This window comes from Rhodococcus sp. 27YEA6, assembly GCF_044908235.1.
Lineage (GTDB): Bacteria > Actinomycetota > Actinomycetes > Mycobacteriales > Mycobacteriaceae > Rhodococcus_F > Rhodococcus_F qingshengii.
This window is the reverse complement of record NZ_JBIYCY010000006.1, coordinates 55,429-112,607: the sequence shown is the minus strand read 5'-3', so window position 1 is coordinate 112,607 and position 57,179 is coordinate 55,429. Positions and strand designations below refer to the sequence as shown.

At 62.9% G+C, this 57,179-nt stretch carries 58 protein-coding genes and 4 tRNA genes (2 of these 62 only partly in view); 47 read left to right on the top strand and 15 right to left on the bottom strand.

Going from position 1 to position 57,179, the window contains the following annotated elements:
- The 5 genes in view from menE to ABH939_RS17785 are tightly spaced (at most 54 nt apart) and all read right to left on the bottom strand, a layout consistent with a single transcriptional unit that may run on beyond the window.
- Positions 1-881: the 5' portion of an o-succinylbenzoate--CoA ligase gene (gene menE / locus ABH939_RS17805; RefSeq protein ID WP_404649901.1), read on the bottom strand. Its footprint begins 259 nt before the window's first position; 881 of the gene's 1,140 nt are visible here — the first part of the coding sequence; the start codon lies at positions 879-881; its stop codon lies off the left edge, out of view.
- Positions 878-1,180, bottom strand: a complete 303-nt coding sequence (locus ABH939_RS17800) for a DUF3349 domain-containing protein (RefSeq protein WP_003941976.1) — start codon at positions 1,178-1,180, stop codon at positions 878-880. The genes menE and ABH939_RS17800 overlap by 4 nt, the downstream gene beginning before the upstream one ends.
- 4 nt (positions 1,181-1,184) lie before the next feature.
- Positions 1,185-1,520, bottom strand: coding sequence for a DUF3349 domain-containing protein (locus ABH939_RS17795; RefSeq protein WP_003941853.1), 336 nt, complete (start codon positions 1,518-1,520; stop codon positions 1,185-1,187).
- Between the two features lie 54 nt (positions 1,521-1,574).
- Positions 1,575-1,838 carry a hypothetical protein gene (locus ABH939_RS17790; protein WP_003942079.1) on the bottom strand — a complete coding sequence of 88 codons (264 nt, stop codon included), beginning with the start codon at positions 1,836-1,838 and terminating at the stop codon, positions 1,575-1,577.
- 15 nt (positions 1,839-1,853) lie between these two features.
- Positions 1,854-3,053, bottom strand: coding sequence for an inorganic phosphate transporter (locus ABH939_RS17785; RefSeq protein WP_007728486.1), 1,200 nt, complete (start codon positions 3,051-3,053; stop codon positions 1,854-1,856).
- A 284-nt stretch (positions 3,054-3,337) separates the two neighbouring features.
- On the opposite strand from ABH939_RS17785, the gene ABH939_RS17780 reads away from it, so the two are divergent.
- From ABH939_RS17780 to ABH939_RS17760, 5 genes are read left to right on the top strand one after another with little or no spacing between them, the layout of a single operon-like run.
- The gene (locus ABH939_RS17780; protein ID WP_003942040.1) at positions 3,338-4,762 is read left to right on the top strand and encodes an ABC transporter substrate-binding protein; all 1,425 of its coding nucleotides are present in this window, start codon (positions 3,338-3,340) and stop codon (positions 4,760-4,762) included.
- A 60-nt stretch (positions 4,763-4,822) separates the two neighbouring features.
- A complete protein-coding gene (locus ABH939_RS17775) occupies positions 4,823-7,081 on the top strand; it encodes an ABC transporter permease (protein WP_312637723.1) in 2,259 nt (752 codons plus the stop codon).
- Positions 7,074-7,817 carry an ABC transporter ATP-binding protein gene (locus ABH939_RS17770; protein ID WP_003942056.1) on the top strand — a complete coding sequence of 248 codons (744 nt, stop codon included), beginning with the start codon at positions 7,074-7,076 and terminating at the stop codon, positions 7,815-7,817. The genes ABH939_RS17775 and ABH939_RS17770 overlap by 8 nt, the downstream gene beginning before the upstream one ends.
- Positions 7,814-8,572 carry an ABC transporter ATP-binding protein gene (locus tag ABH939_RS17765; protein ID WP_003941866.1) on the top strand — a complete coding sequence of 253 codons (759 nt, stop codon included), beginning with the start codon at positions 7,814-7,816 and terminating at the stop codon, positions 8,570-8,572. Before ABH939_RS17770 ends, ABH939_RS17765 begins: the two co-directional genes overlap by 4 nt.
- Before the next feature lie 2 nt (positions 8,573-8,574).
- Positions 8,575-8,934, top strand: a complete 360-nt coding sequence (locus ABH939_RS17760; RefSeq protein WP_003942018.1) for a hypothetical protein — start codon at positions 8,575-8,577, stop codon at positions 8,932-8,934.
- A 97-nt stretch (positions 8,935-9,031) separates the two neighbouring features.
- Here the strand turns inward: ABH939_RS17760 and ABH939_RS17755 are convergent, their stop codons facing one another.
- Together ABH939_RS17755 and ABH939_RS17750 are read right to left on the bottom strand one after the other, a co-directional pair.
- Positions 9,032-9,421 carry a VOC family protein gene (locus tag ABH939_RS17755; protein ID WP_003941917.1) on the bottom strand — a complete coding sequence of 130 codons (390 nt, stop codon included), beginning with the start codon at positions 9,419-9,421 and terminating at the stop codon, positions 9,032-9,034.
- A 28-nt stretch (positions 9,422-9,449) separates the two neighbouring features.
- Positions 9,450-10,343, bottom strand: coding sequence for a 1,4-dihydroxy-2-naphthoyl-CoA synthase (locus tag ABH939_RS17750; protein ID WP_024487301.1), 894 nt, complete (start codon positions 10,341-10,343; stop codon positions 9,450-9,452).
- Positions 10,344-10,426: 83 nt separating this feature from the next.
- Here ABH939_RS17750 and ABH939_RS17745 point away from each other — a divergent pair, with 83 nt between their 5' ends.
- The 3 genes from ABH939_RS17745 to ABH939_RS17735 are packed head-to-tail and all read left to right on the top strand — an operon-like array spanning position 10,427 to position 12,563.
- Positions 10,427-11,071 carry a PaaI family thioesterase gene (locus ABH939_RS17745; RefSeq protein WP_037129937.1) on the top strand — a complete coding sequence of 215 codons (645 nt, stop codon included), beginning with the start codon at positions 10,427-10,429 and terminating at the stop codon, positions 11,069-11,071.
- A gap of 1 nt (position 11,072) precedes the next feature.
- A complete protein-coding gene (locus tag ABH939_RS17740) occupies positions 11,073-12,068 on the top strand; it encodes an o-succinylbenzoate synthase (protein WP_219468046.1) in 996 nt (331 codons plus the stop codon).
- A gap of 48 nt (positions 12,069-12,116) precedes the next feature.
- Positions 12,117-12,563, top strand: a complete 447-nt coding sequence (locus tag ABH939_RS17735; protein WP_003941973.1) for a DUF6918 family protein — start codon at positions 12,117-12,119, stop codon at positions 12,561-12,563.
- Between the two features lie 66 nt (positions 12,564-12,629).
- Here the strand turns inward: ABH939_RS17735 and ABH939_RS17730 are convergent, their stop codons facing one another.
- Both ABH939_RS17730 and ABH939_RS17725 read right to left on the bottom strand, forming a co-directional pair.
- On the bottom strand, positions 12,630-13,457 hold the full coding sequence (locus ABH939_RS17730) for a siderophore-interacting protein (protein WP_003941977.1): 828 nt from the start codon (positions 13,455-13,457) through the stop codon (positions 12,630-12,632).
- Positions 13,458-13,515: 58 nt separating this feature from the next.
- The gene (locus tag ABH939_RS17725; RefSeq protein ID WP_037129934.1) at positions 13,516-14,118 is read right to left on the bottom strand and encodes a flavin reductase family protein; all 603 of its coding nucleotides are present in this window, start codon (positions 14,116-14,118) and stop codon (positions 13,516-13,518) included.
- 68 nt (positions 14,119-14,186) lie between these two features.
- On the opposite strand from ABH939_RS17725, the gene menD reads away from it, so the two are divergent.
- The 4 genes from menD to ABH939_RS17705 all read left to right on the top strand — a co-directional run bounded on the left by menD (position 14,187) and on the right by ABH939_RS17705 (position 18,190).
- Positions 14,187-15,800: a 2-succinyl-5-enolpyruvyl-6-hydroxy-3-cyclohexene-1-carboxylic-acid synthase gene (menD, locus tag ABH939_RS17720; RefSeq protein WP_312637726.1), complete on the top strand. Its 1,614-nt coding sequence runs from the start codon at positions 14,187-14,189 to the stop codon at positions 15,798-15,800.
- Positions 15,797-16,240: a DUF3592 domain-containing protein gene (locus tag ABH939_RS17715; protein WP_042453078.1), complete on the top strand. Its 444-nt coding sequence runs from the start codon at positions 15,797-15,799 to the stop codon at positions 16,238-16,240. The genes menD and ABH939_RS17715 overlap by 4 nt, the downstream gene beginning before the upstream one ends.
- Positions 16,241-16,308: 68 nt before the next feature.
- Positions 16,309-17,454 (top strand): glycosyltransferase family 1 protein, encoded by a 1,146-nt coding sequence (locus tag ABH939_RS17710; RefSeq protein WP_197523597.1) that lies wholly within the window; start codon positions 16,309-16,311, stop codon positions 17,452-17,454.
- 37 nt (positions 17,455-17,491) lie between these two features.
- Entirely contained in the window at positions 17,492-18,190 is a 699-nt protein-coding gene (locus tag ABH939_RS17705) for a demethylmenaquinone methyltransferase (RefSeq protein WP_003941879.1), read from the top strand.
- A gap of 55 nt (positions 18,191-18,245) precedes the next feature.
- On the opposite strand, the gene ABH939_RS17700 is transcribed toward ABH939_RS17705, so the two are convergent.
- Complete coding sequence (locus ABH939_RS17700) at positions 18,246-19,508, bottom strand: geranylgeranyl reductase family protein (RefSeq protein WP_404649942.1); 1,263 nt, start codon at positions 19,506-19,508, stop codon at positions 18,246-18,248.
- A 104-nt stretch (positions 19,509-19,612) separates the two neighbouring features.
- Here ABH939_RS17700 and ABH939_RS17695 point away from each other — a divergent pair, with 104 nt between their 5' ends.
- Positions 19,613-20,662, top strand: coding sequence for a polyprenyl synthetase family protein (locus ABH939_RS17695; RefSeq protein WP_037129929.1), 1,050 nt, complete (start codon positions 19,613-19,615; stop codon positions 20,660-20,662).
- A 153-nt stretch (positions 20,663-20,815) separates the two neighbouring features.
- Positions 20,816-21,679: a zinc metalloprotease HtpX gene (gene htpX / locus ABH939_RS17690; RefSeq protein ID WP_007728460.1), complete on the top strand. Its 864-nt coding sequence runs from the start codon at positions 20,816-20,818 to the stop codon at positions 21,677-21,679.
- Between the two features lie 71 nt (positions 21,680-21,750).
- Here the strand turns inward: htpX and ABH939_RS17685 are convergent, their stop codons facing one another.
- Positions 21,751-22,242 (bottom strand): YajQ family cyclic di-GMP-binding protein, encoded by a 492-nt coding sequence (locus ABH939_RS17685; RefSeq protein WP_003941854.1) that lies wholly within the window; start codon positions 22,240-22,242, stop codon positions 21,751-21,753.
- 224 nt (positions 22,243-22,466) lie between these two features.
- Here ABH939_RS17685 and ABH939_RS17680 point away from each other — a divergent pair.
- The 27 genes from ABH939_RS17680 (at position 22,467) to ABH939_RS17550 (ending at position 49,715) form a co-directional block, all read left to right on the top strand.
- Positions 22,467-22,549 (top strand) — tRNA-Tyr (locus ABH939_RS17680).
- A 331-nt stretch (positions 22,550-22,880) separates the two neighbouring features.
- Positions 22,881-22,953 (top strand) — tRNA-Thr (locus tag ABH939_RS17675).
- 45 nt (positions 22,954-22,998) lie between these two features.
- A tRNA-Met gene (locus ABH939_RS17670) sits at positions 22,999-23,071 on the top strand.
- Between the two features lie 61 nt (positions 23,072-23,132).
- Entirely contained in the window at positions 23,133-23,300 is a 168-nt protein-coding gene (rpmG, locus tag ABH939_RS17665; protein ID WP_003941903.1) for a 50S ribosomal protein L33, read from the top strand.
- A gap of 86 nt (positions 23,301-23,386) precedes the next feature.
- Positions 23,387-23,941: a (3R)-hydroxyacyl-ACP dehydratase subunit HadA gene (gene hadA, locus ABH939_RS17660; protein WP_019744315.1), complete on the top strand. Its 555-nt coding sequence runs from the start codon at positions 23,387-23,389 to the stop codon at positions 23,939-23,941.
- Positions 23,928-24,353 (top strand): (3R)-hydroxyacyl-ACP dehydratase subunit HadB, encoded by a 426-nt coding sequence (gene hadB, locus ABH939_RS17655; RefSeq protein WP_003941909.1) that lies wholly within the window; start codon positions 23,928-23,930, stop codon positions 24,351-24,353. Before hadA ends, hadB begins: the two co-directional genes overlap by 14 nt.
- A gap of 173 nt (positions 24,354-24,526) precedes the next feature.
- Positions 24,527-24,599: transfer RNA gene (locus ABH939_RS17650), tRNA-Trp, on the top strand.
- A 31-nt stretch (positions 24,600-24,630) separates the two neighbouring features.
- Complete coding sequence (secE, locus tag ABH939_RS17645; RefSeq protein ID WP_404649898.1) at positions 24,631-25,134, top strand: preprotein translocase subunit SecE; 504 nt, start codon at positions 24,631-24,633, stop codon at positions 25,132-25,134.
- 84 nt (positions 25,135-25,218) lie between these two features.
- Positions 25,219-26,055, top strand: coding sequence for a transcription termination/antitermination protein NusG (gene nusG, locus ABH939_RS17640; protein ID WP_003942049.1), 837 nt, complete (start codon positions 25,219-25,221; stop codon positions 26,053-26,055).
- 66 nt (positions 26,056-26,121) lie between these two features.
- Positions 26,122-26,556, top strand: coding sequence for a 50S ribosomal protein L11 (gene rplK, locus ABH939_RS17635; RefSeq protein WP_003941896.1), 435 nt, complete (start codon positions 26,122-26,124; stop codon positions 26,554-26,556).
- 109 nt (positions 26,557-26,665) lie between these two features.
- Complete coding sequence (gene rplA / locus ABH939_RS17630; protein WP_003941982.1) at positions 26,666-27,385, top strand: 50S ribosomal protein L1; 720 nt, start codon at positions 26,666-26,668, stop codon at positions 27,383-27,385.
- 134 nt (positions 27,386-27,519) lie between these two features.
- Entirely contained in the window at positions 27,520-28,212 is a 693-nt protein-coding gene (locus ABH939_RS17625) for a hypothetical protein (protein WP_063314754.1), read from the top strand.
- A gap of 419 nt (positions 28,213-28,631) precedes the next feature.
- Positions 28,632-29,216, top strand: a complete 585-nt coding sequence (gene rplJ, locus ABH939_RS17620; protein ID WP_003942074.1) for a 50S ribosomal protein L10 — start codon at positions 28,632-28,634, stop codon at positions 29,214-29,216.
- Positions 29,217-29,294: 78 nt separating this feature from the next.
- Positions 29,295-29,681: a 50S ribosomal protein L7/L12 gene (rplL, locus tag ABH939_RS17615; protein ID WP_003941857.1), complete on the top strand. Its 387-nt coding sequence runs from the start codon at positions 29,295-29,297 to the stop codon at positions 29,679-29,681.
- A gap of 259 nt (positions 29,682-29,940) precedes the next feature.
- The gene (locus ABH939_RS17610) at positions 29,941-31,062 is read left to right on the top strand and encodes an ABC transporter ATP-binding protein (RefSeq protein ID WP_024487305.1); all 1,122 of its coding nucleotides are present in this window, start codon (positions 29,941-29,943) and stop codon (positions 31,060-31,062) included.
- A 9-nt stretch (positions 31,063-31,071) separates the two neighbouring features.
- The gene (locus ABH939_RS17605) at positions 31,072-31,866 is read left to right on the top strand and encodes an ABC transporter permease (protein ID WP_003942038.1); all 795 of its coding nucleotides are present in this window, start codon (positions 31,072-31,074) and stop codon (positions 31,864-31,866) included.
- A gap of 5 nt (positions 31,867-31,871) precedes the next feature.
- Positions 31,872-32,732, top strand: coding sequence for an ABC transporter permease (locus ABH939_RS17600; protein ID WP_003941894.1), 861 nt, complete (start codon positions 31,872-31,874; stop codon positions 32,730-32,732).
- Entirely contained in the window at positions 32,729-34,090 is a 1,362-nt protein-coding gene (locus ABH939_RS17595; protein WP_003942007.1) for an MCE family protein, read from the top strand. The genes ABH939_RS17600 and ABH939_RS17595 overlap by 4 nt, the downstream gene beginning before the upstream one ends.
- Positions 34,087-35,166: an MCE family protein gene (locus tag ABH939_RS17590; protein WP_003941932.1), complete on the top strand. Its 1,080-nt coding sequence runs from the start codon at positions 34,087-34,089 to the stop codon at positions 35,164-35,166. The genes ABH939_RS17595 and ABH939_RS17590 overlap by 4 nt, the downstream gene beginning before the upstream one ends.
- Positions 35,163-36,158, top strand: a complete 996-nt coding sequence (locus ABH939_RS17585; RefSeq protein WP_003942053.1) for an MCE family protein — start codon at positions 35,163-35,165, stop codon at positions 36,156-36,158. Before ABH939_RS17590 ends, ABH939_RS17585 begins: the two co-directional genes overlap by 4 nt.
- Positions 36,158-37,411: an MCE family protein gene (locus tag ABH939_RS17580; protein ID WP_003941941.1), complete on the top strand. Its 1,254-nt coding sequence runs from the start codon at positions 36,158-36,160 to the stop codon at positions 37,409-37,411. Before ABH939_RS17585 ends, ABH939_RS17580 begins: the two co-directional genes overlap by 1 nt.
- Positions 37,408-38,685, top strand: coding sequence for an MCE family protein (locus ABH939_RS17575; RefSeq protein ID WP_003941859.1), 1,278 nt, complete (start codon positions 37,408-37,410; stop codon positions 38,683-38,685). The genes ABH939_RS17580 and ABH939_RS17575 overlap by 4 nt, the downstream gene beginning before the upstream one ends.
- Entirely contained in the window at positions 38,682-39,929 is a 1,248-nt protein-coding gene (locus ABH939_RS17570; protein WP_003942085.1) for an MCE family protein, read from the top strand. Before ABH939_RS17575 ends, ABH939_RS17570 begins: the two co-directional genes overlap by 4 nt.
- 99 nt (positions 39,930-40,028) lie before the next feature.
- Positions 40,029-40,757, top strand: a complete 729-nt coding sequence (locus tag ABH939_RS17565; protein WP_404649895.1) for a hypothetical protein — start codon at positions 40,029-40,031, stop codon at positions 40,755-40,757.
- Between the two features lie 45 nt (positions 40,758-40,802).
- On the top strand, positions 40,803-41,651 hold the full coding sequence (locus ABH939_RS17560) for a hypothetical protein (RefSeq protein WP_162114648.1): 849 nt from the start codon (positions 40,803-40,805) through the stop codon (positions 41,649-41,651).
- Positions 41,652-42,134: 483 nt separating this feature from the next.
- On the top strand, positions 42,135-45,641 hold the full coding sequence (gene rpoB / locus ABH939_RS17555; protein ID WP_003942068.1) for a DNA-directed RNA polymerase subunit beta: 3,507 nt from the start codon (positions 42,135-42,137) through the stop codon (positions 45,639-45,641).
- A gap of 117 nt (positions 45,642-45,758) precedes the next feature.
- Positions 45,759-49,715, top strand: coding sequence for a DNA-directed RNA polymerase subunit beta' (locus ABH939_RS17550; RefSeq protein ID WP_003941914.1), 3,957 nt, complete (start codon positions 45,759-45,761; stop codon positions 49,713-49,715).
- Positions 49,716-49,818: 103 nt separating this feature from the next.
- Here the strand turns inward: ABH939_RS17550 and ABH939_RS17545 are convergent, their stop codons facing one another.
- Positions 49,819-50,205: a glyoxalase superfamily protein gene (locus ABH939_RS17545; protein WP_042921033.1), complete on the bottom strand. Its 387-nt coding sequence runs from the start codon at positions 50,203-50,205 to the stop codon at positions 49,819-49,821.
- A gap of 88 nt (positions 50,206-50,293) precedes the next feature.
- On the opposite strand from ABH939_RS17545, the gene ABH939_RS17540 reads away from it, so the two are divergent.
- Positions 50,294-51,301, top strand: coding sequence for an LLM class flavin-dependent oxidoreductase (locus ABH939_RS17540; RefSeq protein WP_404649893.1), 1,008 nt, complete (start codon positions 50,294-50,296; stop codon positions 51,299-51,301).
- Positions 51,302-51,314: 13 nt separating this feature from the next.
- Here the strand turns inward: ABH939_RS17540 and ABH939_RS17535 are convergent, their stop codons facing one another.
- Positions 51,315-51,812 carry a histidine phosphatase family protein gene (locus ABH939_RS17535; protein ID WP_007728426.1) on the bottom strand — a complete coding sequence of 166 codons (498 nt, stop codon included), beginning with the start codon at positions 51,810-51,812 and terminating at the stop codon, positions 51,315-51,317.
- 73 nt (positions 51,813-51,885) lie between these two features.
- Between ABH939_RS17535 and ABH939_RS17530 the strand changes: the two genes are divergently transcribed.
- On the top strand, positions 51,886-52,086 hold the full coding sequence (locus ABH939_RS17530) for a hypothetical protein (RefSeq protein ID WP_003941897.1): 201 nt from the start codon (positions 51,886-51,888) through the stop codon (positions 52,084-52,086).
- Here the strand turns inward: ABH939_RS17530 and ABH939_RS17525 are convergent.
- Both ABH939_RS17525 and ABH939_RS17520 read right to left on the bottom strand, forming a co-directional pair.
- Positions 52,083-52,841: an acyl-[acyl-carrier-protein] thioesterase gene (locus ABH939_RS17525; protein WP_007728423.1), complete on the bottom strand. Its 759-nt coding sequence runs from the start codon at positions 52,839-52,841 to the stop codon at positions 52,083-52,085. The two genes, ABH939_RS17530 and ABH939_RS17525, sit on opposite strands and share 4 nt — an antisense overlap.
- Before the next feature lie 44 nt (positions 52,842-52,885).
- Complete coding sequence (locus tag ABH939_RS17520) at positions 52,886-53,875, bottom strand: NAD(P)-dependent alcohol dehydrogenase (RefSeq protein ID WP_391590911.1); 990 nt, start codon at positions 53,873-53,875, stop codon at positions 52,886-52,888.
- A gap of 65 nt (positions 53,876-53,940) precedes the next feature.
- Here ABH939_RS17520 and ABH939_RS17515 point away from each other — a divergent pair, with 65 nt between their 5' ends.
- The 4 genes from ABH939_RS17515 to ABH939_RS17500 form a co-directional block, all read left to right on the top strand.
- Positions 53,941-54,597, top strand: coding sequence for a TetR/AcrR family transcriptional regulator C-terminal domain-containing protein (locus ABH939_RS17515; RefSeq protein WP_404649891.1), 657 nt, complete (start codon positions 53,941-53,943; stop codon positions 54,595-54,597).
- Between the two features lie 79 nt (positions 54,598-54,676).
- On the top strand, positions 54,677-55,642 hold the full coding sequence (locus ABH939_RS17510) for an NADPH:quinone oxidoreductase family protein (protein ID WP_217018585.1): 966 nt from the start codon (positions 54,677-54,679) through the stop codon (positions 55,640-55,642).
- 89 nt (positions 55,643-55,731) lie between these two features.
- Positions 55,732-56,202, top strand: coding sequence for a MarR family winged helix-turn-helix transcriptional regulator (locus ABH939_RS17505; RefSeq protein ID WP_217018587.1), 471 nt, complete (start codon positions 55,732-55,734; stop codon positions 56,200-56,202).
- Positions 56,199-57,179, top strand: partial view of a DHA2 family efflux MFS transporter permease subunit gene (locus ABH939_RS17500; RefSeq protein ID WP_058227496.1) — the 5' portion only. The gene runs 552 nt beyond the window's last position; 981 of the gene's 1,533 nt are visible here — the first part of the coding sequence; the start codon lies at positions 56,199-56,201; its stop codon lies beyond the right edge, outside the window. Before ABH939_RS17505 ends, ABH939_RS17500 begins: the two co-directional genes overlap by 4 nt.

Sequence of the window (57,179 nt, the reverse complement as noted above, 5' to 3'; positions counted from 1 at the left end):
ACCTGCGGTACGACGGTCAGCCCACCGGTGGAGATTGCCTCGTCCAACCGGCCGGTGATGCGAAGGACCCCGTCGACCACTGATCCGGCGTCGTCGGTCCGGAACCATCCGGGTTCGGCGAAGGCAGGGTGGTCGGGAAGCCCGCGGTACCCGGACGCGAGCATCGGTCCGCCCAGCAGTACTCGCCCGTCGTCGATACGAATCTGCGCTCCGGACAACGGGATTCCGTCGTAGACGCAACCGCCGGACGTTTCGCTCATCCCGTAGGTGCGGACGACGGTGATGCCCGCTTCGGTGGCCTGCGCGAGTACCGGTGCGGGAGTAGCAGCGCCGCCGAGCAGAACCGCGTCGAGCGAAGCCAGAGCCTCGACCGCGGCGCGATCACCAAGTGCCTTGACCAACTGCGTCGGCACCAACGAGGTGTAGCGGCGCGGTCCGCTCATCGCGGCGACGGCGCCCGGCAATGCGGCAGGGTCGAAACCCGCACTGACGTCGACGATCACCGGTTGTGTTCCGGCGAGGACACTGCGCAACAGAACTTGCATCCCGGCGATGTGGTGCGGGGGGAGAACCAGCAACCAGGATCCGGTGCCGCCGAGGCGTTCGTGGGTCGCGTCGCCGCTGGCTCGCAGTGCGCTCGCGGTGAGCATCGCGCCCTTCGGGGTTCCGGTGGTCCCCGACGTGGCGACCACCAGCGAGATGCCGTCGTCGATGGGCTGATCGGGGTACAGAGCGTCGCTCAGTCGGGCCGTCTCGCGTGCGTCGGCCGCCGGGACGGGAAGCACGGCGTCGTGCACGCCGTCCAGGATCTGCGCGATGGCAGGCAGTACCTCGAAGACCGCCTCACCCTGTGGAACGGCCAGTGTGCGAAGAACGTTCACCGGACGTCCGGTCCAGCCAGCGGCCAACCACCGGCAGCCAGATGGCTTCGTACGCGGTCGACGTCGGTTTCGAGTGGCATCTCGTTGGTGATCTTCGTGATGAGGACCTGGATGTCGGTCTTCTCGATGGGCAGATCGCCGTCCTCGATCAACGCGTCGGCGACGGCGTCGACCTCGGTTTCGGAGAGTCTGCGAGTGAGGAGCGCGAAAAGTGGGATGTAGTCCTGCTCGGGGACGCCATTGGGATAGCCGGCCCGCAACCAGCCGACTATCGACGTGAGGAAGGGCGGAAGGGCCATGGCGTCAGCTCACGTCTCGAACTTCGTTGTCGGTGTCCACGTCTTCGATGACCGGCCACCCACCTGCGCGCAGCCTTTCGGTGACACGATCGACGTCGTCCTCGGACGGCTCCTCGTTGAGGATTCCCTCGATGATGGCGCGGATGGTGTCGTAGTCGACATGGCGGTCCGGCACTTCGTGTGCCGACTCGATGGACATCGAAACGACCTGCTCGATCTCCTCGTCCGTCAGACGACGACGGAGAACGGCGAGCAGCGCAAAATGATCCTTGTCCGGGATGCCCTCGGGATACCCGGCACGCAGCCAGTCGAGCACGCTGCGCAATGAATACTTGCTCAAATCCTCGGCCTCATTTTCGTTTCGGTGGTTTCAGTGGTGTGCCGCGACGACCACTCAGAAGACGTGGATTCCGAACGTGCTGGCCAAGAAGTTCTTCATCAACAACAGTATTCCGGCGAAGATCGTGACGAGCACGACCGCAAAACAGAGGTACGCACCCATTTTACCCAGGGTGGACGGTCCTTCGGTGCCGTCGGCGTTCGGCAGACTCAGCGACTTGAGGCCGAAGGCGAAGATCGCCGGCAGTCCGGCTCCGAAGAGCAGTCCGACTGCCACTACCTGCCAGAGCGAATCGAGGGTATCGGTGAGTAGATGCATTCTCTTGCGCCCCTTTCAGGAGTTGCGAGTGGGTTCGGTGGACGGAGTGGGATCAGCAGTCGGAATCTCGCGAGCCGTCGCATCCGGATTCTCGTCCCATTCGGCGGTCACGTTGGCGGCGTCTACGGGTTCCTTACGCGAACGCAGGTACATGAAGATCGCGAACGCGATGAGGGCAGCGAAGACGACGAGAACGCCGGCCAGGCCGCCGATCAGATGCGCGAGTGCCCAGCAGATGGCGCCGACCACTGCGGCCGACGGCAAGGTGATCAACCAGGCGGCGGCCATCCGGCCTGCGACGCCCCAGCGGACCTCGGCGCCCTTGCGCCCGATGCCGGTACCGAGGATCGATCCGGTGGCGACGTGGGTGGTCGAGAGGGGGAGTCCGAGGTGGCTCGACGTGAGAATGATGGCTGCGGACGACGCTTCGGCTGCCAGACCCTGCGGCGCTGCGATCTCGACAAGGCCCTTGCCCAGGGTGCGGATGATGCGCCAACCGCCCAGGTAGGTGCCGAGAGCGATCGCGACGGCACAGGTGAACTTCACCCAGAACGGCATCTCGGTCTCGGCGGTGATGGTGCCGTGAGCGACCAGGGCCAAAAAGATGACGCCCATAGTCTTCTGGGCGTCATTGGTGCCGTGCGCAAGTGAGATCAATGAGGCGGTGCCGATCTGGCCGAAACGGAAACCGCGCTCACGCTCGTCTTCCTTGACGGATGCGGTGATTCGGTACACGAGCTTGGTACCGACGCCTGCGACCAGGGCCGCGACGACCGGCGCGAGGATCGCGGGGACGACGACCTTGGTCAGAACTCCACCCCACTCGACGCCGCCCATACCGATGGAGGCGATTGCGGCGCCGATCAATCCGCCGAACAGTGCGTGTGAGGAGCTCGACGGCAATCCGAGCAGCCAGGTCGCCAGATTCCAGATGATTCCGCCGACGAGACCGGCGAAGACGATCAGCAGCAGATCCTGCCCACTGACCGCGCCGAGGTTGACGACGCCTTTGGCCACGGTCGCAGCGACCTCGACGGACAGGAACGCACCGACCAGGTTCAGGATCGCGGAAAGTGTGACCGCAACTTTGGGCTTGAGTGCTCCGGTCGCGATGGAGGTGGCCATTGCGTTACCGGTGTCGTGAAAACCATTCGTGAAATCGAACGCGAGGGCGGTGACAACTACCACCAGGAGGATTACGAGCTCTGCGGTCACAACGTGAATTGTGCGTATCGAACGCGTAAAAGTACAGCGAACGGGATGCGAACAGGGGCTCCGCGGAGTACGTCCCCGCGCGTGGGCTGCGGCGCTGCCGTTCGCGATGTGTTCAGCGCCACGAAATCGGAACCCTGTGTGGGACCTCACTTTTTGGTCTCACTCACCGGGAAGGCACATTCGGACCGTTTTAAACGCTGATTACCTACGGGCACCGAGCGCACCGGAACAGGGGTTTCAGCCCTGTTTCTCGGTGTCTGTCAGTGAGAAGGAGAGCTCCGACCGTGAAGCCCAACAAGTCCACGAAGCTGATCGTGGCACTCGCCGCGACCGCCGTTCTGGCGTCAGCCTGCGCATCGAATCGTGGTGACGATCCCTACGCCGTCGCTGTCGGCGGACCCGGCGTCAGCGCCGACCTTGCGTCGAGCACATCCGACGCGAAGTTCGGCACCCTCGATTCGCCCTGCGGTGAAGGCGATGCCACCGGCGCAACCGATCAAGGCGTCAGCGACACCGAGATCAAGATCGGGTTCGGTGACGACCGCGGTTATGTGAAGTCTCCTGGGCTGAACAAGGAAATGAGCGATGCGGTGAACGCGCTCATCTCTTGGTGCAACGATCAGGGCGGCATCAACGGCCGCAAGGTCGTCGGAACCGACTACGACGCCGCGATGACGCAGGCCAACTCGGTCATGCAGGAAGCGTGCGCGAGCCAGTTCATGATGGTCGGCTACGGCTTCGCGATGGATCAGACCGCCGAGCAGACGCGTGTCGCGTGCAACCTGGTGTCCGTGCCAGGCTTCACCGTGTCACCCGACGCAGCCAACGGACCGATGACATTCCAGGGTGTCCCGTTCCCGGTCGACTACGCGAACGGTTCGCAGTGGTTCCAGATGGCCGAGATGCACCCCGATCTGGTGAACGACTTCGACGTCGTCAACAGCACGATGCCCACGATCATCAGCTCCACCACGAAGATTCGCTCGATCGCCGAGGCTGCGGGTTTCAAGCTCAAGGATTGCGGCGTCACCCTCAACTACGAGGGGGAATCGAGCTATGTGCCGTTCGCCGAGAAGTACAAGGAGTGCGGCGCGAAGGGGATCTGGACGTCACGATCGGCAAGCCCGTCGGAGCTGAACTTCGTGAAGGCCCTCGACCAGGTCGGGATCGATCCCATCTTCTTCGGTGAAGCCACCTGGTACGGCGCGACCGTCTCCGATTGGAACAAGGACACCGGACTGCTCGACAACCTCAACGCGGGCATGACCTTCCAGATGCTCGAGAACGCGGACAAGGTGCCCGCAGTTAAGAAGTACGTGGATCTGGTCTCCGAGCAGGGTGGCAAGACCGCGCTCCTCGGTATGCAGGCGGCGTCGTCGTTCCTGCTGTGGGCGGCCGCCGCGGACGAGTGCGGTAGCGATCTGACGCGTCAGTGCATGGTGAACGAACTCTCGAACATTCACGAGTGGGACGGCGGCGGATTGCATGCCGTCACCGATCCCGGCAAGAACATGCCGGCCACCTGTGGACTCATGACCTCGCTGAAGGGCAGTACCTACGCGCAGGCGTTCCCGTCCACCGCGGGCGAATTCAAGTGTGACCCCAAGTACCTCGTCGCGACCGACAAGAGCACCTGGGGAACCGAACTCGGCGCTGACCGCGTGTCGACGAAGTACCAGAACGCCAACGTCATCAAGCCGCAGTCCTGATTCTTCCGACTCGGGCGGCGAGCGCCAACCGCCGCCCGAGTCCCTAACGAGGGTTCAGCCATGAACACTTTTGTCACTTTCACGATCCTGGGCCTGGTCCTGGGGTCGGTGTACGCGATCGCCGCCTCCGGGCTGGTACTCACGTACAACACGTCAGGCATCTTCAACTTCGCGCACGGTGCACAGGCAATGCTCGGTGCGTTCATCTACTGGCAGTTGCGCTACGGCTGGGAACTTCCCACTTTCGTCGCTTTGCTGATTTCACTCGTCCTGGTCGGGCCACTGATGGGCCTCGGCCTCTACGTCCTGATCATGAAGGGTCTGCGCGATACCGCCGAGGTCACCAAAATCGTTGTGACGGTCTCGATCCTGCTCGGAATGCTCTCGATCTCGCACTGGTTCTGGCACCCCGAGACCGCTCGGACGATGCAGATGTTCTTCGGCGACCAGTCCAAGATCACGGTGTTCGGCGCGAGCATCCGCTACCACGAGTTGATCTGTATCCTCGTTGCGATCGCCATCGCCGTCGGCCTGCGCATCCTGTTCACGCGCACCCGCGCCGGTGTCGCGATGCGCGGCGTCGTCGACGATCCGGAACTGTTGCGCCTCAACGGCCACAATCCGGAGCGTCTTGCGGCCCTGTCCTGGGCGATGGGTTCGACGCTCGCAGTCCTGGCCGGCATCCTGATCACCCCGATCAGTGGCGGCACACTCGAGGCGAACATGTTGACACTCTTGGTGATCGACGCGTTTGCCGCGGCCATGTTCGGCCGGTTGCGCAGCATTCCGCGCACGTTCGTCGGCGCCGTGGTCCTCGGGCTTGCCGGTACGTACGTATTGGCGTACTTCCCGACGAGTTGGAGTTGGACGTCGAATTTCCGTGTCTCCCTGCCGATGATCGCGCTGTTCGTGGTGCTGATCGTGCTCCCACAGGACCGGTTGCGTGGAGCGGTCACCCGTACTCGCGAGCGTTACCACGTGCCGAGCGTGCGCAAGGCCGTCGTCTGGGGCGTGGCCCTGATCGTCATCGTCTACCTGATCCGTCTGCTGATGGTGACCTCCGCCGTCACCACACTGACCATCGGAATGACGTTCGCGATCATCGCGCTCTCGCTCACACTCCTCACCGGTTACGCGGGTGAATTGAACTTGGCGCCGGTGTCTTTCGGCGCTATCGCTACCATCGTGGCCTTCCACTTCGGGATCTCCGGTTCCGGGTTGGCTGCGCACCTCAACCTGTGGGGCATCGTCGTCGGAGTCCTCGTCACCGCCGTGATCGGTGGCCTCGTCGCCCTACCGGCGCTGCGGCTGAGAGGGCTGTATCTCGCGCTGGCAACCATGGCCTTCGGAGTGTTCCTCTCCAACATGGTTCTTCGTGACACCACCGAACACGAGATGTTCGGCATGAAGTACTCGCTGTTCAAGGACGGGAACATCGCCCTCCCTCCGCTGAAGATCGGCCCGATCGATCTGAGCAACGAGACGGTGTTCCTGATGACCGTGACCGCGCTGTTCTCGGTACTCGGCGTCGGCGTCATCGCGTTGCGTAACAGCGGCTACGGGCGCCGACTCGCGGCGATGAAGGACAGCCCGGCCGGTTCGGCCATGCTCGGACAGAGCCTGGTTCGGCTCAAGCTGAGCGTCTTCATGATCTCTTCGGGGATCGCCGGTCTCGGCGGCATTCTGATGTCGAGCGCCATGGGGTCCGTCTCGGGCGAGAGCTTTGCCATCATGGTCAGCCTCTCGCTGCTCATGCTGACCGTCGTCGCGGGTATCGGATACGTCACCGGCGCCCTGTTCGGTGGACTGATGGCCGGAATCGGGTTTGCGGTCATCATGGTCTCGTTCACCAATCTGGCTTCGGCGCAACCGGAGTTGGAGGGAATGTGGCTGCTCTTCGGCAACATCGCGGCAGTCAGCCCGGCACTGATCGGCATCGGCGTCGGCGCGAACCCCAGCGGAACGGTCCACAGCGTGATCGAGGGCTACCGACGGCTCGCCGGTGCCAAGCCTGTTCTGATCGGCGGCGCCGCAGTCGTTCTGCTGACCTACGTCCTCGCTCTGACCGGTGTACTCGGCAACTGGTGGTTCGCGTCCATCACGATCGCGGTGGTGTTCATGCTGCCGGTGATCGGTGAGATGGTCATGCCCAGCGCGGTTCTCACTCCGGAGGAACTGGCCGCCAAAGCGACAGTCGTTCCCGAGGACATCGGGATCGATGTCCCTTACAGCCCCGAGATCCGTGACGAGATCGACCGCGAACTGGGGATTCCTCAGTACCAGGGTGGCTCGCCGAAGGAGTTGACCGTCCATGTCTGATACACCACTTCTCGAAACGCGCGGTGTGAGCGTTCGTTTCGGTGGACACGTCGCGGTCAAGGACGTTTCGCTCACCGTGCAACCCGGAACGGTGACAGGACTCATCGGACCGAACGGTGCCGGCAAGACGACGCTCTTCAACACCATCACCGGGCTGCAGAAACCCACCTCCGGTCAGGTGTTCCTCGGTGGCGTCGACGTGACGAAGCTGCCGCCGCACAAGCGGGCGGGGCGCGGGCTGGCACGTACCTTCCAGCGGCTCGAACTGTTCGTCTCGCTGTCGGTGCGAGACAACCTGCGCGTCGCGGGAGACATCCACAAGGCGAACGGCCGCAACAAGATCGACGTGGACGGCGAGACCGATCGCCTGCTGGAGCTGACCGGGCTCACGGATGTCGCGGACAAGGACGTCGCGGACATCCCCACCGGACGGGCTCGCGTCGTCGAAGTTGCACGAGCCCTCATGACCGACCCGCGAGTGCTTCTGCTCGACGAACCGGCCTCGGGTCAGACCGAGCAGGAAACCGAGGTCTTTGCCGAGATGCTCACCGAACTTGCTGCGGGTGGACTCGGAATCTGTCTGGTGGAGCACGACATTCCGCTGGTGATGAAAGTGTGCTCGACCATCCACGTGCTCGACTACGGCGCAGTCCTCGCCTCGGGTGATCCGGAGAAGATCCGGACGGATCCGGAAGTGATCGCGGCCTACATCGGGACCGAGGAGGAGGCGGTATGACTTCAGCGAAAATTGGCGAGGCGAAAATCGACGAGGGTATACGCAGCCCCGACCGCGCCGAACCGTTGCTCGAACTGTCCGGTGTCCGCGCCGGTTACGGATCCATCGAAGTTCTGCACGGGGTGGACCTGATTCTGGAACCGGGCGCCGTGGTGGCGCTGCTCGGACCCAACGGCGGCGGCAAGACGTCGACGCTCAAGATCTGCTCGGGCGTCCTTCCGGTCACCCGCGGCGAGTTCCGGCTCGCGGGCCAGGTCGTGAACGGAGTCGAGCCTTCGGAGTTGGCTCGGCTGGGGGTCTGCTCCATCCCCGAAGGACGCGGGATCTTCGCCAACCTCACTGTGCGGGAAAACCTGTGGATCGCCACCGGAACGGGCGTCGGGCTGGCCGAACTCGAAGAGGTTGCGTACGGCAGGTTCCCGATCCTGGGGGAGCGGCGCGGACAGTTGGCCGGATCGATGTCCGGTGGTGAGCAGCAGATGCTGGCGCTGTCACGGGCACTCGGCACTCACCCGACGGTGCTCCTGCTCGACGAGCTGTCGATGGGTCTCGCACCTCGAATCGTCTCGCAGATGTACGACGTCGTCGGCTCGCTTGCAGCCGAAGGCATTTCCATTCTCGTCGCCGAGCAGTTCGCGCGAGCGGTGCTGCCCATCGCGACCTCGGCCGCACTGATGTTGCAGGGACGCGTCGTCAAGACCGGCGATCCACACGACATCGAAAACGAACTTTCTACCAGTTATCTAGGAGGATGACGATGACTACTCTCGCCGAAGATCGCCGTGAGGAATTCAAGAAGAACATCGCAGAGTTGAAGCTGGACAAGAAGCAGGCAGGCGGCGACGCGGCGACGCGCATCGCGGGCCTGGTGCTCATGGTCGTCGGAGTGGTCGGCGCCTTCGTCGTCTACATCTCTTCGCTGACGCTCTCGGACCTGCGGGATCTGGTGTCGTACCAGATCCTCACCGTGGTTTTCCTCGCCCTGACAGTGGTCGGTGCCGCTCTCTTCCTGGCCGCATCGGTGGCAAAGGTGCTGCGGCTGTGGCTGGTTCGCCAACTGCTCGAGGGCCAGGCACAGACAGATCAGATCTCGCAGGCGTTGAGCACGCGCAACTGATCTTGGTGAAGAACCGAACGATGCCCGCCACGAAAGTCGTGGCGGGCATCTGTCATTGCTCGGCTACAGCGGTGTCTCGGCTACAGCGGTGTCTCGACTACGCGGACGGTGGCCGGGAATCGCGTCGGATGGGATGGTCCTCCGGGATCTGCACCATCACGATCGGTGTCCCGTCCGGGTCGGCGATCCACATCTCGTGTAGACCCCACGGTTCCTGTCTTGCCTCGCGCGCGATCTTGACCCCGGCGAGAACCAGTTCGGTCTGAACGGCAGTGAGGTCCCGGACCTGCAGCCAGATCGCGCCGCGAAAGCCGCCCTCACCGGTGCCGCCGTGCGCAGCGACTTCGATCAGCCCTTGGCCGGCGAAGAAGACTGTGCCGCCGGGATATTCACGAGCGATCGCCAGACCGAGGGTGTCTCGGTAGAAGCTCAGCGTTCGTTCGTACTCGCTCGGGCGCAAAATCGTCCGACTGCTCAGAATCTCCACGTCCGACCTCCCTCTCGCACCTACTGTGTCAGAAATACCAGGGATATGGTGACCAGTCGGGATCACGCTTTTCGAGGAACGAGTCACGACCCTCGACGGCCTCGTCGGTCATGTACGCCAAACGTGTTGCCTCACCGGCGAACAGCTGCTGGCCGACCAACCCGTCGTCCTGCAGGTTGAACGCGTACTTGAGCATCCGCTGTGCCTGCGGCGACTTGCCGTTGATCTTGCCGGCCCAGTCGATCGCGACGTTTTCGAGTTCAGCGTGGTCGACAACCTTGTTGACCGCGCCCATCTGATGCATTTCCTCGGCGGTGTACGTCTCACCCAGGAAGAAGATCTCGCGAGCGAACTTCTGGCCCACCATCTTTGCCAGATAGGCGCTGCCGTAGCCGCCGTCGAAGCTTCCGACGTCGGCGTCGGTCTGCTTGAACCGTGCGTGCTCGCGGCTGGCGAGCGTCAGGTCGCACACCACGTGCAGGCTGTGGCCGCCGCCCGCAGCCCAGCCGTTGACCAGGCAGATCACGACCTTCGGCATGAAGCGGATCAAGCGCTGGACCTCGAGGATGTGCAGGCGCCCGGCGCGTGCTTTGTCGACGGTGTCCGCCGTTTCACCTTCGGCGTACTGGTAGCCGCTGCGACCACGGATGCGCTGGTCTCCGCCGGAGCAGAACGCCCAACCGCCGTCCTTCTCGCTCGGTCCGTTGCCGGTCAGGAGCACCGCTCCCACGTCGGAGGTCATCCGGGCGTGATCGAGCGCGCGGTACAACTCGTCGACGGTGTGCGGGCGGAACGCATTACGCACTTCCGGTCGGTCGAAGGCGACGCGAACGGTGCCTTGGCTGACATGCCGGTGGTAGGTGATGTCGGTGAGGTTCTCGAATCCGGGGACAGGGCGCCAGAGCTGCGGGTTGAAGGTCACCTGAGCCACGATAGAGGCACGGCTCGCGCGTCTAACGGATACCTGAGGTAGAACACGTTCCCGGGCGCGCTAACGTGCAGGTCATGAGCGAACAAACCGCAGACGGCACGGAGATCGTCACAGACGGTGAGAAGCGGGGCGGATTTCCACGGTTCCGGCACACTCCCGCAGGTCCGGACTTCGGCCGCTTCGTCGAAGCGATGCGCAGGTTGCAGGACCTTGCCGTCTCGACCAATGTTCCCGACGACGTACTCGCAGACATCGCTACGCAAGCCGAAGAGCTTGCCGATCGGTTGACTCCGTACGAGGTCCCGGAAGGCAAGTCGCCCGCAGGCTCGAACATCCAACTGCCCGGACGCGGCAGCCTCCTCATGCTCCCGTGGATGGTCGAGAAGTTCGACACCGAAGGAGTCCGCAGTACCGGCGTCTTCCGCCGCTACCACCTGGGCGGTAACGGCGCCGCTCACGGCGGTGTCCTGCCCTTGCTGTTCGACGACGTCTTCGGGATGACGGTCCACGCGGGTGGCCGTCCGATCTCCCGCACCGGCTACCTCCACATCAATTACCGCGCGATCACTCCGCTCAATCAACAACTGGTGATCGAGGGGCAGGTGGATCGGGTCGAGGGTCGCAAGACTTTTGTCAGCGCGCGCCTGACCGATCTCGACGGCAAGCTCCTCGCCGACGGTGAGGCGCTCATGATCGAACTGCTTCCGGGACAGCCCTGACATGTTCCCCTCGTTCGACGATCTGATCGCGGACGCCGTGGTGCTCGCGCTGCCGATGCGAGTTCGCTTTCGCGGCATCACGACTCGTGAGGCCCTGCTCGTTCGCGGCCCGGCCGGGTGGGGAGAATTCGCCCCGTTCGTCGAGTACGACGACGACGAGGCGTCGCAGTGGCTGCTCGCGGGTATCGAAGCGGCGTGGCTGGGTCCGCCGCCTGCGCTTCGTGACGCAGTTCCCGTCAACGCGACCGTGCCGGCGATCGACGCGTCTGCCGTTCCGGAATTGCTGGAGCGCTTCCCCGGGGCCCGGACAGCCAAGGTCAAGGTCGCCGAGAAGGGACAGTCGCTGGCGCAGGACGTCGCCCGGGTGAACGAGGTGCGTCGGCACATCCCGAACGTGCGCGTCGACGCCAACGGCGGGTGGAGCGTGGACGAGGCGATCACGGCCCTGCGAGCGATCACCGATGACGGTGAACTCGAATACGCCGAGCAGCCGTGTGGAAGCGTCGAGGAACTGGTCAGGGTCCGCGCCGCGGGGACCGGTGTGCGGATCGCTGCCGACGAGAGCATTCGCCGTGCCGAGGACCCGCTGCGCGTCGTACGAGCGGGGGGAGCGGACGTCGCCGTCGTGAAGGTGCCGCCGCTGGGCGGAATGCGTGCTGTGGTGGCGCTGTCGGCGCAGCTGGCGGACTACGGGGTGCCGGTGGTGGTCTCGAGCGCTCTGGACACGGCTGTGGGGATGTCCGCGGGACTGGCGGCCGCGGCAGCCTTGCCCACCCTTCCGTTTGCCTGCGGACTCGGTACCGGCGGCCTGTTCGTCCGGGATGTCGCGGTCACCGGGGCAGCTGTCGACGGTGCTTTGTCGGTGGGTGCCGTCGAGCCTGATCCGGTTCTGCTCGAGACGCTGGCCGCGCCCGCGGACCGGCGCGACTGGTGGCTGGAGCGGGCCAGGCGCTGCCATCGGATACTCGGCAGTAGGGACCAGCCGAATTTCGTATAGTCTCGGGCGCGACCTGATGAACATCAGTGAAGAATGAAGGGATCGAAAGTGGTTGCAGCTCTGAACGAAACCCTGCTCGAGGAATCACGGGTTCCCGCGGTCGTCGCGGACGTGCAGACCTTGATCGACGCAGAGGTTTCGGATAAGTCGGGGGCCTCAGGGCTGGCTCTCAAGGGTGGCTACGGCGCGGTCAAGAAGGTGAGCCCGTCCATCGTGCCGGACGCCGTCACCGCGCTTCTGCCGGCTTTCGTGGCAAAGCTCGAGCCGTACTGGCAGGAATTCTCGGCTTCCGGTGAAGGCAGCTTCGCCGATTTCATCAGCGCCCGCGGTGACGCGGTTGCCGATTCCCTCCTCGAGGTGACGGACGAGCGTATCGAGGGCAGCGACAAGGCCGTCGTCAAGTCGATGTACTCGAAGCTGCGCGGTTCGGCGAAGAAGCATGTGACTGCAGCTCTGCCGCGTCTGGGCGATGTGATCCAGAAGCACGCTGCATAAGCGAACGTAAAACGACTAGTGGCCCGGGAGTTTCTCCCGGGCCACTCGTCGTGTTCGGTGCGTTTGTCAGTGAGCCGAATGTCCGTGACGCCAGAAGCCGGTGAAGGTGATGTCGGTTTTGGCGAACTTCCGGTCGTTCACGAGGTGCCGACGCAGCCCGGTGGTGAGTGCCTGTTCGCCGGCGACAAAGGTGTACGACGGCCCCTCGGGCAGTTCGGCGGCGCGGACGGTCTCGAGGGTCAGAACACCCGGCGTCGCGTGTTCGTCCTCGCGAACGAGCCAATGCACGTTGACGTTCGCCAACTCCGGAATGTCTTGCTTGTCTTCGATGTTCGGAATCTCGACGAAGACCTCGGCACGCAGGTCTGCGGGTGCGGATTCCAGAATGCCGATGATCGCGGGAAGTGCACTCTCGTCGCCGACGAGCAGTTGCCACTTGGCCTCGGGTGTGGGGTTGTAGATGCAGCCTTCGTCCAAGAGGGCGACCTCGTCGCCGGCCGACGCGGTGTCCGCCCACGCGGATGCCGGGCCGATGTCGCCGTGATAAGCGAAGTCGATGTCGATCTCCGTGGTCTCGCCGAAGAGACCGGATCCGGCGGCACGGTAGGCGCGAATCGTGTAGTTGCGCACGACGGGCCGCGTGTCCTTGGACATCAACAGGTACTGCGCATACCAGAGATTGCTGGCCGCGCTCGGCAACCGGAGTTCACTCTGGCCGACCTGCGGGATGAACATGCGGAACCACTGATCGGCACCCATCGGAGCGATGGTGGACAGCTCTTCGCCGGCAATGGTCACCCGGATGAAGCTGGGGCTGATTCGTTTGTTCGCCACGACCCGCGCCGACACGATGCTGCGTGAGGCCGGTTTCACGAACTTGGCGCGCTTGGCCATGACTGGTTGCTCCCTGATTATCTGTTACTCGTACCTAATCAGGTAACCCTAACCTGATTTACGGTCGCTGTGGAGTGGTGGGTCTGTCCTTTTCGACGACTTCGGGAGGGAGACCCCACTGCGCTCGGCCAAGTCGGCTCATCGGTGCGATTGCCGCGAAGTCCGGTAGGCCGTCGTCGGCGACAGCCTCGGGACGTACTGCGACCGCGACCACATTTCCCATCACGACAAATGAATTACCGACCTCGATGACCTGGTGGAGCGTGCATTCGATGGCGATCGGGGAGTCGGCGACCCGGACGGGGCGAACCCGCTCGCTCGGCTCGCTACGGATGTTCAACTCGAGAAACTCGTCGGCCTCGGCGTCGTAGAAGGCGGAACTCTGGTTCACCACGTCGGCAAGCCTGGCAGTCGCCAGGTTGATCACGAATTCGCCGGTCGCTTCGATGTTGCGCAGACTGTCCTTGCGTCCGACCGACGTGAACTGCACGATCGGCGGCGCCGAACTTGCCACGGTGAAAAAGCTGTACGGAGCCAGATTGCCGACGCCGTCCGCCGACAGGGTGGACACCCAGGCAATCGGCCGGGGGACCACCGAAGCGGTGAGTAACTGATAGAACCGACGGGGTTCGAGATCGGCTGGATCGAAGAGTGTGCGCACCCACACATAATGCCGCTGTCCCCGCCCCTGGGCATGCTTGCGCCCGAACATCTGACACTCTTGAAGGCGTGAATCCGTCCACTGCACAAGCCACAGCCGTCGTCGACGAACTGGTTCGTGGTGGCGTGCGTGAAGTCGTGCTGTGTCCAGGCTCTCGCAACGCGCCCCTCGCATTTGCCCTCCAGGCCGCCGATCTCGACGGCCGGTTGCGTCTGCACATGCGGATCGACGAGCGGACAGCAGGCTTTCTGGCACTCGGACTGGCAATCGCCGGGAAACGACCGGTCCCCATCGTGATGACTTCCGGGACCGCCGTCGCGAATCTCGGACCCGCTGTCCTCGAGGCCAACTACGCGCGAGTGCCGCTGGTGGTCCTGAGCGCCAACCGGCCGTACGAGATGCTCGGCACCGGCGCCAACCAGACCGTCGAGCAACTCGGGCTCTTCGGCAGTCAAGTCCGCGCAACCATCAGCCTGGGCCTGGCGGAGGACGATTCGACGCAGAACAGCCAGTGGCGCTCGGCGGTCTGCCGGGTCCTCGCCGCTGCCCGCGGAACCCGATCCGGAAACGCGGGTCCGGTGCATTTCGACATTCCACTTCGTGAGCCGCTGGTGCCGGACGTGCACGTGCAGGGACCGGTCCCGGCGGGCCGTCCCGGCGGTGCGGCCTGGACCACCACCCAGAATGCGACGCTCGACGTTCCCGTCGATCTGGATCTCACCGCAGATACGGTGGTCATTTCCGGACACGGTAGTGCGCTTCGGCCTGAGCTGGCGGGCCTGCCGACCGTGGCCGAGCCGACGGCTCCGATGCACGGGATCGCACTGCATCCACTCGCGCTATCGCAACTCAAGCCCAAGCAGGCGATCATCACCGGCCGCCCGACGTTGCATCGTCAGGTCTCGAAGGTGCTGGCCGACCCGGGCGTCGACGTCTACGCGCTGACTACCGGGCCGCGCTGGCCGGACGTATCCGGCAACGTACTCGCCACCGGAACCAGAGCAGTGGTCACCGGGACTCCCGATCCCGCCTGGATCGCTCGATGCGCCGCGCTGACCGAACACGCCGAAACTGCCGTCCGCAAGCAACTCGACGCCCACCCCAAGGCCACCGGCCTGCACGTGGCAGCTGCTGTGATGGATGCTCTCGCGGACGGCGACCAGCTTCTGCTCGGCGCATCCAACCCTGTTCGCGACGCGGCCCTCGTGAGCTATCCCAAGCCCGCCGTACGGGTGCTGTCGAATCGCGGCGTCGCAGGTATCGACGGCACCGTCTCGGCGGCGGTCGGTGCTGCGTTGGCGTACGACGGCGGCCGGACCGTCGCTCTCATGGGCGACCTGACATTCCTGCACGACGCGTCCGGGCTGCTGATCGGGACCGGTGAGCCGAGGCCGAGCGACCTCACCATCGTCGTCGCCAACGACGACGGCGGCGGTATCTTCGAGCTCCTCGAACAAGGCGACCCGCAGTACGCCGGCGTCTTCGAGCGAGTGTTCGGAACACCACACGGCATGGACCTCGCTGCGCTGTGCGCGGCCTACCGCGTGCCGCACGCAGCGGTCACCGTCGACGCCCTGGCAACGACGCTGGCGCAACCGGCCAACGGCATTCGTGTGCTCGAGGTCGCGACGGATCGCAGTGGGCTGCGCGAACTCCACGCTTCCGTGCGGGCACAGCTGTGACGCAAACAGTTCTGCGTCGCCTCCGCATCGGTGTGCTGGTGGTTGCGGTCGGCATTTCCGTGCTCGCGGTGATTCTGGTTCTCGGTGCCTGGCGCAACGATCGGACCATCGAATCGAACATGGGGACCGCAACCGCCGAGGTGCTCTCGGCGGGCTCGCTACGTTCGGCGATCAGCTTCGTGACACCGGACGGCGCGAATCACAACCCTGAACTCGGCGTGCTCTACCCCACCAATCTGACTGTGGGACAGCGCATCGAGGTGGAGTACTACAAGACCGAGCCCGATTTGGTTCGGGTAGCAGGACGTAACGCGACGGTGGCACTGATCCCGGCCGGATCGGTGATCGTCGTGACGTGGCTCCTGGCCGGACCGTCGATCTGGTACCTGCGCAAGCGGGAAGCGCAGGCGGCAAGTTCGGCGCCGGTCGCCTCGAGTTAGTTCGCGCTTCGCCCGAACTTCACACGAACATGACGTGGACTTTTCCTGGCCCTGTCACCGTTCTCGGTGTGAGAGTAGCCATCGTTGCGGAGTCATTCCTGCCCAACATGAACGGCGTCACCAACTCGGTACTACGCGTGCTCGAACACCTCGATCGCACTGGCCACGACGCCATGGTCATTGCGCCGGACACTGTCGGATCCGACACCTCTGCCGCCACCGAACACGAAGGCGTTCAGGTGGTTCGGGTGCCAGCCGTCATGGTGCCCAAAGTCAGTTCACTTCCCGTCGGCCTGCCGCAACCACGATTGACCACGGCCGTGCGGACCTTCGCGCCCGACGTCGTCCATCTGGCGTCACCGTTCCTGCTCGGCGCCGGAGGAGTGGCCGTCGCCAAACGCCTCGGAATCCCCACCGTCGCGGTCTACCAAACCGACGTCGCCGGATTTGCCGAAAGCTACGGTCTCGGCGTCACCAGTCGTGCCGCATGGGCGTGGACCCGTCGAATCCACAAGAGCTGCAACAGGACCCTCGCGCCCTCCACGTCGGCAGTCGACGCCCTCGAAGAGCACGGCATTCCGCGCGTGCACCGATGGGCCCGCGGCGTCGACGCACAACGATTCGCGCCTTCGCGTCGTAGCTCGGTGTTGCGGCAGTCCTGGATCGGCGACAGCGACCGGTTGGTGGTCGGCTTCGTCGGTCGCCTCGCGCCCGAAAAGCACGTCGAACGATTGGCGGCCCTGGCCGGCGATCCCAGTGTGCAGATCGTCGTCGTCGGAGACGGCCCGGACCGCGAGAACCTACGACGACTGATGCCGGACGCGATCTTCACCGGACAACTGGGCGGTACCGCGCTGGCCGACGCCTATGCGAGCCTGGACGTATTCGTTCACCCCGGCGAGCACGAGACCTTCTGCCAGGCGGTCCAGGAAGCCCTCGCGAGCGGTGTGCCTGTCGTCGGACCGGACGCCGGCGGACCACGTGACCTGATCTCGCATTGCCGCAACGGCTACCTCCTGCCGACGGACAGGTTCACCGAACTCCTGCCAAGCGCAGTCGACGCACTTCGTCAGCGTGATCTGCGGGTGCAGTTCGGCTCCGCGGCGAGGCGCTCGGTGCTGCACCGGACCTGGCCGGCAATCTGCGAAGAGTTGCTCCGTCACTACGAGGACGTGCAGGGCCTCGGGCGGCGAACGGGTGCCAGAGCAGCCTGAACGCCCTCGCTGCCCGAGGGTTGGTAGCGTTTCGGGTGTGGCCACTACACACGGAACCCGAGCAACTCTCGAGAAGCAACCGCACGAAGTCGCGTCGATGTTCGACGACGTCGCGGAGCGATACGACCTCACCAACACCGTGCTGTCCTTCGGCCAGGACAAGGGCTGGCGCAAGGCCACCCGCGAAGCCCTCGACCTCAAGCCGGGCGAGAAGGTACTCGACCTCGCCGCCGGAACCGGAGTCTCGACCGTCGAACTGGGGCGCTCCGGTGCCTGGTGCGTCGCCACCGACTTCTCCAAGGGAATGCTCAAGGCCGGAATCTCGCGCAAAGTTCCGATGGTCGCAGGTGACGCGATGTACCTGCCCTATGCCGACAACGTGTTCGACGCCGCGACGATTTCCTTCGGCCTGCGCAACGTCTCCGACTTCGAAGCCGGACTGCGTGAGATCGCCCGCGTCACCAAGCCGGGCGGACGTCTCGTCGTCAGCGAGTTCTCGACGCCCGTCTTCGGGCCCTTCCGCACGGTCTACATGGAGTACCTGATGAAGGCGCTCCCGCAGGTCGCACGCACCGTCAGCAGCAACCCCGACGCCTACGTGTACCTCGCCGAATCGATCCGCGCCTGGCCGACCCAGGAAGAGTTGGCCCGCAAGATCGAGGCTGCCGGCTGGAAGAACGTCAAGTGGCGCAACCTCACCGGCGGCATCGTGGCGCTGCATTACGCCACTGCCTGAACTGCTGTGCGCCTTTATCAACCCCCGGCGGTTATTAAAGGCGCACAGCACTTGCTCAACCGAACAGCGGTCGGGAGTCGATCTTTCTCGACGCGGCCCCCGACGCGCGCCAGGCCTTTGCCGTCAGATCGGCGTCGGCGTCGGTGACGAGGTTCCCCATCACCCGAACGGCGACCGTCATCAGTGCCCGTGAGCGCATCGCGATCGGACCCGACGCGGGCAGGAACTGCGGAACCGTCAGCAGGCCTGCGAGCCGGCGCGCGACCGAGAACGCCTGCCCGTAGTGCTCCCGAAGCACGGTCGGCCACAGCTCCGTCAGATCGTCGGCGCCGAGCTGTTCGACCACCAGACGTCCGCCTTCGAGGCCGTAGTCGATGCCCTCACCGTTGAGCGGGTTCACACACGCTGCGGCGTCGCCGATCACGGCCCAGTTGCGTCCGGCGATGTTGGAAACGGCTCCACCCATGGGTAGCAAAGCCGAAGCGACGGAATGTATTTCGCTGCTCCACTGCCACTCGCTTCGGCGCTGATCGGTGTAGAGGTCCAGCAAGGGTCGCAGGGCACCTGGTGCCGGGCGCCTGGACGTCGCCAGTGTCCCGACGCCGATGTTCACCTCGCCGGTACCGAGCGGGAAGATCCAGCCGTACCCCGCCTGCAACGTGCCCTCCGCGTCCCGCAGTTCCAGATGCGAGGTGATCCACGGGTCGGCGCTGCGCGGCGTCGCGACATACGCGCGTGCCGCGACGCCGTACGCAGTGTCCCGGTGCCACTGCCGTCCCAGCTTCTTGCCGAGCGTCGAGCGAACGCCGTCGGCGATGATCAGCGTCCGGCAACGAAGAGTGCTGCGTCCCGAGGGGCCGGCGAGTACGACGGCGGCTACTCGATCACCGTCGAGTTCGACGTCGACGGCCTTGGTGCCCTCGACCATGACCGCGCCCGATTCGACGGCGCACCGGCGAATGGCGTCGTCGAGTTCGGTCCGGGGGATCGCACTGCCGATCGGCGGGAACGACGTCCCCGGCCACTCGAGTTCGAGTTCTTGTCCGAAGCCGGACAACCGTAGTCCCTTGTTCGTCGTGTGTGACCGAACCCACTCGCCGAGGCCGAGGAGATCCAGTTCGGCCACGGCGCGCGGAGTGAGTCCATCACCACAAGTCTTGTCTCGCGGGAAGACGGCAGCGTCCACCAGCACGACGTCTCGGCCGCTGCGGGCGGCCCACGCCGCGGCCGAAGAACCCGCGGGACCTGCGCCGATGACCACAATGTCGGTTTCGTTCGGAAGCGAATCGACGACGGGGGACTGCTCTTCTACGGACACACTCACATCTTCCCAGGCTCGCGATCGCCACCGTGGCGAGGCCGTCCCGAGTGCGAACCGCTAGGTTCACTACCGTGGGAACCGAGCCGTCACTGACGACAGGAATGGGTACTGACATCGTGAGCACCGAAAAGACTGCTGCCGACGCAACCGCATCGAGCACCGTCGTTGCAGGCATCGACCTGGGCGACGAACAGCTCGCCGCAGTAGTGCGTGGTGGACTCTCCGATGTCGAAGAGTTGTTGGTCAGCGAGCTGTCCGACGGAGAAGACTTCCTCACCGAGGCTGCGCTGCATCTCGCGCGAGCTGGTGGAAAGCGCTTCCGTCCGTTGTTCACGATCCTGACCGCGCAACTCGGACCGGTGCCGAACGATCCGTCGATCATCACCGCAGCGACTGTCACCGAACTCGTTCACCTGGCGACGCTCTATCACGACGACGTCATGGACGAGGCGTCCATGCGGCGCGGAGCACCCAGCGCCAACGCCCGCTGGGGAAACAGTGTGGCGATCCTGGCCGGCGACTATCTGTTCGCGCACGCATCACGACTGGTGTCGACGCTCGGACCCGAGGCCGTTCGGATCATCGCCGAAACATTCGCCGAACTGGTCACCGGCCAGATGCGCGAGACGATCGGTGTCAAGAAGGAGCAGGATCCGGTCGAGCACTACCTCAAGGTCGTGTGGGAGAAGACCGGTTCGCTGATCGCTGCTTCGGGACGCTTCGGCGGCACCTTCTCCGGCGCCGACGCAGCTCACATCGAGCGCCTCGAGCGCCTGGGTGACGCCGTCGGCACTGCGTTCCAGATCTCCGACGACATCATCGACATCTCGTCCGTATCGGCGCAGTCCGGCAAGACGCCCGGCACCGACCTGCGCGAGGGTGTCCACACCCTGCCCGTCCTGTACGCGTTCCGCGAAGAAGGGGCCGACGCAGATCGCCTGCGGGAGCTTCTCGCGGGCCCGGTTACCGAAGATGCCCTGGTGGAAGAAGCTCTCGAACTGCTCGAGCGTTCGCCGGGCATGGTCAAGGCGAAGGCAAAGCTCGGCGAGTATGCCGTCGCGGCGAAAGCTCAGTTGGCTGAGCTCCCGCAGGGACCGGCCAACGAAGCGCTCGTGCGTCTCGTCGATTACACGATCGAACGAGTCGGCTGACACCTCGGCGAATCGGGGCTACCGGGTGGAAACCCCGACAGTCACTGGGTGGGAACCCTGATGACCCTGTCCTTCGTTGACTGAACAGAACCGGTGCATACACCGGGGAGTTCGGGTGAGCCTTCGGCTCCAGCGAGGCAAGAGGTGAGCGGTTTGCACGGCTACGCGAACGGTGCGAAGACATTCGGCTTGTTGGTGGGGATGTCGGCGCTGATCGTCTTCATCGGCTCGCTGTTCAACAGCCCGTTCCTTCTGTGGGGATCCGTTCTGTTTGCCGTCGGCATGAATGCCTACGTGTACTTCAACAGTGACAAGCTGGCGCTTCGATCGATGCGCGCCCAGCCCATCACCGAGGTCGAGGCACCGGCGATCTACCGGATCGTGCGCGAACTCGCCACGACGGCGCACCAACCGATGCCCAGGCTGTACGTCAGCCCCACGAACGCCCCGAACGCGTTTGCCACCGGTCGTAGCCCTCGGCACGCCGCGGTGTGCGTGACCAGCGGCATCATGCAGATCCTGAACGAACGCGAACTGCGTGCCGTGCTCGGGCACGAACTCTCCCACGTCTACAACCGGGACATTTTGATCTCGTCCGTGGCCGGCGCGATGGCCAGCGTCATCTCTGGCCTGGCCAACTTCGCGATGTACGCGAGCATCTTCGGCGGCCGAGGGAACGGGCAGGGAAGCAATCCGATCGCGCTGCTGCTCGTCTCCCTACTGGGACCGATCGCGGCAACCGTGGTCAAGCTGGCCGTCTCGCGCTCTCGCGAGTACCAGGCGGATCAATCGGGAGCCGAGCTCACCGGTGACCCGCTGGCGTTGGCGTCGGCGCTGCGCAAGCTCGAGTCGGGCGTGGCAGCCGCGCCGTTGCCGCCTGAGCCCAAGCTCGCGGCGCAGTCCCACCTGATGATCGCCAACCCCTTCAGGGCGGGGGACAAGGTCAGCAAGCTGTTCTCGACGCATCCGCCCATGGCGGACCGGATCGAGCGTTTGGAGAAGATGGCGGGGATGTAGGGGCCTTCGGCCCCTGTGAGCCTTTCTGGTCGTCGGAACTACCAAAAAGGCGCACAGGGGCGCAGCCCCTACTACCGGTAGTTCACGAACTGCAGGGCGATCCCGAAGTCCTCACCCTTGAGCAGGGAGATGACGCCCTGGAGGTCGTCGCGCTTCTTGCTGCTCACACGAAGTTCCTCACCCTGGATCTGCGCCTTGACGCCCTTGGGGCCCTCGTCGCGAATCTTCTTGGTGATCTTCTTCGCGTTCTCGCTGCTGATGCCCTGGACCAAGGTTCCGGACAGCTTGTAGATCTTTCCGGACTGCGCCGGCTCGCCGGCATCGAATGCCTTCAGCGAGATGTCGCGACGGATCAACTTCTCCTTGAACACGTCGAGGGCGGCCAGCAGTCGCTCCTCGGTGTCGGCGTTCAACGTGATCGTCTCTTCACCAGACCACTCGATCGACGCTCCCGTGTTTCGGAAGTCGAAACGCGTGGTCAACTCCTTGGCAGCCTGATGCAGGGCGTTGTCCACCTCTTGACGGTCAACCTTGCTCACCACGTCGAAGGACGAATCAGCCACTTCACACTCCCGCTTTCCGGTAGTTCACGAACATCGAGTTCCGCCCACCTTCCATACCGGTGGACACCTCGACGTTATCGGGTCGGCACCGCCCGTTACCACCCGGTTTGCAAAATGGGGGTGTGTTCGTTGTATTCTTCTCACCGCACCGAGGAAGCCGTTTTCGGCCGCCGCACGTCGCGATATACTTGCGAATGCGCCGGATCGAAGCCTGGTGCAAGCACGGCAGATTGCCCGAGCGGCCAATGGGAGCGGACTGTAAATCCGTCGGCTTATGCCTACGTAGGTTCGAATCCTACATCTGCCACACCAAGTCAGCCCCGATTCTCTTCGCGAGAGTCGGGGCTGACTTTTTTTGTGCGTGTACCGAGGTCGAGCGCGCGTTGGCGACGCAGGCGCCGGCTTCGGCTCAGGGGTGTCGGAGGCTCAGGGGCCTCGGGATGGGCCCCGGGGGATGGTTTCAGGGGGAGTGCGGGGTCAAGTTGGTTCCCGCAAAGCCCTCGCCAGCGGCCTCGATCGGTGCAACAATGGGCTCCGGCACCATTTTTGCCCCGATGACCAGCGGATTTGGTGCTGGCGCTCGTTCGTGTGTAATCTTTCGGAGGCTTCAAGAGAGCGGCAACGCGCTCCTGAGCCACGCCCCCTTAGCTCAGTCGGTAGAGCGTTTCCATGGTAAGGAAAAGGTCAACGGTTCGATTCCGTTAGGGGGCTCGCTGGATTGTGGTGCCGTGCTTTCCGCGCGACACTCGACACCGAGGCGGTGTAGCTCAGTTGGTAGAGCAAACGACTCATAATCGTTGCGTCGCCGGTTCAAGTCCGGTCACCGCTACACAATATGCATGATCCACCCTGATTGCTCGTAATCAGATACACCCGAAAGAAGGCATCCCGTGGCCTCCTCGACCGACGTTCGGCCCAAGATCACCTTGGCCTGCGAGGTATGCAAGCACCGCAACTACATCACCAAGAAGAATCGGCGCAACGACCCCGATCGCCTGGAGCTCAAGAAGTTCTGCCCCAACTGCGGAACCCACCAGTCGCATCGCGAGTCGAAGTAGTAAGTCCTTAACAGGACGACGATTTTCGCGGAAGACCCTCTCTGGGCCTGCGTCTTCGGGTCCTAGCTAGAAGAGAGTCTCACCGCGTGACAGATTTGCAAGAGAACCAGGCAGCGGCCGAGGTCCCTACGGACCCGGCCGCTCATGCCGTCCAGATGGTCGGTCACCACTATCGTGTCGAAGACTTCTACGAGGTCGGACGCGAGAAGGTACGCGAGTTCGCTCGCGCCGTCCAGGACGCCCATCCCGCGCACTACGACGAGTCGGCAGCCAAGGGCCTCGGATACGACGGCCTGATCGCTCCCATCACGTTCGTCGCCATCGTGGGTGCCATTGCTCAGCGACGTCTGTTCGAAGAGATCGTCACAGGCTACGACCTGAGTCAGATTCTTCAGACCGATCAGCGCTTGGTGCTGCACAAGCCCATGCAGGTCGGTGACCGACTCTTCTGCGACGTCTTCCTGGATTCGTTCAGGCAGGCCGCAGGTAGCGACATCATCGTGACCAAGAACATCATCACCGATCAGAACGACGAAGCCGTCGTTACCACGTGGACGACGCTTGTTGCTCGAACGGGTGGGGAAGTGGACGAGAACATCGCCCACGCAGTCAAGGACGTGATGATGCATGTCGCTTCGTAAATTTTCCGACGTGAGTGTCGGCGAACTTCTCCCCGAGAAGTCCGTCACCCTGACGCGTGGAAACCTCGCCAACTACGCGGGTGTTTCGGGAGATCCCAATCCGATTCACTTCAGTGACGAGGTCGCACGACTTGCCGGCTTGCCGGACGTCGTCGCGCACGGCATGCTCTCCATGGGCATCGGTGCCGGCTACGTCACCGAATGGCTGGGAGATCCGGGCGCAGTGACCGAGTACAACGTACGGTTCACGAGCCCGGTGATCGTGGCAGCCGACAAGGCTGCCGAGATCGAGTTCACCGCCAAGGTGAAGTCGATCGACGAAGAAAGCAAGACCGCAGTACTGGCAATTGTGGCCAAGTCCGAAGGTAAGAAGATCTTCGGTCGTGCCACTGCCACGGTCCGTCTAGCCTGATCGCAGGGCGGATTGTGTTTGTTCCGGGGCTTTGAAGTACACTGAGATTTCTGGGATTCCTCAGCGCTGCGCGCTGCCCTGAATGTTGCAAGACATTCACCTCGGGTAGCGCGTATGTTGTGTGATCGCAGAACGGTTGATTCAGGCAGGGTCTACCTGTCGAGGTCAACCAAAGGGGCGTAGCTCAACTGGCAGAGCAGCGGTCTCCAAAACCGCAGGTTGCAGGTTCAAGTCCTGTCGCCCCTGCCCCCGGATGCCAGCGACTGAGAGGAACGACGTGAGCGAGGAGCGCGCCAAGCGCGACGCCGACACTTCGGATGCGGAGACTTCACCGTCTGCCGATTCGACCGGTGTCGACGACACTGCAGCTGACGCGACTACGCGTTCCGATCTTTCGTTGGACAAGGACGGTGCCGAAAAGGCTCCCTCCGCATCCAGTGGGGTTTCCAACAAGCCGACCGGCAAGCGCGCTGCACGCGGCGCCTCGGTCAGCGCGTCCACCGTGAAGACTCCGGCCCGGATGGCATCCCGGACATCTTCGACCAAGCCGACTGCAACGAACCCCGGCAAGAAGCCCAAGGCGAAGAAGGACAACATCTTCAAGCGCCTGCGCAAATTCTTCCGCGAGGTCATCGCAGAACTCCGTAAGGTCATCTGGCCGAACCGCAAGCAGATGATCACCTACACCAGCGTCGTGCTGACGTTCGTGGTCTTCATGGTCGCTTTCATCAGCGGCGTCGATATCGCTGTGATCAAGGGTGTCACCTGGCTGTTCGGCTGATCGCCGTAGCAGTCGGGCGTCTTTGCCTGCGAGCGCGACAAGACCCGACCCGGGTCCGAGTAACGAGAGGAAGCGAGTGCCCCAGTGAGCACCCCCGAGAACGACACGAATGAGGCTTTGGCCGAAGAGCGTGTTTCTGCCGAGGCGGCAGCCGAAGTAGACGTCGTGGTTGCCGAAGGCACCGATGCAGACGTTGCCGAAGGCACTGATGCAGACGCTGCAGCGACCGAGGACGTCATCTCCGACGATGCCGAGAACTCCGACGAGGCCGCTCCCGCCGCCGAGCTCGAGGTCGAGGATCCCGTTGCCGAACTCAAGGCTGCGCTGCGCCGCGCCCCGGGTGACTGGTACGTCATCCACTCGTACGCCGGTTACGAGAACAAGGTCAAGACCAACCTCGAGACTCGCGTTCAGAACCTCGATGTCGGCGACTACATCTTCCAGGTGGAAGTTCCCACCGAAGAGGTCACCGAGATCAAGAACGGCCAGCGCAAGCAGGTCAACCGCAAGGTTCTGCCCGGATACATCCTCGTTCGCATGGAGCTCAACGACGAGTCGTGGGGCGCCGTGCGCAACACGCCTGGTGTCACCGGTTTTGTCGGTGCCACGTCGCGTCCCTCGCCGCTGACCCTCAACGAGGTCGTCAAGTTCCTGCTCCCGCAGCAGGAGCAGAAGAAGCAGCAGGCTGCAGCGGCCGCCGTCGCAGCAGGCGAGGCACCGTCCGAGTCCTTCGGCAAGCCCCTCATCGAGGTCGACTTCGAGGTCGGCGAGTCGGTCACCGTCATGGACGGCCCGTTCGCAACCCTTCCGGCCAGCATCAGCGAGGTCAACGGCGAGCAGCAGAAGCTCAAGGTTCTCGTGTCGATCTTCGGTCGTGAAACCCCGGTTGAGCTCAACTTCAACCAGGTCGCGAAGATCTGACCACCCCAAAACTTGCAATTTGTTCGACGCAAGACACACACCCAAGCTAGAAACTAGGAACTAGAGATGCCCCCAAAGAAGAAGAAGCTCGCCGGGCTCATCAAGCTGCAGATCCAGGCAGGTCAGGCTAACCCTGCACCTCCCGTGGGTCCCGCGCTCGGTCAGCACGGCGTGAACATCATGGAGTTCTGCAAGGCCTACAACGCGGCGACTGAGTCCCAGCGCGGCAACGTTGTGCCGGTCGAGATCTCGGTCTACGAAGACCGGACCTTCGATTTCAAGCTGAAGACCCCTCCCGCCGCCAAGCTGCTCCTCAAGGCAGCTGGCGTCGCCAAGGGCTCCGGCGAACCGCACAAGACCAAGGTTGCCTCGGTGACCATGGATCAGGTGCGCGAAATCGCGAAGACCAAGGCTGAAGACCTCAATGCCAATGACATCGAGCAGGCCGCGAAGATCATCGCCGGCACCGCTCGTTCCATGGGCATCACGGTCCAGGGCTGATAGTCCGCTCCACAGCATTACGTGGGAGGGCCGGCCAGGCCCCGACCACAACTGAACCATTCACCACTGCACAGGTAATTCGCTGCAGTGACAAGTAAGGACAGAACAAATGGCAAAGCGCAGCAAGGCGTACCTCGCCGCCGCTGAGAAGATCGACGCAGACAAGCTCTACAGCCCGCTTCAGGCTGCAAAGCTCGCCAAGGAGACGTCGTCCACCAAGATGGATGCAACCGTTGAGGTTGCAGTTCGTCTGGGCGTCGACCCCCGTAAGGCTGACCAGATGGTCCGCGGAACGGTCAACCTGCCCCACGGCACCGGTAAGACCGCTCGCGTCATCGTGTTCGCTGTTGGCGAGAAGGCAGCAGAAGCCGAGGCTGCAGGCGCTGACGTAGTCGGTGCAGAAGACCTGATCGAGCGCATCCAGGGTGGATGGGTCGATTTCGACGCCGCAATCGCGACTCCTGATCAGATGGCCAAGGTCGGCCGCATCGCCCGTGTCCTCGGACCGCGTGGCCTGATGCCGAACCCGAAGACGGGCACCGTCACGGCGGATGTCACCAAGGCTGTCAACGACATCAAGGGCGGAAAGATCAACTTCCGCGTCGACAAGCAGGCCAACCTGCACTTCGTCATCGGCAAGGCATCGTTCGACGATGAGAAGCTGGTGGAGAACTACGGCGCAGCCCTGGACGAGATCCTGCGTGCGAAGCCCTCGTCGGCCAAGGGTCGCTACGTGAAGAAGATCACGGTCTCGACCACCACCGGTCCGGGCATCCCGGTGGATCCGAACCGTACTCGCAACCTCCTCGAGGATGCTGCAGACGCGTAAGCAGTCCGCATACGAACAAGAAGGCCGGCAGGGATCACTCCCTGCCGGCCTTCTTGTCTGTGTCGGGAGGGCCTGCCTCTGCCGGTGGTATCGGTCCAACGGTGGTATCGATCCAACGGTGGCATCATCGGGGTATGCACGAAGCGTTCCAGTTCCTCGGAAACTTTTGGTGGCTGATCTTCGTTTTCGGCGGCACCATCGGTGGGGCGCTGAAGGGTGTCGCGGTTGCCAACGAAAGGCGGATCGAGCGCCGGCAAGAGCGCTTCCGGCTCAAGCAGCAGACCAAGGTCGCCATCGCGCAAGCCAACGCACAACATCACGCCGACGAAGAAACACAGCGCCGAGAGCTGGCCAAGGCAATCGAGCAGCACGATGCGGTCGACGCCCGATGGTTCGCGTACGAGCTCGATCCGGTCACACTGCTCGACACCCCGATGATGACGGACATGCGCGAGCCTTTGACCGCCGATTTTCATCGAGCCAAATATCGTGCCGATCTGCTTCGCCCAGGCAATCCGGAGACGATGATCGGCAACCAGCAGGCACAAACCGAGTACCGCGAGGCGGTGCACGCTTACTCGATCGCCTTCGAAATCGCGGAAGCTGAGGCGAAGCGCCGCCGACGGAGCGGATTCACCCTCGACGAACAAGAACGCCTGGTAAGGGCGCAACGTCTGCTGCGACTGGCCATGGACGAGGGCGCGACGCCACAGGAACGTCAGAGTGCGTACCGGAAGGCCCACAAGGAACTCGATGGATTGCTGGTGTTGCCGGACCGAGCTCGGGCAGCAATCGAACACAAGATCGCCAGGGCTATCGGTGCTTGAAGGAATCGGGTGCGTGACGAACCCGATTTGGTTGTGCAGCGAGCAGTCAGGTAGTCTTCGAGGCGGAGTTCAGTGCTGGATATGAACTTCACCCCAAAATCATGTTCTACCCAAGACCGTTGGTGATTGCACTCAGTGATGGGTGTGGTTGAAAGTCCGGGAGTGCCCGGCGGCCCACGTAGGTGAACGAGGTAGGGGGATAGCTTGATGTAGTGGTTCTACAGTTTGCCTGGTTATGCACTGCCTCGCTTTGCATCGTTACGCTGATTCGTAAGCCTCTTCTTCATGTTTCCTCTGTACGCCCCGTGCGCTTGCGCCGGGGCGTTTTGCATGTCGCGGACTGTGTCTTCTCGGGTTCACCCCGATGAGGTGCAGCGGTTCCTGAGTGGGACAACGACTGTCACGAGAGGAGGCGAAGTATGGCAAAGCCTGAGAAGGTTTCCGCAGTTGCGGAAATCACCGAGCAGTTCAAGGGTTCGACCGCCGCTGTGGTCACGGAATACCGTGGCCTTTCGGTTGGCAACATCACGACACTGCGACGCGCTCTCGGAGAAGGTGCCACCTACTCCGTCGCCAAGAACACCCTGGTCAAGCGTGCCGCCGCAGAGGCTGGCATCGAGGGCCTTGATGACCTGTTCGTTGGTCCGACCGCCATTGCATTCATCAAGGGCGAACCGGTCGACGCTGCGAAGGCTCTGAAGAACTTCGCTAAGGACAACAAGGCGCTCATCATCAAGGGCGGCTACATGGACGGCGCTGCGCTGTCCGTGGAAGAGGTCAACAAGATCGCGGATCTCGAATCCCGCGAAATCCTGTTGGCAAAGCTTGCCGGCGCGATGAAGGGCAACTTGGCAAAGGCCGCAGGCCTGTTCAATGCTCCCGCTTCGCAGATGGCCCGTCTGGCCGCTGCCCTGCAGGAGAAGAAGGCTGCAGAAGGCGGAGCCGCAGAGGCCCCCGCAGAGGCTGCCACCGAGGCTCCGGCCGAGGCCGAAGCCGAAAGCTGATCCGCACCCGCGCATCACTGCTATAACCCCGCCCGGTCGCGGATCAGCGACATGGGACTTACAGGAAGGACCGCCACAATGGCGAAGCTCAGCACCGAAGAGTTGTTGGACCAGTTCAAGGAGCTCACCCTCCTCGAGCTCTCGGAGTTCGTTAAGGCATTCGAGGAGACCTTCGAGGTCACCGCTGCTGCTCCCGTCGCCGTCGCCGCTGCAGGCGCACCGGCTGCCGGCGCAGAAGCTGCTGAAGAGCAGGACGAGTTCGACGTCGTCCTCGAGTCGGCTGGCGACAAGAAGATCCAGGTCATCAAGGTCGTCCGTGAGGTCGTTTCCGGCCTCGGCCTGAAGGAAGCCAAGGATCTCGTCGAGAGCGCTCCGAAGGCCATCCTCGAGAAGGTTGCCAAGGACGCCGCAGAGGCTGCCAAGGAAAAGCTCGAAGCTGCCGGCGCAAAGATCGTCATCAAGTAAGACGGTTTTCCCGCTGCTCTTCGCGAGTAGTAACGAAGAGGGCCACTCCCCACGGGGAGTGGCCCTCTTTTTTTGAACTTTTTTCGCGGGTGATATGCCGGAATTCATGCAGGTGGGAGGGGTGTCCGAACTAGGCTGTGATCTGAATTATGCTTCTTCCCTACTCGTTAGTAGTATTCGCAGTCACGGGTACCACTCCCATGCGATAGAGTGACCCAACCCACACGGGTGCATGCATGCAACGGACGTCGCGGAGGTAATGGTGGGAGTCGAGGTAGCGGTACAAGGACTGACAAAGTCTTTCGGGTCGCAGAGGATTTGGCAGGACGTGTCGTTGACACTTCCCGCGGGTGAGGTCAGCGCACTGCTCGGGCCTTCGGGTACCGGTAAGTCGGTGTTCCTGAAGTCCCTGATCGGACTGCTCCGCCCTGAACAAGGCTCCATCGTCATCGACGGCACGGACATCCTGCAGTGCTCCTCCAAGGAGCTCTACGAGATCCGCAAACTGTTCGGCGTTCTCTTCCAGGACGGCGCACTGTTCGGCTCGATGAACTTGTACGACAACATCGCCTTCCCGCTTCGTGAGCACACCAAGAAGTCGGAATCCGATATCCGCAAGATCGTGATGGAGAAGTTGGACCTCACGGGTCTGGTCGGCGCCGAGGACAAGCTTCCCGGTGAGATCTCCGGCGGTATGCGCAAGCGTGCCGGTCTGGCGCGTGCACTCGTTCTCGATCCCGAGATCATCCTCGTCGACGAGCCCGACTCTGGTCTGGATCCGGTGCGTACGACGTACATCAGCCAAACGCTGATCGACATCAACGCCCAGTCGGACGCGACGATTCTGATCGTCTCGCACAACATCAACCTCGCACGCACGGTGCCGGACAACATCGGCATGCTCTTCCGTCGTCAGTTGGTGATGTTCGGTCCTCGCGAGGTGCTGCTCACCTCGGACGAGCCCGTCGTCAAGCAGTTCCTCAACGGAACGATGATCGGTCCGATCGGTATGTCGGAGGAGAAGGACGAGGCTCAGATGGCGCACGAGCAGGCGCTCGTCGACGCCGGTCACCACGCCGGTGGTGTCGACGACGTCGAGGGCATCGTGCCGCAGATGAAGGCCACCCCCGGAAACCCGGAGCGTCAGGCTGTTCGTCGTCGCCAGGAGCGCGTCCGCCAGATCATGCACACCCTCCCAGCTAACGCTCAGGCGGCAATTCAGGACAGCCTTGACGAGGTTGACGGAACTGGGCAGTACGCTCCCCAGTACGCCGACGCGAGCGGCTATCAGGGGGAGTGGAACGACAACTCGCAAGACACGCAGGTCATTCCTGCATACGAGGGCGATCCCTACGGAAACACGACACACGGGCAAGGGTAGGCATATCGGATGGGGGTTACCCGCAACTCGGTTCTGAGTCCGGTCAACGGAGCATTAACTCAGGCCGGAAACATCGTCGAACTGTTTGTCGACGTCGTCAGGAATACGTTCCGGCGTCCATTTCAGTTCCGTGAGTTCATCGAGCAGGCCTGGTTCATCGCCAGCGTGACAATTTTGCCGACGGCATTGGTAGCCATTCCTTTCGGCGCCGTCGTCTCACTGCAGACCGGTTCGCTGATCAAGCAGTTGGGCGCAGAATCGTTCACCGGCGCTGCCAGCGTCCTGGCGGTGATCCAGCAGGGTAGCCCTCTGGTGACAGCATTGTTGGTCGCCGGTGCGGCCGGATCGGCCGTGACGGCCGACCTCGGTTCTCGAACCATTCGCGAAGAGATCGACGCGATGGAAGTCCTCGGAATCAATCCGATTCAGCGCCTGGTGGTTCCGCGTGTACTCGCGATGGTGCTGATCGCTGTTCTGCTCAACGGACTGGTGTCCGTCGTCGGTATCGCGGGTGGTTACTTCTTCAACGTGATCCTGCAGGGCGGTAACCCCGGTGCCTACATCTCGTCGTTCTCAGCTTTTGCGCAGCTACCGGACATTTGGAGCGGTGAGATCAAAGCCGCGGTGTTCGGTGTCATCGCTGGTGTGATCTCCGCGTACAAGGGACTCCACCCGTCCGGTGGCCCGAAGGGCGTCGGTGAGGCGGTGAACCAGGCCGTCGTCATCACGTTCCTGCTGTTGTTCTTCGCCAATCTGATTCTGACGATGGTGTACCTCCAGATCGTGCCGGCGAAGGGATCTTGACCTAAATGACCATCGCACGAGGCCGCGGCGATCAGTTCCTGCTGAAGAGTCGCAAAGTAGCCAGAATTCCAGTGAACGCGTTGGACCGCGCGGGCGAGCAGATGTCGTTCTACGCGCGCGCCATCGCATGGACCCCGCGCACCTTGCATCGGTACCGGAAGGAGACGCTTCGACTACTCGCCGAAGTGACCTTCGGTAGCGGTGCGCTCGCAGTGATCGGCGGAACCATCGGCGTCATCGCGATGATGTCCGGATTCACGGGTGTCGTCGTCGGCCTCCAGGGCTTCGCCGCTCTGGAGCAGTTGGGTAGCTCGGTCCTGACCGGCTTCCTCTCCGCATACGTCAACACCCGAGAGATCGCTCCGATCGTTGCGGCTCTTGCGCTCTCGGCCACGGTTGGTTGTGGCTTCACCGCCCAACTCGGTGCCATGCGAATCTCCGAAGAGATCGACGCGCTCGAGGTCATGGCAGTTCCGTCGGTGCCGTTCCTGGTCACGACGCGCATGATCGCCGGCTTCGTCGCCGTCATTCCGCTGTACATCGTGGGTCTACTCGCGGCGTACCTCGCCTCGAGAGTGATCAGCACGGTCTTCAACGGGCAGTCGACGGGTTCCTACGACCACTACTTCAACCTGTTCCTGCCACCGCAGGACGTGCTGTATTCGTTTGCGAAAGTCCTGGTATTCGCCTTCGTGCTGATCCTGATCCACTGCTACTACGGGTTCCATGCCTCAGGTGGTCCCGCAGGTGTCGGCGTGGCCGTCGGCCGCGCTGTTCGCGCCGCAATCGTGACGATCGCCGTTCTCGACTTCTTCCTCAGCCTCGCAATCTGGGGCACCACGACGACAGTGAGGGTGGCCGGATGATCGAGGCTCCGTCAGTCCTGCGCCGCCGTGTGCTCGGACTCGTGTTCTTCGTGGTGTTGGCATTGTTCCTGGCCTTCACCATCGGAACCTTCAACAAGACGTTCAAGGACGTCGTGAAGATCGACCTCGTGACCGACACAGTCGGAAATGCGTTGCCACCCAACGCGGACGTCAAGGTCCGTGGGCTGCTGGTCGGCGAGGTGCGATCCGCGTCGACGAAAGACGGCCAGGTCACCTCGGTCCTCGCGATCGAGCCGGACAAGGCTGATCTCATTCCGTCCAACGTCACGGCGCGTCTGCTCCCGAAGACGCTTTTCGGTGAGCGCTACGTCTCCCTGATCATTCCGGAGGGAACCACCGCGACCCCGATTTCCGCGGGAACGGTGATCCACCAGGACAAGAGCGGCAATGCTGTCGAGGTCGGCGACGTTCTGGACGGACTGCTCCCACTTCTGCAGGCGATTCCGCCGCAGGATCTGGCGAACACTCTCGGTTCTCTCGCGCAGGGTCTGACGGGACGCGGCGCCGAGCTCGGACTGACGGTCGATCGTCTCGAGGAGATCTTCCGCGGCGTCAATACCGAACTGCCCGCGGTGCAAGAGGATCTGCGCAAGTTCGCGGACTTCTCCCAGACGTACTCGGACGCTGCGCCCGATCTGATCAACGCTCTCGACAATCTGCGGACCACGGGTAACACGGTGGTGCAGAAGCAGGACCAGTTGCGGACACTGCTGGCGTCGCTCACCGTGACATCGTCTGACACCGCAGCCTTCCTCGAAGCGAACTCGTCCTCGATCATCACGCTCGCTGCGGATTCGAAGGAAGCTCTCCAGCTTCTGGCCCAGTACTCTCCGACCTTCGGGTGCACGTTCAAGGGCTTCTCGGACACCGCTCCGGAAGCTGCCAAGATCCTGTCCACCGACGCGCCCAATCCTGGTGTGCGTGCGAGTATTCAGATCGTGAACCCCAAGGGTCGCTACCTGCCCAACCAAGACGAGCCACGGCTCGTCGACAACCGCGGCCCGGTTTGCTACGACAACGTCACCGAGCCCGGTCGTCCGTTCCCGCAGTACCCCGGCGGTTCGTACGGTGACGGTTCCTACCAGGTTCCTTCCCGCAATCCAGGTCCCGCCACCATGGAATTCCTGCCTGCACCCGAGGGCTCCGGACCTCAGTTGTTCTCGACCAACAACAGCGGTCCGGCTCAGCAGGCCGGCTACGCGGGCTCGAAACTCGAAGAGGATACGTTGAAGGTGATCTACGGACAGGCCAACGGTGTTGCGCCGGACGATGTTCCGGCGTGGACCACGATGGTCAGCGCTCCGGCATTCGCAGGTGCGGAGGTGAGCGTCCAATGAGAGGACTCGCAGCTCCGCTGACAAAGCTCATCATCTTCGTTGTGGTGACGGTCCTGGCGACAGGACTGCTGGCAGCCAGTATCGCCAACCTCGGCGGCGGTGGCGGCACCAAGTTCAACGCCGTCTTCTCCGACGTCACCTCGTTGAACGAGGGCGACGAGGTTCGCATTGCCGGTGTTCGTGTCGGCCAGGTCGAGAAGATTGCCATCGTCAACGACAACCAGGCCGAGGTCCAGTTCTCGGTATCCGACCGTGATTGGTTGCCGGCCAGTTCCATCGCCACCATCCGGTTCCGCAACCTGGTGGGGCAGCGGTACATCTCGCTCTCGCAAGGTGAAGGCAGCCAAGGCAAGAAGATCACCGGCGGCGATACCCTGCCGCTGTCTCAGACGCGCCCGGCAGTCAACCTCACGACACTCTTCAACGGCTTCAAGCCGCTGTTCACCACCCTGAGCGCGGACGACGTCAACAAGCTGTCGTACCAGATCATCCAGGTCTTCCAAGGCGAATCGGGCACCATCAGTGAGCTCGTGCGCAACACCGCGAGCCTGACCAACACCGTCGCGGACAAGGACGCGGTCATCGGCGCGGTGATCAAGAACCTCAACGACGTTCTCGACACCGTCAACGCGAACGACAAGAACCTTGATTCACTGATCGTCAACACCCAGCAACTCGTCACCGGGTTGGCCAACGAGCGTGGGGTGGTCGGTTCGGCCGTCACCTCACTCGCAGGTCTGACCGACGCGACGGCAGACTTGCTCGAGCCGACGCGGCCGTCGATTCAGGGCTCGATCACGGCGCTCAACACACTGGCGACCACACTCAATCGTCGGAGTGACGACGTCAACGCGGTGCTCGAGACCTTGCCGGTCAAGCTCGAGAAGCTCGCACGCGTAGCGAGCTACGGTTCCTGGTTCCAGTTCTATCTGTGCGGAATCGACATCGTTGCCGGTCCAGGACAGTCTGCGTCGCTGAATCTGCCCACCGGCCTGCCGACGGTCAATCAGCCGATTTACACCAACGCGGCCACGCGATGCACTCAAGACGGTATGAGGGAGTTGCAAGGTCGATGAGTAAACGTCGCAGTCCGGCAATGGCCGGAGCCATCGGTATCTTCGTGGTGCTGCTGGCCACTTTGTCCGCGTTCTTCCTCGATTCGCTTCCGTTCGTGGGAGCAGGCTCGTCCTACTCCGCCGAGTTCTCCGAAGCCGCGGGTCTCAAGCCTGGTAACGAGGTTCGTATCGCCGGCGTGAAGGTCGGCAAGGTCACTTCCGTCGATCTCGACGGTGACCGTGTTCTCGTCGACTTCAAGGTCAGTGACGCGTGGGTGGGAGATCAAACCTCTGCGTCCATTCAGATCAAGACCATTCTGGGACAGAAGTACCTCGCACTAGATCCGCGCGGAACCGACAACCTCGATCCCAAGGATCGGATTCCGCTCGAGCGCACCACCTCTCCGTACGACGTCGTTCAGGCCTTCTCGGCAGCGGCGGACACCGTCGGCGACATCGACACCGACCAGTTGGCGAAGAGCATGGAGACGTTGTCCCAGGCATTCTCCGAGACACCTGGCGATGTCCGCGCTTCGCTCGACGGCGTCAGTCGGCTGTCGCAGACGATCGCGAGCCGCGATCAGGACTTGCAGAAGCTCTTCGCCGCCACCGGGAAGACGTCGCAGATTCTTGCTGACCGCAACAAGGAATTCACCCAGCTGATCCGTGACGGCGGACTTTTGGTGCAGGAACTCAACAATCGCCAGCAAGCGATTTCGCAGCTGCTCACCGGAACTCAGCGCGTCTCTCAGCAGCTCACCGGTCTCGTTCGTGACAACGAGGCGGCAATCGGGCCGGCGCTGACGCAGCTCAACGGCGTCATCGACATCTTGAAGGCCAACAACGAGAACTTGGACAAGGCACTGAAGCTCTACGAACCCTTCATTCGCTTGTACGCCAACGTGGTCGGCAACGGCCGTTGGTTCGACCAGGTCGTCGTGAACCTCCTTCCGCCGGGTCTACCGGACATTCCGGGCTACCGTGACCCCGTTCGTACGTTGGGAGGCAACTGATGGCTGATACTGCCGAAGCCGGAAGCGGCTCCAAGAAGCGCTCGGTCGCGATCATCGCCGCTGTTCTGATCGGGTTACTCGTAATCGGTGGCGCGCTGTGGTGGGTGTTCACTCGCGCCGGAACCACCAAGATCACCGCCTACTTCGACAAGTCGGTGGGTATCTACGACGGCTCCGACGTTCGTGTTCTCGGTGTCAAGGTCGGCACCGTCGAATCCGTCGAACCCCAGGGAGATCAGGTCAAGGTCGAGCTGCGTGTCGATCGTGGGATCGACATTCCCGCGGGTGCCAGTGCCGCTCAGATCACGCCGTCGGTGGTTGCCGACCGCTACATCCAGCTGACACCGGTCTTCACCGGCGGCGACAAGATGGCCAGCGGTGCAGTAATTCCGATCGAGAAGACGGCGACGCCTGTCGAGGTCGACCAGTTGTACTCCAGCATCGACGAACTCGCGTCGGCTCTCGGTCCTGAAGGTGCCAACAAGAACGGAGCACTGTCCGATTTCGTCGAGACAGGTGCGGCCAACCTCGAGGGCAACGGTGAAGCGTTGGGAGACAGCATCACCAACCTCTCGGATGCCGCACGGACGCTCAACGATTCGCGTGACAACATCTCGCTCACCATCAAGAACCTGGATACTTTTGTGGGCGCTCTCGCGGCCAACGATCAGCAGGTGCGCCAGTTCAACACGCAGTTGTCGGACCTGACCGGATTCCTGGCAGGTGAGCGCGACGATCTCGGTGCCGCTCTGAACCAGCTCTCGATTGCGCTCGGCGACGTCGCGAAGTTCGTGGCCGACAACCGCGATCAACTGGTCCAGACAACCGAAGGTCTCGTCGAACCGACACAGACATTGGCGAACAACAAGGAAGCCCTGGCCAACACGCTCACCATGCTTCCGTTGGCGATCTCCAACCTGGTCAACTCGTACGACGCCGAATCAGGTGTGCTGGCTTCACGTCTGGCGTTCCCTGATCTTCAGAACCCGGCCGGAGTTCTCTGCAAGTTGATGGACCTCGGCAAACTGTTGCCCGGTGATCCGCGGTTCGAGGCGTTGGGACGGCAGATGCAACCGGCCATCGACCAGTGCGCAAACGTCGCAGCGATGACCGACGCAGCCAATCAGGCTGCAGGCCTGAACCTTCCCTTCGGCATCCTTGCCGGTTCCGAACGACAGATGCAGGTAGTTCCGGGCACTGTGCCCGGCGTCGTGTCACCGCGACTGACCAGTGGAAACGGGGAGGGCGAGTGAAGCGTTCGTTGATAGTCGGCGCCGGATTGTGCGCCGTCCTGATCTCGGCAACCGCCTGCTCGTCCGAGGGGATCTACGCTGTCCCGCTTCCCGGCGGTCCTGATGTGGGTTCCGATCCGATGCACTTGACCATTCAGTTCGACGACGTGCTCGACTTGGTTCCGCAGTCCGCTGTGAAGGTCGACGGCGTTCCCGTCGGTCGCGTCGACGACGTGTCGGTCGGACCGGACGGATGGACCGCGGATGTCGGCATCATCCTCGACTCGTCGGTTGATCTGCCCGCCAACGCAATTGCCGCGGTCGAGCAGACCAACCTGCTCGGCGAGAAGTTCATCCAGCTGTCGGCCCCGCCGTCCGGACCGGACTCTGCGAAGCTGGCCGACGGTGACCTCATTCCGCTGGATCGCACTCGCCACGCCACGGAGATCGAGCAGGTTCTCGGCGCATTGTCGCTGCTGCTCAACGGCGGCGGTGTGGGCCAGTTGCAGCCTATCGTCGAAGAACTCGGTGCCGCGTTCGACGGTCGCGAAGGCAAGACGAGAAGTCTTCTGGAGCAGGCGAACACACTCATCGGTGGACTCAACGAGCAGCGTGACGACATCACACGCGCGCTCGACGGCCTGGATGTGCTCTCGACTCGCGTCAACGATCAGAACGAGAAGATCGGGAAGATTCTCGAGGAACTCCCCGTTGCGACACAGGTTCTCAACGAGCAGCGTCCGCAGCTGACGCAGATGCTCGCTCAGGTGGATCGACTCGGAACAGTGGGAACCGACGTCCTCACACAGTCCAAGGACGATCTGATCGCTGATCTTCAGGCTCTGCGTCCGACGCTGCAGGCGCTCGCAGACTCCGGTGACGACTTCGTGGGGGCACTTCCGTTCCTTCCGACGTTCCCGTTCCCGGACGGTGTCGAGAAGATTGCACAGGGTGGTTCCGTCAACCTCTTCCTGAGTGTCGACCTGCAGATCGGCAATACACTCTCGGGTCTCGGTGTCGGGCAGGGAGAACCGGAATACCGCCAGCCCAAGTTCGGCAATCCCAAGCCGGTGGTCGACCCCTCCAACCCGTACTACAACGGCAACGGGCCGCGACCGGGGTGGCCGACAGTGTCACTGCTGCCGATCGCTCCGATCCTGCCGCAGGTTCCCGTTGTCGCCGGCCTTCCCGCCACAACAGCGGGTGACCCGGCAACGCCGGCGCCCGCGGCGAACCCACTCAACCCCATCCAGGGAATGCTGGAACAGTTCGGAATCGGCGGTGATGGACAGTGAGATCAGCTCTGGTCAGATGGCAGCTCGTCGGCTTTGTCGTGGTTGCGCTCCTGGGTCTCATCTACGTCGGCGCCAAGTACGTGCGCCTGGACAACCTCATGGGGTTCGGTCAGTACACGGTCAAGACCGAATTGGCCACGTCCGGTGGAATTTTCACCAACGCCGAGGTGACGTATCGCGGCGTGCCGGTCGGGCGAGTGGGCGACATGTCGTTGACCGAGGACGGAATTCAGGTCGACCTGAAGATCGACAACAGTGCTCCGGAGATTCCCGCGTCGGCCCGTGCCGTCGTGGCCAACCGCTCCGCCATCGGTGAGCAGTACGTCGACCTTCAGCCCGATACCGACCAGGGACCGTTTCTCGAGGACGGCTCGGTGATCGCGGTGGGGGACACCACAACTCCGATCCCGATCGAGGATGTGCTGACCAGTGCCAACGGCTTGGTCAAGTCCGTGCCCGTCGACGCGCTCCACACCGTCGCCGTCGAACTCGGTGCAGCGTTCAACGGCAAGGGCGAGGACATTCAGGTCCTGGCCGATTCGCTGTCCGGCCTCTCGCAGTCCGGGCTCGACACTCTGCCTCAGACGCTCGCGCTGATTCGGAACAGTGAGACGGTATTGACGACGCAGTCGGATCAATCCTCCGCGATCAAGCAGTTCAGTACCGATCTCGATGCTGTCACAGCGCAGTTGCGGACCAGTGATCCAGATATCCGTCGCTTGATCGACAACGGCATCCCGGCCAGCGATCAGATCGGTGCTCTCATCAACGAGGCGGGCCCGAGCCTGACGACTGACCTGACCAATCTTGCCGCGACCACCAAGACGCTTGCGCCGCGAACGATCGCGCTGCAGCCGTTCCTGATCTTCCTTCCCGGTCTGGCCGCTGCCGCACCGACGGTTGCTCCCGGCGACGGAACGGTCCATCAGGGCTTGGTGCTGGAGACCAACAATCCGCTCTCGTGCACGGTGGGTTACGAAGGCACCATGGCGATCCTGGACGAGATGAAGCGTCAGAATCCCAATTTCGACGACACCCAGCAGGACTTCCCGCTCAACACCGCCGCGTCGTGTGAGACGCCGCTGGGCAGCGAGACGGGCGTCCGCAGTGCCAACCGCGTGGTGTACGCCGATCCCGACACGATCCAGCCTTGGGACTTCAAGCCGAAGGTCGATCCGGACAAGTTGAACCTCAACCCGATCGCGACGCAGTTGGCGCCGTTGCTCGGAGTGACACCGAAGTAGACCGATCCGAATGTGGTCGAGTTTGTGCAGTTCAGGCTACTGAGTTGTGGCAGTTGACGATTCGCGGCCAGAGGCTGGGCAAAACAGGTAAGTAGGGTAGTGAGTGTGATTCAGAGAAACAGTTCCCCGCAGTCCGGCGGGCCCGAGCAAGTCGAATCGGGAGCGCCGACAACCGGTAGACCGAAGGGGCTGACAGCGTCTCTGATTGCGGTCGGTGTCTTGCTTCTGGCGGCCGTGGTTGCGCTCGGTGTGTTCGGCGTCCCGTACGTTCGGGCGCTCACCACCGACCGCACCACCGCCGAGATGCGTGACGACGCGCTTATCGGTGCGCAGCAAGTCGCGATCAACCTCAACAACGCGGATTCGGCCAATCTCGACCAGTCGATCGAGAACATGCGTTCTTCGGTGACCGGTGACGAGATGACGACGTATCTGCAGACCGTTCAGGATTCCATCACCGACGAGTTGCGTAACTCGGGCTCGAAGGCTGACACCGAAGTCGTTCAGTCCGCGCTGACCGAGCTCAATACCGATGACCGGACCGCCACGGCACTGGTCGTCGTTCGTGTCACCACGACCCAGGGCAACCAGTTCGTCAAGAATCAGCTCGGCATGCGGCTGGGCATGGTCGAGGTCGACGGGGTCTGGAAGGCGCAGTCGGCTGATCCGATCGGATCGCGACTCGATCTCGGCTCCGGCACCCTGCCGGCGGCCGACGGCTCCACGCCTGCACCTGATGCAACGCCTGCCCCTGGTTCGGGGACCGAGACACCTGCGTCCGGTGCTCCTGCACCGACAACCGAGGGTGGTGATTCCGGTGGCCAGTAGTTCGTCGAACCTGCACACCGACATCCCTCGAAGGAGAAGCGCGTAATGCCACCCAAACGTCGTACCGGCGGACCGTCCTCCCCGCAGAACCGTCGGCCGAAGATCGCCGGAAGCGCTCGCTCGCTCAACGTCCCCGCGGGGACGTCCGATTCGGATCCGGTCGAGCCCACGATCGAACAGCCGGAAGAAGAAACACAGGAGGCTGTGAAGCCGGAGGTTGCGAAGCCGACGCTCACGAAGGCCGAGTCCGGAGACATCGAGCCGCCGAAGACGGAAACCGACGCTCCGGAATCCACACCGGGCCCCGATCTGACCAAACCGGCGAAAACCGTCGCAGACGAGCCCAAGACCCCTGCTACCCCGGAGACGGGTGCGGGGGAGTCGGCGACAACACCTACACAATCCAAGGCCGGTTGGCGCCTGGTCGCGATCCTGGGGGCCGCAGCGGTCATCGTCGCGATCCTCGCCGGCATCGCCTTCTTCAAAGTCGGCGCGAAGACGGACGACATCGCCTGGGTGGACGAAGGCGCCACGGCTGAAGTTCTTCGTGTGACGCCGTCGGCGTTGGCTGCAGTCTTCACGTTTTCTCCCGACACGTTCGACGCCGATTTCGACAAGGGTGTCCAGGGCCTGAACCAGTCGATGCGCGATCAGCTGACGCAGTACAAGGACACGCAGAAGGCCGGCGTCGAACAAACCCAGACGGCAACGACCGCTGATGTCCCGCTGATCGGGATCACACGGCTCGAGAAGGACCGAGCACAGTTGCTCGCCCAACTGAACGTCAGCTCGACGCAGAACGGCGTGGCGGCAGACTCTCGCTCCGGAATGGTCATCGTGAGTCTGGAGAAGCAGGATGGAAACTGGCTGATCTCGGAGATTCGCGACCAGTAGCTCGGAGATTCGCGACCAGTAGCTCGGAGATTCGCGACCAGTAGCACCTGCGCACCAGCGCGAAGATCTGGATCGACGCACGATGTCGGTCCAGATTTTTCGTATGTGACGCCGTTGCTGGCTACACTCCCGGTGGCAGTGTTCGAATGCGCGTCACGAATGTTCGAATGCTGCGACACGCGCTCTCGCCCTTGACGGAGCGGTCCGCAAGGTCCACTCTGATCGGTGAACATGCACGGACGAGTGATCGGCAGTCTCACGTCAGTATCTGAATTCGACCCTCAGTTACACCCGACTCGACATTTCCAGAGTAAGGGTGTACTTTTGGACGTTGCGCTGGCTGCCTCCTGTCCACCCCTCGTCTCAACCGCTGCGAAGTCAAGTACTTCTTGCTTTCTGCGACGGGTTTCGTTCGGGTTGTAACCAGCGAAATTCGAAGCAGATACAGCGGCGGTCGCAACAGCACGGAGCGGCCCGCGTGAGGTGCTGGAAGGACGCATCTTGGCAGTCTCTAGCCAGACCAAGGCAGTTTCCGGAATCCCCGGAGCCCCGAAGAGGGTTTCGTTCGCGAAAGTTCGCGAACCCCTCGAAGTTCCCGGGCTTCTTGACGTACAGACAGATTCGTTCGAGTGGCTGATCGGCGCGCAGAGTTGGCGTGAACGAGCAGCGGCACTCGGCGACAATGCAGTGTCCGGTGGTCTCGAGGACATCCTCGCGGAGCTTTCTCCGATCGAGGATTTCAACGGCACTATGTCGCTGTCCTTCTCCGACCCTCGATTCGACGAGGTCAAGGCCTCGACGGACGAGTGCAAAGACAAGGACATGACCTACGCGGCGCCGTTGTTCGTCACCGCGGAGTTCATCAACAACAACACTGGTGAGATCAAGAGCCAGACGGTCTTCATGGGAGATTTCCCGATGATGACCGACAAGGGCACCTTCATCATCAACGGCACCGAGCGTGTGGTCGTCTCGCAGCTCGTGCGTTCCCCCGGTGTGTACTTCGACATGAGCGTCGACAAGAGCACCGAGAAGGATCTGCACAGCGTCAAGGTGATCCCGGGTCGCGGCGCATGGCTCGAGTTCGACGTCGACAAGCGCGACACCGTTGGTGTCCGTATCGACCGCAAGCGTCGTCAGCCTGTCACCGTCCTGCTCAAGGCACTCGGCTGGACCACCGAGCAGATCACGGAGCGCTTCGGCTTCTCCGAGATCCTCATGGCCACGCTGGAGAAGGACAACACAGCCGGCACCGATGAGGCGTTGCTCGACATCTACCGCAAGCTGCGTCCGGGCGAGCCCCCCACCAAGGAGAGCGCGCAGACCCTGCTGGAGAACCTGTTCTTCAAGGACAAGCGCTACGACCTCGCTCGCGTGGGTCGTTACAAGATCAACAAGAAGCTCGGCCTGAACGCGGGTCAGCCGATCGTTGCATCCACGCTCACCGAAGAAGACATCGTCGCCACCGTCGAGTACCTCGTGCGTCTGCACGCAGGTGACACCTCGATGACGGCTCCGGGCGGCGTCGAGGTTCCCGTCGAGGTCGACGACATCGACCACTTCGGCAACCGTCGTCTGCGTACCGTCGGCGAGCTCATCCAGAACCAGATCCGCGTGGGCCTGTCCCGCATGGAGCGTGTGGTTCGTGAGCGCATGACCACACAGGACGTCGAGGCAATCACGCCTCAGACGCTGATCAACATCCGTCCCGTCGTCGCTGCGATCAGGGAGTTCTTCGGAACCTCCCAGCTGTCGCAGTTCATGGACCAGAACAACCCGCTGTCGGGGCTGACGCACAAGCGTCGTCTGTCCGCCCTCGGCCCGGGTGGTCTGTCCCGTGAGCGCGCCGGCCTCGAGGTTCGCGACGTTCACCCGTCGCACTACGGCCGCATGTGCCCGATCGAGACCCCGGAAGGCCCGAACATCGGCCTGATCGGTTCGCTGTCGGTCTACGCCCGCGTCAACCCGTTCGGTTTCATCGAGACCCCGTACCGTCGCGTCGTCGACGGACAGGTGACCGACGAGGTCGACTACCTGACCGCTGACGAAGAAGACCGCCACGTAGTCGCGCAGGCCAACTCGGCCATCGACCGCGAGGGTCGCTTCACCGACTCGAAGATTCTCGTCCGCCGTAAGGGTGGCGAGGTCGAGTTCGTCGCGTCCTCCGACATCGACTACATGGACGTTTCGCCGCGTCAGATGGTGTCCGTCGCAACCGCGATGATTCCGTTCCTCGAGCACGACGATGCAAACCGTGCCCTGATGGGCGCGAACATGCAGCGTCAGGCTGTCCCGCTGGTTCGCAGCGAGGCACCTCTCGTCGGTACCGGCATGGAGCTGCGTGCAGCTGTGGATGCCGGCGACGTCATCATCACCGAGAAGACCGGTGTCGTGGAGGAGATCTCCGCGGACTACGTCACGGTGATGGCTGACGACGGAAGCCGCAAGACGTACCGGATGCGCAAGTTCGCGCGTTCCAACCAGGGCACGTGCGCCAACCAGCGTCCGATCGTGGACGAGGGACAGCGTGTCGAGGCCGGCCAGGTTCTGGCCGACGGTCCTTGCACCGAGAACGGTGAGATGGCGCTGGGCAAGAACTTGCTCGTCGCGATCATGCCGTGGGAAGGCCACAACTACGAGGACGCGATCATTCTGTCGCAGCGTCTCGTGGAAGAGGACGTCCTGACCTCGATACACATCGAGGAGCACGAGATCGATGCCCGCGACACCAAGCTCGGTGCCGAGGAAATCACTCGCGACATCCCGAACGTCTCCGACGAGGTCCTCGCCGACCTCGACGAGCGCGGCATCATCCGTATCGGTGCCGAGGTTCGTGACGGCGACGTGCTGGTCGGAAAGGTCACGCCGAAGGGCGAGACCGAGCTGACCCCCGAAGAGCGCCTCCTTCGCGCCATCTTCGGTGAGAAGGCTCGCGAGGTTCGTGACACGTCCCTCAAGGTTCCTCACGGTGAGACCGGCAAGGTCATCGGAATCCGCGTGTTCTCGCGTGACGAAGACGACGATCTGCCTCCCGGTGTCAACGAGCTGGTCCGCGTCTACGTGGCACAGAAGCGCAAGATCCAGGACGGCGACAAGCTCGCCGGCCGCCACGGTAACAAGGGCGTCATCGGCAAGATCCTGCCGCAGGAAGACATGCCGTTCCTCTCGGACGGCACGCCTGTCGACATCATCTTGAACACGCACGGCGTCCCGCGTCGTATGAACATCGGTCAGGTCTTGGAGACCCACCTCGGGTGGATCGGCAAGACCGGCTGGAACGTTCAGATCGCGTCCGACGGCTCTCGTCCCGACTGGGCTGCGACCCTGCCGGAAGAGATGCTGTCCGCTCCGGCCGACTCGAACATCGCCACCCCGGTGTTCGACGGTGCGAAGGAAGACGAGCTCACCGGTCTCCTCGGCGCGACGCTGCCGAACCGTGACGGCGAGCAGATGGTCGGACCCGACGGAAAGGCCACCTTGTTCGACGGCCGCTCCGGCGAGCCGTTTCCGTACCCGGTCTCGGTCGGTTACATGTACATCATCAAGCTGCACCACTTGGTCGACGACAAGATCCACGCTCGTTCGACCGGTCCGTACTCGATGATCACGCAGCAGCCTCTCGGCGGTAAGGCCCAGTTCGGTGGCCAGCGCTTCGGTGAGATGGAGTGCTGGGCGATGCAGGCCTACGGCGCGGCTTACACGCTGCAGGAACTGCTGACCATCAAGTCGGACGACGTGGTCGGTCGAGTCAAGGTGTACGAAGCCATCGTCAAGGGCGAGAACATCCCCGAACCCGGCATCCCCGAGTCGTTCAAGGTGCTCCTCAAGGAGCTCCAGTCGCTCTGCCTCAACGTGGAGGTGCTGTCCTCGGACGGCGCGGCCATCACGATGGCGGACGGCGACGACGAGGACTTGGAGCGGGCCGCAGCGAACCTGGGCATCAACCTGTCCAGGAACGAAGCTGCGACGGTCGACGACCTCGCGAACTAGGTTTCGGTCCCCGGGTTGCTCTTGAAAGAGCGGCCCGGGGGCGTAGTTCACATTTGAATTGGCAGTCAGGTTGCCGGGTGACCGGCAACCGTAACCCCAACGGGGAAAGGAAGTTACGTGCTCGACGTCAACTTCTTCGATGAACTCCGCATTGGCTTGGCCAGTGCAGAGGACATCCGCAATTGGTCCTACGGCGAGGTCAAGAAGCCGGAGACCATCAACTACCGCACGCTCAAGCCCGAGAAGGACGGCCTCTTCTGCGAGAAGATCTTCGGCCCCACTCGGGACTGGGAGTGCTACTGCGGTAAGTACAAGCGTGTCCGCTTCAAGGGCATCATCTGTGAGCGCTGTGGCGTCGAGGTCACTCGCGCCAAGGTTCGTCGTGAGCGCATGGGTCACATCGAACTGGCCGCACCGGTCACGCACATCTGGTACTTCAAGGGTGTTCCGAGCCGTCTCGGTTACCTGCTCGACCTGGCTCCGAAGGATCTCGAAAAGATCATCTACTTCGCTGCCTACGTCATCGTCGGTGTCGACGAGGAGCTCCGTCACAACGAGCTGTCCACCCTCGAAGCCGAGATGCAGGTCGAGAAGAAGACCGTCGCAGATCAGCGCGACGCCGATCTCGAGGCACGTGCGCAGAAGCTCGAAGCCGACATCGCCGAGCTCGAGGCAGAGGGCGCGAAGTCCGATGTCCGCCGCAAGGTCAAGGACGGCGGCGAGCGCGAAATGCGTCAGCTCCGTGACCGCGCGCAGCGTGAGCTGGATCGTCTCGACGAGATCTGGACCACCTTCACCAAGCTGAGCGTCAAGCAGCTCATCATCGACGAGCTCCTGTACCGCGAGCTGGTCGACCGTTACGGCGAGTACTTCACGGGTGCGATGGGCGCAGAGTCCATCCAGATCCTGATGCAGAACTTCGACCTCGACGCCGAGGCAGAGTCTCTCCGCGAGACCATCCGCAGCGGCAAGGGCCAGAAGAAGCTGCGTGCACTCAAGCGCCTCAAGGTGGTTGCGGCATTCCAGACCAACGGCAACTCGCCGATGGGCATGGTCCTCAACGCTGTTCCGGTGATCCCGCCGGAGCTTCGCCCGATGGTTCAGCTCGACGGTGGACGTTTCGCGACGTCCGACCTCAACGACCTGTACCGCCGCGTCATCAACCGCAACAACCGCCTCAAGCGACTGATCGACCTCGGTGCTCCCGAGATCATCGTCAACAACGAGAAGCGGATGCTGCAGGAGTCGGTCGACGCCCTGTTCGACAACGGTCGTCGTGGACGTCCGGTCACCGGACCGGGTAACCGCCCGCTGAAGTCCCTGAGCGATCTGCTCAAGGGCAAGCAGGGTCGCTTCCGTCAGAACCTGCTCGGTAAGCGCGTCGACTACTCGGGTCGTTCCGTCATCGTCGTCGGTCCTCAGCTCAAGCTGCACCAGTGTGGTCTGCCCAAGCTGATGGCTCTCGAGCTGTTCAAGCCGTTCGTGATGAAGCGTCTGGTCGATCTGAACCACGCGCAGAACATCAAGTCGGCAAAGCGCATGGTCGAGCGCAAGCGCGTCCAGGTGTGGGACGTCCTCGAAGAGGTCATCGCCGAGCACCCCGTGCTGCTCAACCGTGCACCTACGCTGCACCGTCTGGGTATCCAGGCATTCGAGCCGCAGCTCGTCGAGGGCAAGGCCATTCAGCTCCACCCGCTGGTGTGTGAGGCCTTCAACGCCGACTTCGACGGTGACCAGATGGCTGTTCACCTCCCGCTGTCGGCAGAGGCACAGGCCGAGGCACGCATCCTGATGCTGTCCTCGAACAACATCCTCTCGCCTGCTTCGGGTCGCCCGCTCGCCATGCCGCGTCTGGACATGGTCACGGGTCTGTTCCACCTGACCCGTCTAGACGAGGGCGTCACCGGTGAGCTCGTTGCTCCGACCAACGACGAGGCAGAGCAGGGCGTGTACTCCTCGCCCGCCGAGGCTCAGATGGCAGTCGACCGCGGCGCGCTCTCGGTTCAGGCTCAGATCAAGGTGCGTCTGACGCAGCAGCGTCCGCCGCGCGACCTCGAGAACGAACTGTTCCCCGAGGGCTGGAACTACGGTGACGGCTGGACCGCCACCACGACACTCGGCCGTGTGCTCTTCAACGAGCTGCTTCCGGCGGACTACCCGTTCGTCAACGAGCAGATGCCGAAGAAGCGCCAGGCGACGATCATCAACGATCTCGCCGAGCGGTACCCGATGATCGTGGTTGCTCAGACCGTCGACAAGCTCAAGGACGTCGGGTTCTACTGGGCCACCCGTTCGGGTGTCACGGTCTCGATCTCCGACGTGCTCGTGCCGCCGGAGAAGCCTGCCATCATCGAGGACTTCGAGGCTCAGGCCGACAAGATCGAGAAGCAGTACCAGCGTGGTGCTCTGGACAAGAAGGAGCGCAACAGCGCTCTGGTCACCATTTGGCAGGAAGCGACCGACAAGGTCGGCAAGGCCATGGAGGCTCACTTCCCCGACAGCAACCCGATCCCGATGATCGTGAAGTCCGGCGCAGCCGGCAACATGACTCAGGTTCGCTCGCTCGCCGGTATGAAGGGCCTGGTGACAAACCCGAAGGGTGAGTTCATCCCGCGTCCGATCAAGTCTTCCTTCAAGGAAGGCCTGACCGTTCTCGAGTACTTCATCAACACGCACGGTGCTCGTAAGGGTCTGGCCGATACCGCACTCCGCACCGCCGACTCGGGTTACCTGACCCGTCGTCTGGTGGACGTTTCGCAGGACGTCATCGTCCGCGAGGTCGACTGTGGAACAGAGCGCGGCATCGTCACCACGATCGCCGAGAAGCAGGCCGACGGCACGATGATCCGCGATGCTCACGTGGAGACCAGCACGTACGCCCGTACCTTGGCGGCCGATGCAGTCGACGCGAACGGCACCGTCATCGTCGAGCGTGGCCACGATCTCGGTGACCCCGCGATCGATGCTCTGCTCGAAGCCGGCATCACGACGGTCAAGGTCCGCTCGGTCCTGACCTGCACCACCGGCACCGGCGTTTGCGCCACTTGCTACGGCCGCTCGATGGCCACCGGCAAGCTGGTCGACATCGGTGAGGCTGTCGGTATCGTCGCCGCACAGTCGATCGGTGAGCCCGGTACTCAGCTGACCATGCGTACCTTCCACCAGGGTGGTGTCGCAGGAGATGACATCACCGGCGGTCTGCCGCGTGTCCAGGAGCTGTTCGAGGCACGTGTGCCCAAGGGCAAGGCTCCTATCGCGGACGTCACCGGTCGGGTACAGCTCGAAGACGGCGATCGTTTCTACAAGATCACCATCGTTCCGGACGACGGCGGCGAAGAGGTTGTCTACGACAAGCTCAGCAAGCGTCAGCGTCTGCGTGTCTTCAAGCACGCCGACGGTCGCGAAAGCCTCTTGGCTGACGGTGACCACGTCGAGGTCGGACAGCAGCTCATGGAAGGTGCTGCCGATCCCCACGAGGTCCTGCGAGTCATGGGTCCGCGTCAGGTTCAGATCCACTTGGTCAACGAGGTACAGGAGGTGTACCGGAGCCAGGGTGTGTCGATCCACGACAAGCACATCGAGGTCATCGTGCGCCAGATGCTTCGTCGCGTGACGATCATCGATTCGGGTGCCACCGAGTTCCTGCCCGGTTCGCTCACCGAGCGCGCCGAGTTCGAGTCGGCAAACCGCCGCGTTGTCGCCGAGGGTGGCGAGCCCGCAGCCGGCCGTCCGGTGCTCATGGGTATCACGAAGGCGTCGCTCGCGACGGATTCGTGGCTGTCCGCGGCATCGTTCCAGGAGACCACTCGTGTCTTGACCGACGCGGCTATCAACTGCCGCTCGGACAAGCTGATCGGTCTGAAGGAAAATGTCATCATCGGCAAGCTGATCCCTGCCGGTACCGGTATCAACCGTTACCGCAACATCCAGGTTCAGCCCACCGAAGAGGCACGCGCCGCTGCTTACGCAGTGCCGTCGTACGACGACCAGTACTACAGCCCGGACGGCTTCGGCCAGAACACCGGTGCTGCAGTTCCGCTGGACGACTACGGCTTCAGCAACGACTACCGCTAGTCGGGTAGTCGCATGTGACGACTACCGCTAAGCGTTAGTTCGTAGAAAATCCCCCCACTTCGAAAGAGGTGGGGGGATTTTTCATGTCAGGAGTGGGACGTTTTCAGGAGCTGCTGCCGCTGAGGTCCGGGATGACGATCTCCTGGACGGCCCACTTGTTCCCGTCGGGGTCGGCGAAGTAGATGAACCGCCCCCAGGCCTGGTCGTCGATCGGGCTGATGTCGATGCCGCGGCTCTTGAACTCGCGCTCGGCCTCTTCGATGTCCTTGACCACTACCTGCATGCCGACGACCGAGCCGGGCTCGGCGTCGGTGATTCCCTTGCCGATGCAGATCGAGCAGGCCGAACCGGGAGGGGTCAGCTGGACGAATCGCAGGTCTTCGCTGACCGTGTGATCGTGGTCGGCATTGAATCCGAGGCGGACGTAGAAGTCCTTGGCGCGGTCGATGTCGGTGACGGGAATGGCGACCAGTTCGAGCTTGATGTCCATGACGTGCCCTTCATGTGATGGTGAATTCCGGCGACAGGTCCAGTGTTGCGGGTATTGCGGTCAGAAACGGTCCTCGTTCGGCGTCCGGATGAAACTTTCCGAATTCTTTGTTGCTCCGAGGGTGCTTCTCTCACTGCTCGACCGATCCCGAACCAGGAGCGGATACCCCGACTCCGCAGCTCTGACGCATTCCGTCGAACGTGCCGCGCACGCCGACGCTCTCGGCTACCACCGGTTCTGGGTGGCCGAGCATCACGCGGTGCCCGGGATCGGGAGCGGGTCGCCGGCAGTACTGCTTGCCGCGATCGGCGCGCATACGCGCGATATCAGACTCGGCAGCGGTGGAGTCATGCTGCCGAATCACCAACCGCTGATCGTCGCCGAGCAGTTCCTGATGCTGGAGGCTCTCTACCCGGGGCGAATCGATCTCGGCCTCGGCCGATCGCTGGGATTCACGGAGCCTGTTCGTCAGGCACTACGACGTGGCAAGGACGCTCCGGACACGTTTGTGTCGGACCTGGACGAGGTGAGGCGTTATCTGGACGGATCCGCGGCAGTGACGGCACGGCCGGCGTCGCAGACTGGAGTCCCGATCTTCGTGCTGGCGACGCGCACAGGTCTGAAAGTGGCAGCGCAACTGGGGCTTCCGGTGGTCGTGGGTGCGCCGATACTCGGAATTGGGAGCACCGACCGGGTGGAGGCATTGGACGAGTACCGCCGAGCTTTCCAGCCCACCGACACACACCCCGAACCCTATGTGGTGGTTTCCCTCGAGGTGGCGGTTGCCGATACCACCGAGGCGGCCCGTGAGTTGCTGATCCCGGAGGCGTACGCGCTCGCAGAATCGTCACGGACAGGGGAGTTTCCGCCGCTCGTGTCGCCGGACGAGATCAGGCGCGCCCCGCGCAGTGATCGAAACGCCAGGCGCATCGAGTCGTTCACGGCTTCGGCGCTGCACGGGACGCCCGTCGAGGTGAAGCAGCAGCTTCACGATCTGGCCGAGCGAACCGGTGCCGACGAATTGCTGGCGTCCACGTCGACGTACGACCGTGACGCGCTTGCACTTTCGGACCGCCTACTGCGTGAGGTGGTTTAGCAGTGTGGTTGATCTAACGAGGCACGTGAAACTCGAGCAGAGTGGCGACGGAGTCGTCGAGTTCGGTCCACGGCACCGGTACGGAGAGGACGGCGATCGCCGAAGTCGGGAACTTGTCGCGGATACGTTGGGCCGCTTCGGAGTTTTCGTTCGATGCGAGATCGAGTGCAGTCCAGGGAATTCCGGGTTCGTGTCCGACGATCAGGAGCGTCTTGACGTGGTCGGACGTGGTTCGCGCAGCTGCAATGACGTCTGCGGGTGAGCCGCCGTAGATGGACTTCTCGAACCCGGCGGGAGCTTCGATTCCCGTCGAGGCAAGGGTTTCGACGGTCCGCCGGGAGGTGGAGCACAGAACGGCGTCGACGGGCGGGACGTTTTCACGGATCCATTCGCCGCCGATGCGGGCCTCGCGCAGGCCCCGTTCGGCGAGCGGACGCTCGTGATCACGGATGCCCTCGGGGTAGCTGGACTTGCCGTGTCGCATGAGGACGAGGGTGCGGTGGTCGGCCATGCGTTCACGGTATCCGCTTTGTGCCCGTCAGTCCGGTTACTCTGGATGGTCAGGACCTTGAAGGAGGTTTTCGATGGCCGGTAAGAAGCTCGATCGAACTAATGCCCGAACTGCACTCGAGGTGGTACGAGAAAGCCCCACCATCGCTTTCATCACCGTTGCCCCGGCAGTGGTCGTGTTCGGCGTGGTGTGGTGGCTCTTCGGTTTCTGGGCCGCGATTCTTCTTGCGTTGGTGTTCGGTGTCGCGGCTGTCGCGACCCAGAAACTGCGTTAGAGGGCGCTCACCTGCGCAACTGCGCGGAGCGCTTCGCCGACCAGGAACCAGACCGTGACGGTCTTGTCGTCGACGCGGCTGCGCAGGACGACGTCGTCGCTGGAGACGATGGGGGAGAGGTACTCGATCAGTGCTCGATGCGGAACTGTCCGTAGTTCGGTGCGAGCGCTGAGGACCTCTTCGACTGCCTGCCAGTAGACGGCGTTGTTGACGTGGTCGAACGGGTCGATATCCGTGGCGCGCAGAGCGAACGGCGTGTCCAGAACACCGGCGTCGTCCGCCTCCGGTGCGTTCTCGGCGAGGACACGCTTCCACTTCAGGCGATGCTCGTCGGTGGATTCCTCCAGTGGCCGCATGAAGTCGTCACTCATCCGCGTGGGCATGCCCGACTCGGCGCTGATGTTGATCCAGAAGCCTTCGGTTTCCATCAGCGCGCCGTTGCTGCCGTCGAAGCGCACACGCATGTTCGCCCATCTCGTGGAGAAGCCGGAGCACCAGCGAGTCATCGTCAACTCTTCCGGCCAGATCGCCGGGCGTACGACGTCGACGACCGTACGACGCACTATCCAGAGCGGATGGGTGTCGATGGCTCCCGCGGCCTCGATGTTGTCGTTGCCGATGTCCTGCAGGTAGCGGGCGACGGCGTCGAGCCTGACCTGCTTGGCGACGTCGATGTCGCCGGTGCGGACCGGGCGGGACTTGACGAAGATCGGTCCTCGGTCCGGCTGTTGCGCGAGCGTGAGATCTGGGTTCACGTGAGATTCCTGTTCGCTGGAGTGAGCCGATTCTGTCAGGCTTTTCAGCGAGTGGCGATTATCTGCTTTCCGCAGCCGGAGCCGTCGACCATTCGTGCCACGGCGACGGCGGTGTCGGCAAGGGGATGAACGGAGTCGATCACCGGGGTGATGTCACCTGCGTCGATCATCTGCGTCAGGACCTCCAGATCGTCGGCGTTCTCCGAAGCGATGAAGGTGACCATTTTCTGAGATATGAACGGAGACAGGCACTGTGCGCGTATTTGGCGATCGGTTCCGCCGAGCCACCGTCCGCCGTTCTCGCCGCCGACGATCACCAGCGTTCCGGTGCGTGTGAGCGCCCGTCGAAGATCTCGCAGTCGGCGGTTGCCGCCGGTGTCGATGATGACGTCGTACCGATGCGATCCGTCGGTGGCGTCGTCGACGCGGTAGTCGAGAACCTCGTCGGCACCGATGGAGCGGACGGTATCGGTTTTCGAGGTGCTGCACACGCCGGTGACGTGAGCGCCCATGGCTTTTGCCACCTGCACCGCGTAAATCCCGACGCCACCGGATGCGCCGAGTACGAGGACGGATTGGCCCGCCTGCACGCGGCCGTGGTCGCGCACGGCTTGCAACGCTGTGAGGGCGGAGACCGGCACCGCTGCTGCTTGTGCGAACGACAACCGGGCAGGTTTTGCGGCAATCTTCGTCTCGAGTGCGCGTGCGTACTCCGCGAACGAACCGACCGCGATCCCGTATACCTCCTGGCCGACTGCCACGCGGGTCACCGAACTGCCGACGGCCTCGACTCGGCCGGATACGTCCAGTCCGCGTACCCGGTTCCTAGGTCTGCGCAGCCCGAAACCCGCGAGGCGCAACGGATATGGCAGTCCGGCCATGAGATGCCATGCCCCGCGGTCGACGGACGCGGCCTCGACGCGTATCAGCACTTCGTTGTCGGCGACAGTGGGGCGCGGAATGTGGTCGACGTAGAGAACGTCGGCCTCGCCGTAGCGATCCTGTACGACGGCGGTCATCAGTTCCTTCGGCATGCGAGTCTCCGTTCGTCGAATACTTACAGCGTAAGTATTGCACTTACGGTGTAAGTTCTGTCAACGTGGAGAAGCGCGCAAGATTGACCCGTGACGACGTCGTACACGCTGCTGTCGCGCTTGCCGATTCCGTCGGAATCGATTCGATGACCATGCGGAAGTTGGGCACCGAACTGGGCGTCGAAGCGATGTCTCTGTACAACCATGTTTCGGACAAAGGGGATCTGCTCGACGGAATGGTCGATGCGGTCTTCGCGGAGATCGATCTGCCGACGCCGGGACGCCCGTGGCGCACGGAACTTCACGTGCGAGCGGTATCGACAAGGGAAGTGTTGGGGAGGCACCCGTGGGCAACTCCGTTGATGGAGTCCCGAACGACGCCTGGTCCCGCGACCCTGCGCCACCACGATGCCGTCATCGGAACGCTACGCGCCGCCGACTTTCCCGTCGCCCTTGCTGCGCATGCCTTTTCGATCATGGATGCGTACATCTACGGCTTCGTGCTGCAAGAAGTGAGCTTGCCGTTCGAAACAGCGCAGGAAACGACGGAACTGGCGAAGGCGATCATGGGCTCGTTCGAGAGCGGTCAGTATCCGCACCTAGCCGAGTTGACCACCGAGCACGTCCTTGCTCCGGGATGCAGCTACGCCGCCGAATTCGCTTTCGGTCTCGATCTGATTCTCGACGGACTCGAACGTCTGCACATCGGGAGCGAACGATGATCTGACGTGAGTACCCGGTTAAAGTCGAGAAAACCGGGTTACCGGTCCAGACTTCAGATGTCCCGAAGAGGAGCTTTCTGTGCGCGCCATGGTGGTTACGGAACTGTCCGGTCCCGAAGGAATTGTCGCGCAGGAGGTTCCCGAGCCCGCAGCCGAAGGTCTTGTTCTCATCGATGTGAAGGCAAGTGGCGTCTGCTTTCCGGACCTGCTCATCACCTACGGCAAGTATCAGATCCGCCCGGAACCGCCGTTCATTCCCGGCGCGGAGATCTCGGGCGTCGTGGTCTCCGCGCCGGAAGGGTCGGGTTTCGCTCCGGGCGATCGTGTTCTCGCGGCCGCGTATCTGGGTGGGTATGCAGAGCAGATTGCCGTCAACCCGGCGCAGGTACTCCGAATTCCGGACGGACTCGCCTTCGACGAGGCGGCCTCGCTGATCATCAACTATCAGACGATGGAGTTCGCGCTCGCTCGTCGCGCGAAGATCGTCGCGGGGGAGACTGTCGTCGTGCTCGGCGCTGCAGGCGGAGTCGGAACGGCAACCATCCAGCTGGCCAAGGCGCACGGTGCCCGGGCGATCGCCGTGGTACGACGCGAGGGCGTCGACGACTTCTTGCGTGAGCTCGGTGCCGACGAGGTGGTCGCGCTGGCTCCGGGATGGGGAGAGCGGATTCGGGAACTGACCGACGGCGTCGGCGCTCAGATCGTGGTGGATCCGGTGGGCGGCGATGCGTTCGACGACGCGGTCCGGGTTCTGGCACCCGAAGGACGACTCGTGGTGATCGGATTCGCCGGCGGCGGTATTCCCGAGGTAAAGGTGAACCGGGTGCTGTTTCGCAATATCAGCATTGTCGGCGCGGCATGGGGTGAGTTCACGCGTACCAATCCCGAGGCGGTAGCCGAGGTGCATGCATCGCTGGTAGAACACGTCCGAAACGGCTTGCGTCCGCTGGTCAAGGCACGGTATCCGCTTGCCGACGCAGCAGTTGCCCTGGCTGATCTCGAAAGCGGCAAAGTTCTCGGAAAGGCCATCTTGCTGCAGGAATGATTCTTCGCAACGTGATGGTGGTCACCAAATAATAAGTTGCAACATGTTTTCATTTGGGCAATAGTTGCAACCGCACTACCATTTGCCAGGTGATCGCTTCCGATTCTGATGACCTGTATGGAGCACTCGACGAGTTGTTCACTCGCCTGATGAGCGCCGGTGATTCGGAGTCGATCGATGCGTTGATCGAACTGGATCTCTCGTTCTCTCAGGTGCGTGTGCTGTTCGTACTTGCACAACGTGATGCGGCGATCCCGATCAACGAGGTTGCCGAAGAGCTTCGGCTCTCGGTGGCAGCTACGGGGCGGAACATCGATCAGCTCGTGAACATGGGTCTGGTCGATCGCCGTGAAGACGAGCGGGACCGACGCGTCAAGCGGGTTTCCTTGTCGGAGGCCGGTCGTAAGGTGACGACCAACCACATCGAGTGCAAGCGCGGCCAGCTTCGCGAATTCGCGTCGCGTGTTCCTGAGCCAGAGCGGATTCGTTTGTTCGAGGCTCTCAAGCCCATTCTCGCGGGTGACTATCTGCGAGCACTTAACCAGGAGACTTCGCGATGACATCGCCGAACGCGCCGGCACCGGCGTCCGACAAACTTGACGGGGCGGTCCTCAAGATCGCTTCCGTGGTGGTGCTCGGCGCCATCATGTCGATTCTCGACGTAACCGTGGTGAGCGTCGCGCTCACCACCTTTGCCGAGGACTTCGAAACTTCGTACGCCACCGTCGCGTGGACGATGACGGCCTACACCCTCGCTTTGGCGACGGTCATTCCGGTTACCGGTTGGGCTGCCGACCGTTTCGGCACCAAGCGCCTGTACATGACGGCCCTGGTGCTGTTCGTGCTCGGTTCGGTCGCTTGTGCGATGGCGTGGGACATCACCTCGCTCATCGGCTTCCGTGTGCTCCAGGGTCTCGGCGGCGGCATGTTGATGCCGCTCGGTATGACCATCATGACCCGGGCCGCCGGTCCGGACCGCGTCGGTCGCGTCATGGCAGTTCTCGGTATCCCGATGCTGCTCGGCCCCATCGGTGGCCCGATCCTCGGTGGTTGGCTGATCGAGGCCGCGAGCTGGCACTGGATCTTCCTGATCAACCTGCCGATCGGCATCATCGCGTTGGCAGCAGCATTCATCATTCTGCCGTCCGACAAGGCGAAGCCTTCGGAGTCGTTCGACTTCCTCGGCATGATCCTGCTGTCGCCCGGCCTGGCGCTGTTCCTGTTCGGTGTGTCGTCCATCCCTGAGGTGGGAACGGTTGCGTCGGCTCGGGTTCTGGTGTCGGCCGGTATCGGTCTGGCGCTGATCATCGCCTTCGTGTTCCACGCGCTCAACAAGGATCACCCGCTGATCGACCTGCACCTGTTCAAGAACCGTCAGTTGACCACCGCCGTCATCACGACGTCGCTGTTCATCGTCGCCTTCATGGGCGCCGGGTTGCTGTTCCCGAGCTACTTCATTCAGGTCGGCGGGCACACCACGCTCGCGGCCGGATTGTTGATGGCTCCACAGGGTCTGGGCGCTATGGTCACCATGCCG

What these genes read in the sequence shown, in the direction of transcription:
- ABH939_RS17800 (WP_003941976.1), bottom strand. Translation starts at nt 1,180, where the DNA reads ATGGCCCTTCCGCCCTTCCTCACGTCGATAGTCGGCTGGTTGCGGGCC.
- ABH939_RS17790 (WP_003942079.1), bottom strand. Translation starts at nt 1,838, where the DNA reads ATGCATCTACTCACCGATACCCTCGATTCGCTCTGGCAGGTAGTGGCA.
- ABH939_RS17775 (WP_312637723.1), top strand. Translation starts at nt 4,823, where the DNA reads ATGAACACTTTTGTCACTTTCACGATCCTGGGCCTGGTCCTGGGGTCG.
- ABH939_RS17770 (WP_003942056.1), top strand. Translation starts at nt 7,074, where the DNA reads ATGTCTGATACACCACTTCTCGAAACGCGCGGTGTGAGCGTTCGTTTC.
- ABH939_RS17765 (WP_003941866.1), top strand. Translation starts at nt 7,814, where the DNA reads ATGACTTCAGCGAAAATTGGCGAGGCGAAAATCGACGAGGGTATACGC.
- ABH939_RS17760 (WP_003942018.1), top strand. Translation starts at nt 8,575, where the DNA reads ATGACTACTCTCGCCGAAGATCGCCGTGAGGAATTCAAGAAGAACATC.
- ABH939_RS17745 (WP_037129937.1), top strand. Translation starts at nt 10,427, where the DNA reads ATGAGCGAACAAACCGCAGACGGCACGGAGATCGTCACAGACGGTGAG.
- ABH939_RS17740 (WP_219468046.1), top strand. Translation starts at nt 11,073, where the DNA reads ATGTTCCCCTCGTTCGACGATCTGATCGCGGACGCCGTGGTGCTCGCG.
- ABH939_RS17730 (WP_003941977.1), bottom strand. Translation starts at nt 13,457, where the DNA reads ATGGCCAAGCGCGCCAAGTTCGTGAAACCGGCCTCACGCAGCATCGTG.
- ABH939_RS17695 (WP_037129929.1), top strand. Translation starts at nt 19,613, where the DNA reads ATGGGTACTGACATCGTGAGCACCGAAAAGACTGCTGCCGACGCAACC.
- hadB (WP_003941909.1), top strand. Translation starts at nt 23,928, where the DNA reads ATGTCGCTTCGTAAATTTTCCGACGTGAGTGTCGGCGAACTTCTCCCC.
- rplK (WP_003941896.1), top strand. Translation starts at nt 26,122, where the DNA reads ATGCCCCCAAAGAAGAAGAAGCTCGCCGGGCTCATCAAGCTGCAGATC.
- rplA (WP_003941982.1), top strand. Translation starts at nt 26,666, where the DNA reads ATGGCAAAGCGCAGCAAGGCGTACCTCGCCGCCGCTGAGAAGATCGAC.
- ABH939_RS17625 (WP_063314754.1), top strand. Translation starts at nt 27,520, where the DNA reads ATGCACGAAGCGTTCCAGTTCCTCGGAAACTTTTGGTGGCTGATCTTC.
- rplJ (WP_003942074.1), top strand. Translation starts at nt 28,632, where the DNA reads ATGGCAAAGCCTGAGAAGGTTTCCGCAGTTGCGGAAATCACCGAGCAG.
- rplL (WP_003941857.1), top strand. Translation starts at nt 29,295, where the DNA reads ATGGCGAAGCTCAGCACCGAAGAGTTGTTGGACCAGTTCAAGGAGCTC.
- ABH939_RS17610 (WP_024487305.1), top strand. Translation starts at nt 29,941, where the DNA reads ATGGTGGGAGTCGAGGTAGCGGTACAAGGACTGACAAAGTCTTTCGGG.
- ABH939_RS17605 (WP_003942038.1), top strand. Translation starts at nt 31,072, where the DNA reads ATGGGGGTTACCCGCAACTCGGTTCTGAGTCCGGTCAACGGAGCATTA.
- ABH939_RS17600 (WP_003941894.1), top strand. Translation starts at nt 31,872, where the DNA reads ATGACCATCGCACGAGGCCGCGGCGATCAGTTCCTGCTGAAGAGTCGC.
- ABH939_RS17595 (WP_003942007.1), top strand. Translation starts at nt 32,729, where the DNA reads ATGATCGAGGCTCCGTCAGTCCTGCGCCGCCGTGTGCTCGGACTCGTG.
- ABH939_RS17590 (WP_003941932.1), top strand. Translation starts at nt 34,087, where the DNA reads ATGAGAGGACTCGCAGCTCCGCTGACAAAGCTCATCATCTTCGTTGTG.
- ABH939_RS17585 (WP_003942053.1), top strand. Translation starts at nt 35,163, where the DNA reads ATGAGTAAACGTCGCAGTCCGGCAATGGCCGGAGCCATCGGTATCTTC.
- ABH939_RS17580 (WP_003941941.1), top strand. Translation starts at nt 36,158, where the DNA reads ATGGCTGATACTGCCGAAGCCGGAAGCGGCTCCAAGAAGCGCTCGGTC.
- ABH939_RS17560 (WP_162114648.1), top strand. Translation starts at nt 40,803, where the DNA reads ATGCCACCCAAACGTCGTACCGGCGGACCGTCCTCCCCGCAGAACCGT.
- ABH939_RS17545 (WP_042921033.1), bottom strand. Translation starts at nt 50,205, where the DNA reads ATGGACATCAAGCTCGAACTGGTCGCCATTCCCGTCACCGACATCGAC.
- ABH939_RS17540 (WP_404649893.1), top strand. Translation starts at nt 50,294, where the DNA reads ATGAAACTTTCCGAATTCTTTGTTGCTCCGAGGGTGCTTCTCTCACTG.
- ABH939_RS17535 (WP_007728426.1), bottom strand. Translation starts at nt 51,812, where the DNA reads ATGGCCGACCACCGCACCCTCGTCCTCATGCGACACGGCAAGTCCAGC.
- ABH939_RS17530 (WP_003941897.1), top strand. Translation starts at nt 51,886, where the DNA reads ATGGCCGGTAAGAAGCTCGATCGAACTAATGCCCGAACTGCACTCGAG.
- ABH939_RS17520 (WP_391590911.1), bottom strand. Translation starts at nt 53,875, where the DNA reads ATGCCGAAGGAACTGATGACCGCCGTCGTACAGGATCGCTACGGCGAG.